At 60.0% G+C, this 53,531-nt stretch carries 42 protein-coding genes, 1 tRNA gene and 3 pseudogenes; 24 read left to right on the top strand and 22 right to left on the bottom strand.

Translation table 11 applies throughout. From position 1 onward, the window contains the following. Positions 1 to 504 precede the first annotated feature (504 nt). The 5 genes and pseudogenes from AMM33_RS19815 to AMM33_RS19800 form a co-directional block, all read right to left on the bottom strand. Positions 505 to 2,373: an HsdM family class I SAM-dependent methyltransferase gene (locus AMM33_RS19815; RefSeq protein ID WP_369802479.1), complete on the bottom strand. Its 1,869-nt coding sequence runs from the start codon at positions 2,371 to 2,373 to the stop codon at positions 505 to 507. Positions 2,374 to 2,427: 54 nt separating this feature from the next. Beyond that, a pseudogene (locus AMM33_RS22785) lies at positions 2,428 to 2,841 on the bottom strand (type I restriction-modification system subunit M N-terminal domain-containing protein); the annotation flags it as partial. Between the two features lie 94 nt (positions 2,842 to 2,935). Then, entirely contained in the window at positions 2,936 to 3,250 is a 315-nt protein-coding gene (locus AMM33_RS19810) for a CcdB family protein (RefSeq protein WP_090142970.1), read from the bottom strand. A 7-nt stretch (positions 3,251 to 3,257) separates the two neighbouring features. Continuing rightward, on the bottom strand, positions 3,258 to 3,527 hold the full coding sequence (locus tag AMM33_RS19805; protein ID WP_090142969.1) for a type II toxin-antitoxin system Phd/YefM family antitoxin: 270 nt from the start codon (positions 3,525 to 3,527) through the stop codon (positions 3,258 to 3,260). 112 nt (positions 3,528 to 3,639) lie between these two features. Next, positions 3,640 to 4,677 (bottom strand): annotated as a pseudogene (locus AMM33_RS19800) (NAD(P)/FAD-dependent oxidoreductase); the annotation flags it as partial. A gap of 64 nt (positions 4,678 to 4,741) precedes the next feature. Here AMM33_RS19800 and AMM33_RS19795 point away from each other — a divergent pair. Together AMM33_RS19795 and AMM33_RS22190 are read left to right on the top strand one after the other, a co-directional pair. Continuing rightward, the gene (locus AMM33_RS19795; protein WP_194945600.1) at positions 4,742 to 5,341 is read left to right on the top strand and encodes a hypothetical protein; all 600 of its coding nucleotides are present in this window, start codon (positions 4,742 to 4,744) and stop codon (positions 5,339 to 5,341) included. Continuing rightward, positions 5,325 to 5,747, top strand: coding sequence for a hypothetical protein (locus tag AMM33_RS22190; RefSeq protein WP_194945599.1), 423 nt, complete (start codon positions 5,325 to 5,327; stop codon positions 5,745 to 5,747). Before AMM33_RS19795 ends, AMM33_RS22190 begins: the two co-directional genes overlap by 17 nt. Positions 5,748 to 5,768: 21 nt before the next feature. On the opposite strand, the pseudogene AMM33_RS19790 reads toward AMM33_RS22190, so the two are convergent. From AMM33_RS19790 to aceE, 4 genes and pseudogenes are all read right to left on the bottom strand, one after another. Continuing rightward, positions 5,769 to 6,356 (bottom strand): annotated as a pseudogene (locus tag AMM33_RS19790) (transposase zinc-binding domain-containing protein); the annotation flags it as partial. 84 nt (positions 6,357 to 6,440) lie between these two features. Then, entirely contained in the window at positions 6,441 to 8,279 is a 1,839-nt protein-coding gene (gene lpdA / locus AMM33_RS19785) for a dihydrolipoyl dehydrogenase (RefSeq protein WP_090142967.1), read from the bottom strand. Between the two features lie 9 nt (positions 8,280 to 8,288). Beyond that, entirely contained in the window at positions 8,289 to 9,983 is a 1,695-nt protein-coding gene (gene aceF / locus AMM33_RS19780) for a dihydrolipoyllysine-residue acetyltransferase (RefSeq protein ID WP_090142966.1), read from the bottom strand. A gap of 15 nt (positions 9,984 to 9,998) precedes the next feature. After that, on the bottom strand, positions 9,999 to 12,695 hold the full coding sequence (gene aceE, locus AMM33_RS19775) for a pyruvate dehydrogenase (acetyl-transferring), homodimeric type (protein ID WP_090142965.1): 2,697 nt from the start codon (positions 12,693 to 12,695) through the stop codon (positions 9,999 to 10,001). Positions 12,696 to 12,868: 173 nt separating this feature from the next. Between aceE and AMM33_RS19770 the strand changes: the two genes are divergently transcribed. From AMM33_RS19770 to AMM33_RS19750, 5 genes are all read left to right on the top strand, one after another. Next, a complete protein-coding gene (locus tag AMM33_RS19770) occupies positions 12,869 to 15,400 on the top strand; it encodes a PAS domain-containing sensor histidine kinase (protein ID WP_090142964.1) in 2,532 nt (843 codons plus the stop codon). Beyond that, the gene (locus AMM33_RS19765; RefSeq protein WP_090142963.1) at positions 15,397 to 16,023 is read left to right on the top strand and encodes a response regulator transcription factor; all 627 of its coding nucleotides are present in this window, start codon (positions 15,397 to 15,399) and stop codon (positions 16,021 to 16,023) included. The genes AMM33_RS19770 and AMM33_RS19765 overlap by 4 nt, the downstream gene beginning before the upstream one ends. A gap of 76 nt (positions 16,024 to 16,099) precedes the next feature. Further along, positions 16,100 to 16,951: a bifunctional methylenetetrahydrofolate dehydrogenase/methenyltetrahydrofolate cyclohydrolase FolD gene (gene folD / locus AMM33_RS19760; protein ID WP_090142962.1), complete on the top strand. Its 852-nt coding sequence runs from the start codon at positions 16,100 to 16,102 to the stop codon at positions 16,949 to 16,951. A 36-nt stretch (positions 16,952 to 16,987) separates the two neighbouring features. Then, entirely contained in the window at positions 16,988 to 19,021 is a 2,034-nt protein-coding gene (locus AMM33_RS19755) for a M3 family metallopeptidase (protein WP_090142961.1), read from the top strand. Between the two features lie 89 nt (positions 19,022 to 19,110). Then, positions 19,111 to 19,848, top strand: a complete 738-nt coding sequence (locus AMM33_RS19750; RefSeq protein WP_090142960.1) for a SapC family protein — start codon at positions 19,111 to 19,113, stop codon at positions 19,846 to 19,848. 123 nt (positions 19,849 to 19,971) lie between these two features. Here AMM33_RS19750 and AMM33_RS19745 read toward each other — a convergent pair. The 3 genes from AMM33_RS19745 to AMM33_RS19735 all read right to left on the bottom strand — a co-directional run bounded on the left by AMM33_RS19745 (position 19,972) and on the right by AMM33_RS19735 (position 23,297). Further along, a tRNA-Val gene (locus tag AMM33_RS19745) sits at positions 19,972 to 20,048 on the bottom strand. A gap of 71 nt (positions 20,049 to 20,119) precedes the next feature. Beyond that, complete coding sequence (locus AMM33_RS19740) at positions 20,120 to 22,309, bottom strand: RelA/SpoT family protein (RefSeq protein WP_090142959.1); 2,190 nt, start codon at positions 22,307 to 22,309, stop codon at positions 20,120 to 20,122. Positions 22,310 to 22,367: 58 nt separating this feature from the next. Further along, on the bottom strand, positions 22,368 to 23,297 hold the full coding sequence (locus tag AMM33_RS19735) for an alpha/beta fold hydrolase (protein WP_194945598.1): 930 nt from the start codon (positions 23,295 to 23,297) through the stop codon (positions 22,368 to 22,370). Positions 23,298 to 23,398: 101 nt separating this feature from the next. On the opposite strand from AMM33_RS19735, the gene AMM33_RS19730 reads away from it, so the two are divergent. The 3 genes from AMM33_RS19730 to AMM33_RS19720 are packed head-to-tail and all read left to right on the top strand — an operon-like array spanning position 23,399 to position 26,280. Continuing rightward, complete coding sequence (locus AMM33_RS19730; protein ID WP_090142958.1) at positions 23,399 to 24,169, top strand: 3-hydroxybutyrate dehydrogenase; 771 nt, start codon at positions 23,399 to 23,401, stop codon at positions 24,167 to 24,169. A 3-nt stretch (positions 24,170 to 24,172) separates the two neighbouring features. Further along, positions 24,173 to 24,901, top strand: a complete 729-nt coding sequence (gene ompR, locus AMM33_RS19725) for an osmolarity response regulator transcription factor OmpR (protein WP_090142957.1) — start codon at positions 24,173 to 24,175, stop codon at positions 24,899 to 24,901. After that, positions 24,898 to 26,280, top strand: a complete 1,383-nt coding sequence (locus tag AMM33_RS19720) for an ATP-binding protein (RefSeq protein ID WP_090142956.1) — start codon at positions 24,898 to 24,900, stop codon at positions 26,278 to 26,280. Before ompR ends, AMM33_RS19720 begins: the two co-directional genes overlap by 4 nt. 91 nt (positions 26,281 to 26,371) lie before the next feature. On the opposite strand, the gene ispF is transcribed toward AMM33_RS19720, so the two are convergent. Together ispF and ispD are read right to left on the bottom strand one after the other, a co-directional pair. Beyond that, a complete protein-coding gene (gene ispF, locus AMM33_RS19715) occupies positions 26,372 to 26,851 on the bottom strand; it encodes a 2-C-methyl-D-erythritol 2,4-cyclodiphosphate synthase (protein WP_090142955.1) in 480 nt (159 codons plus the stop codon). Beyond that, entirely contained in the window at positions 26,848 to 27,561 is a 714-nt protein-coding gene (ispD, locus tag AMM33_RS19710; protein WP_090142954.1) for a 2-C-methyl-D-erythritol 4-phosphate cytidylyltransferase, read from the bottom strand. Before ispD ends, ispF begins: the two co-directional genes overlap by 4 nt. A gap of 575 nt (positions 27,562 to 28,136) precedes the next feature. On the opposite strand from ispD, the gene mfd reads away from it, so the two are divergent. From mfd to cobA, 3 genes are all read left to right on the top strand, one after another. Next, positions 28,137 to 31,637, top strand: coding sequence for a transcription-repair coupling factor (gene mfd, locus AMM33_RS19700; RefSeq protein WP_090142952.1), 3,501 nt, complete (start codon positions 28,137 to 28,139; stop codon positions 31,635 to 31,637). Between the two features lie 243 nt (positions 31,638 to 31,880). Continuing rightward, positions 31,881 to 32,780, top strand: a complete 900-nt coding sequence (gene ybiB, locus AMM33_RS19695; protein WP_090142951.1) for a DNA-binding protein YbiB — start codon at positions 31,881 to 31,883, stop codon at positions 32,778 to 32,780. Further along, the gene (gene cobA, locus AMM33_RS19690) at positions 32,777 to 33,556 is read left to right on the top strand and encodes a uroporphyrinogen-III C-methyltransferase (protein WP_090142950.1); all 780 of its coding nucleotides are present in this window, start codon (positions 32,777 to 32,779) and stop codon (positions 33,554 to 33,556) included. The genes ybiB and cobA overlap by 4 nt, the downstream gene beginning before the upstream one ends. Positions 33,557 to 33,558: 2 nt before the next feature. Here the strand turns inward: cobA and AMM33_RS19685 are convergent, their stop codons facing one another. Both AMM33_RS19685 and AMM33_RS19680 read right to left on the bottom strand, forming a co-directional pair. Beyond that, entirely contained in the window at positions 33,559 to 33,888 is a 330-nt protein-coding gene (locus tag AMM33_RS19685; RefSeq protein WP_090142949.1) for a CcdB family protein, read from the bottom strand. Between the two features lie 18 nt (positions 33,889 to 33,906). After that, on the bottom strand, positions 33,907 to 34,152 hold the full coding sequence (locus AMM33_RS19680; protein ID WP_194945597.1) for a type II toxin-antitoxin system CcdA family antitoxin: 246 nt from the start codon (positions 34,150 to 34,152) through the stop codon (positions 33,907 to 33,909). Positions 34,153 to 34,324: 172 nt separating this feature from the next. Between AMM33_RS19680 and AMM33_RS19675 the strand changes: the two genes are divergently transcribed. Next, a complete protein-coding gene (locus AMM33_RS19675; RefSeq protein WP_090142947.1) occupies positions 34,325 to 35,551 on the top strand; it encodes a BaiN/RdsA family NAD(P)/FAD-dependent oxidoreductase in 1,227 nt (408 codons plus the stop codon). Between the two features lie 11 nt (positions 35,552 to 35,562). Here AMM33_RS19675 and AMM33_RS19670 read toward each other — a convergent pair whose 3' ends face one another. Together AMM33_RS19670 and AMM33_RS19665 are read right to left on the bottom strand one after the other, a co-directional pair. Then, positions 35,563 to 36,918 (bottom strand): mechanosensitive ion channel family protein, encoded by a 1,356-nt coding sequence (locus AMM33_RS19670; protein ID WP_194945596.1) that lies wholly within the window; start codon positions 36,916 to 36,918, stop codon positions 35,563 to 35,565. Positions 36,919 to 36,938: 20 nt separating this feature from the next. Further along, entirely contained in the window at positions 36,939 to 39,194 is a 2,256-nt protein-coding gene (locus tag AMM33_RS19665; protein WP_090142945.1) for a patatin-like phospholipase family protein, read from the bottom strand. Between the two features lie 299 nt (positions 39,195 to 39,493). On the opposite strand from AMM33_RS19665, the gene rpsU reads away from it, so the two are divergent. Together rpsU and AMM33_RS19655 are read left to right on the top strand one after the other, a co-directional pair. Next, positions 39,494 to 39,706: a 30S ribosomal protein S21 gene (gene rpsU, locus AMM33_RS19660; protein ID WP_053175654.1), complete on the top strand. Its 213-nt coding sequence runs from the start codon at positions 39,494 to 39,496 to the stop codon at positions 39,704 to 39,706. A gap of 109 nt (positions 39,707 to 39,815) precedes the next feature. After that, a complete protein-coding gene (locus AMM33_RS19655; protein ID WP_090142944.1) occupies positions 39,816 to 40,262 on the top strand; it encodes a GatB/YqeY domain-containing protein in 447 nt (148 codons plus the stop codon). A 39-nt stretch (positions 40,263 to 40,301) separates the two neighbouring features. Here AMM33_RS19655 and AMM33_RS19650 read toward each other — a convergent pair whose 3' ends face one another. Next, positions 40,302 to 40,874, bottom strand: a complete 573-nt coding sequence (locus tag AMM33_RS19650) for a MarR family winged helix-turn-helix transcriptional regulator (protein WP_090142943.1) — start codon at positions 40,872 to 40,874, stop codon at positions 40,302 to 40,304. 80 nt (positions 40,875 to 40,954) lie between these two features. Here AMM33_RS19650 and AMM33_RS19645 point away from each other — a divergent pair, with 80 nt between their 5' ends. From AMM33_RS19645 to AMM33_RS19625, 5 genes are read left to right on the top strand one after another with little or no spacing between them, the layout of a single operon-like run. Then, a complete protein-coding gene (locus AMM33_RS19645; protein ID WP_090142972.1) occupies positions 40,955 to 42,316 on the top strand; it encodes an aminotransferase class III-fold pyridoxal phosphate-dependent enzyme in 1,362 nt (453 codons plus the stop codon). Between the two features lie 31 nt (positions 42,317 to 42,347). Then, entirely contained in the window at positions 42,348 to 43,304 is a 957-nt protein-coding gene (locus AMM33_RS19640; protein ID WP_194945595.1) for a Bug family tripartite tricarboxylate transporter substrate binding protein, read from the top strand. Continuing rightward, positions 43,301 to 43,795, top strand: coding sequence for a tripartite tricarboxylate transporter TctB family protein (locus tag AMM33_RS19635; protein WP_090142941.1), 495 nt, complete (start codon positions 43,301 to 43,303; stop codon positions 43,793 to 43,795). The genes AMM33_RS19640 and AMM33_RS19635 overlap by 4 nt, the downstream gene beginning before the upstream one ends. Positions 43,796 to 43,816: 21 nt before the next feature. Then, positions 43,817 to 45,310 (top strand): tripartite tricarboxylate transporter permease, encoded by a 1,494-nt coding sequence (locus AMM33_RS19630; RefSeq protein ID WP_090142940.1) that lies wholly within the window; start codon positions 43,817 to 43,819, stop codon positions 45,308 to 45,310. A gap of 6 nt (positions 45,311 to 45,316) precedes the next feature. Next, positions 45,317 to 46,441, top strand: a complete 1,125-nt coding sequence (locus tag AMM33_RS19625) for a class II histone deacetylase (RefSeq protein WP_090142939.1) — start codon at positions 45,317 to 45,319, stop codon at positions 46,439 to 46,441. A gap of 27 nt (positions 46,442 to 46,468) precedes the next feature. Here the strand turns inward: AMM33_RS19625 and AMM33_RS19620 are convergent, their stop codons facing one another. Further along, positions 46,469 to 47,359, bottom strand: a complete 891-nt coding sequence (locus AMM33_RS19620) for a DMT family transporter (RefSeq protein ID WP_090142938.1) — start codon at positions 47,357 to 47,359, stop codon at positions 46,469 to 46,471. Between the two features lie 13 nt (positions 47,360 to 47,372). Next, complete coding sequence (gene pmbA / locus AMM33_RS19615; protein ID WP_090142937.1) at positions 47,373 to 48,863, bottom strand: metalloprotease PmbA; 1,491 nt, start codon at positions 48,861 to 48,863, stop codon at positions 47,373 to 47,375. A gap of 23 nt (positions 48,864 to 48,886) precedes the next feature. Here pmbA and yjgA point away from each other — a divergent pair, with 23 nt between their 5' ends. From yjgA to rpoD, 3 genes are all read left to right on the top strand, one after another. Further along, positions 48,887 to 49,546 (top strand): ribosome biogenesis factor YjgA, encoded by a 660-nt coding sequence (yjgA, locus tag AMM33_RS19610; protein ID WP_090142936.1) that lies wholly within the window; start codon positions 48,887 to 48,889, stop codon positions 49,544 to 49,546. Further along, complete coding sequence (mog, locus tag AMM33_RS19605; protein WP_090142935.1) at positions 49,539 to 50,147, top strand: molybdopterin adenylyltransferase; 609 nt, start codon at positions 49,539 to 49,541, stop codon at positions 50,145 to 50,147. The genes yjgA and mog overlap by 8 nt, the downstream gene beginning before the upstream one ends. 397 nt (positions 50,148 to 50,544) lie before the next feature. Continuing rightward, positions 50,545 to 52,986, top strand: a complete 2,442-nt coding sequence (gene rpoD, locus AMM33_RS19600) for an RNA polymerase sigma factor RpoD (RefSeq protein WP_194945594.1) — start codon at positions 50,545 to 50,547, stop codon at positions 52,984 to 52,986. 167 nt (positions 52,987 to 53,153) lie between these two features. Here the strand turns inward: rpoD and AMM33_RS19595 are convergent. Next, the coding region (locus AMM33_RS19595; protein WP_194945593.1) for a transposase at positions 53,154 to 53,531 on the bottom strand (378 nt) is incomplete at its 5' end.

Here is a 53,531-nt window from a genome sequence, read left to right as displayed (position 1 = left end):
CTACACGACGCTCTTCCGATCTCGCCTGAAAATCGAAAGCGTCAGCGGCCTGAGCCAGCAAGCCTGTGTCATTGATAGCGCCGCCAAAGTGTTGGCCGACAACCTGGGCGCTTTGCTCAGTTACTGTGCCCGTGGCATGCAAGAGCGCACTGATCGAATCTGCAACCGCAGCTACGCGGCCAGCCTGATGCAACGCATGCTGCCCCGTTTGCTGTTGCTGCCTAGCGCCCTTGCGACGTGCATCGCCCAGAGCATCGAACTGCTCAAGGGCAATCTGGTGCGAAGGGTTGAAGGCCGATCTCGGCCACGACCTGCGAGCAAAACAAAGCCGCATCCGCATTTGGCTTACAAGGCGTAGAGGCTTATGTTCGGTGGATTGGGTCTGGCGGCTGCTCTTTAACAAGCTAGCCGCATCGGGGTAAATTTGTCTCACCAGTGGTGAGAGTTTTGGCAATTGTGTCAGAAGTGGTGACACTAATTGCGGGGCAGGATAGGCCAAACCACTCATGAATGCACCTCACGCAGCAGCGCCATGATCTCTGCGCTCACGGCATCCAGATCGGCGTCAATTTCTTCCAGCGGCCGAGGCGGCTGGTACTGGTAAAAGTGGCGGTTGAACGGAATCTCATAACCGACGATGCCGATCTCGGCATCTTTGGCATCGCGCTTGCTGGCGTCTATCCACGCATCGGGCACATGCGGCTGCACTTCGGCGATGAAGTAGGCCTCCACGCTCTCGCTCACAGGGCGGCTGGGGTCTAGCGCCACGTTCTCAAAATCGCGCAGCTCGCCATCGGCTTGGTATTCGATGGCTTCTTTGTGCACGTCGAACAGGCCGTACAGGGGGTTCGCTTTGCCTTTGTGCGTTTTCTTGACCACCTTTTCGGCGGCGGGGTTCTTCCAGCTCACGGCATCGGCGATCTGCTTTTTCTCTTTGGCGTCCAGCGAAATTCCTGCCTTTTTGCTGGCGACTTTGATGGCTTCGTCATAGCCATTGAAGTCGTCGTGCTGCACTGTGTCGATCTCGCTTTGCAGGGCGCGGGCCTTGAGCAGCACGGCCTTTTGCGCCAGCCAGGTGCTGGCGTCGAGCAGGTCTTTGATCTGCTTTTCCTTGAGGTCGGCAAACTGGCTTTTGAGATAGGCGCGGATTTCGACGGCGTAGTCGTCAAGCTGGCCGTAGAGCTCGCAATCAGCCGCGTCTTGCCAGTGGTCCTGACCATACTCGGTGTAGATCCACTGCATGGCGCTGCCGAGCGCGCCGGACTCAAAGCGCAGGCTGGCGATGCGCTCATCGCTGAACTGCCACGACAAACGCAGTGGCCGCTCGATGGTGATGCGGCGGTAGCCAAACTCGTGCGAGGCAAAAATTTTGCTGGCGAAAGTTTTGACGGCTTCGGGCTTTGGGTTAGCGGCTTGGCGGCCACGGTTGCTTTTGACTTCAGCCGGTTTATCGAGCGCCTGCGCTTCGACCACCTCAAAGTTGCCGAAGCAGCGGGTGATGGTGGCGATATCGGCCTCGTCCATCACATGGCGCTTGCTGCCCAGCGATTTGCGCATCTTGCCGCAGAGATTGACCCCGTTGATGAGCTGCACCTTGCCTTTGCGCTCGGCGGGCTTTTTGTTCGAAAGCACCCACACATAGGTGGCAATGCCCGTGTTGTAGAACATGTCGGTGGGCAATGCGACGATGGCTTCGAGCAGATCACTCTCAAGAATATGGCGACGAATTTCGGATTCGCCCGAGCCTGCGCCGCCAGTGAACAGCGGCGAGCCATTGAGGATGATGCCGATGCGTGAGCCGCCGTTTGAGCCGCCGTCCGTGACATCGCGCAACTTGCTGATGAGGTGCAGCAGAAACAGCAGCGAGCCGTCGGACACACGCGGCAGGCCGGGGCCAAAGCGGCCATCAAAGCCTTTGAGGGTGTGTTCGTCGGCAATGTCGCCTTCGATCTTTTTCCAGTCCACGCCAAAGGGTGGGTTGGAGAGCATGTAGTCGAACTTGCTGGCGTAGAGGTGGTCGTTGGAGAGTGTGTTGCCAAGCTTGATGTTGCTGACATCCTGCCCTTTGATGAGCATGTCTGCCTTGCAGATGGCGTAACTTTCGGGGTTCAGCTCCTGACCAAAGGCGCGCATGACGGCTTGGGGGTTCAGCTCGTGCACATATTCCATGCCCGCCGACAGAAAGCCACCGGTGCCTGCCGTGGGGTCATAAATGGTGCGGATGATGCCGGGCTTGGTCAGGGCTTCGTCGTCTTCCATGAACACCAGCGAGGTGGTGAGACGCACGATGTCGCGCGGGGTGAAGTGTTCGCCCGCAGTGTCGTTCGAGCTTTCGGCAAACTTGCGGATCAGCTCTTCAAACACGAGGCCCATCTCGTAGTTGGACACGGCCTTGGGGTGCAAGTTCATGGTGCGGACTTTTTGCACCACCTTGTAGAGCAGGTTGGCGTCATTCAGCAGGCCAATGAATTCGGCGAACTTGAAATGGTCAAAAATCTCGCGGGCGTCTTTGGAAAAGCACTGGATGTAGCGCTCCAGATTGGCCTTGATGCCCGACTCGCCCAAGGTACTCAGGTCCATGGGCGAGGTGTTGAAAAAGCTCAGCCCTCCGGTAGCGCGCAGGAGCAGCTTTTCCTTGGCCTCTTCGGCAATGGCCATCTTCTCCACCTTGGCGGCTTCGACGAGCACAGCAGACTTGCTGCTTTCCAACACACATTACAGACGGCGCAGCAGGGCAAAAGGCAGGATGACGCGGCCATATTGGCTCTGACGGAAATCGCCGCGCAGCAAGTCGGCCAGCGCCCACAGGTCGGCGGCAAGGTTGTTGGTTTCTTGGGTCATTTTTTTTACTAACGTGGGGCTGGGGTTTCAACCTGATAGCCCACAAGTATTACACGGGGTAGAGGGGGCATTGAGCGTCCAAGCGCTCCATTCCTCAGATGCCCGACAGCACCGCATCCATCGCCGCCACCAGTGCGCTGGCATGCGCGGCCACGTTGTCCACCGGGTTCCGAAGCAGTTTGGCGGGCAGTGGCGCGGTGTAGTGCGCCAGCGCGTTGAGGCGCTGCCCGTTCACATGGATGGTTGGGCACAGCACAGTGGGCACTTTACCCATGGTGTCGGGCTGAGCGAGGGGCATCGTCAAGCGAGTGGCCAAGCCATCGAGCAAGTCGCTCTGGATCACCACCACATACGGAATACCCTCCGCCCCGCTGCGGCTTGGGTTGGGAAACACGTCGTACTGCGCCATGGGCCGCTCACCAGGGGCGAAGGTCAGCGCCCGGAATGCCGTGGGCTTCGACCCGGGCGTTCTGCGCAGCGATCCAGTCGCCAAATTCGGCTTCAAACGCCTGTTTGCGCGAAGCCCGGCTGGCCTTGTCGTGCCCTGCCTGCAGCGCCTGGTACTGCTCGGCGGACAGAATGACCGAGTCGAGCTGACCGGCTTTCTCCACAAACACGGGCTCGCGCTTGGCCTGAGCGCAGAGGCTTCCAAAACGGTTCTTGGCTTCGGTGGCGGTGACACGCATGAAAGACTCCTGATTCGATTGGCCATTTTAGCCATTCGTCAGCATGCCAGTCACAAAAAACCCCGGACAGTTACCCGTCCGGGGCTTTTGCTTCGTGCAGCGCTGAAGCCGATTATTTCTTGCTCGGCGGCAAATCCGTGCAGCTGCCGTGCGCCACCTCCGCCGCCATGCCGATGCTCTCGCCCAGCGTGGGGTGGGGGTGGATGGTTTTGCCGATGTCCACAGCGTCTGCGCCCATCTCAATCGCCAACGCGATCTCGCCAATCATGTCGCCAGCATGCGTGCCCACCATGCCGCCGCCCAAGATCTTGCCGTGGCCGTGGGCCTCGGGTGAATCGTCAAACAGCAGTTTGGTCACGCCCTCGTCACGGCCGTTGGCAATGGCGCGGCCCGAAGCGGTCCAAGGGAACAAGCCCTTTTTCACCTTGATGCCTTGGGCTTTGGCTTGGTCTTCGGTCAAGCCCACCCAGGCCACTTCGGGGTCGGTGTAGGCCACGCTTGGGATGACGCGTGCGTTAAACGCAGCGGCTGCCAGCTCTTTGTTGCCTTGCAGTTCGCCCGCAATCACTTCGGCCGCCACGTGTGCTTCGTGCACCGCTTTGTGCGCCAACATGGGCTGGCCCACGATGTCGCCAATGGCGAAGATGTGCGGCACGTTGGTGCGCATCTGGATGTCGACGTTGATGAAGCCGCGGTCGGACACCGACACGCCTGCTTTTTCAGCGGCGAGTTTTTTGCCGTTGGGCGTGCGGCCCACGGCTTGCAGCACCAGGTCGTACACCTGCGGCGCGGGGGCGGTGCCGCCCTCTTCTGCCGGTGCAAACGTGACTTCAATGCCTTCGGGCAAGGCGCGTGCGGACACGGTCTTGGTCTTGAGCATGATGTTGTCAAAGCGCTTGGCGTTCATCTTTTGCCAGACCTTGACCAAGTCTCGGTCAGCGCCTTGCATGAGGCCGTCCATCATTTCCACCACATCGAGGCGTGCGCCCAGCGTGCTGTAAACCGTGCCCATCTCCAGGCCGATGATGCCGCCGCCCAAGATGAGCATGCGCTTGGGGACTTCTTTGAGTTCCAAAGCACCTGTGCTGTCGACCACGCGTGGGTCGTTGGGCATAAAAGGCAAACGCACGGCTTGCGAGCCTGCAGCGATACCTATAATTTGGGCTGGTGACTAGTTGAGTCAAGCTGTCTAAATTTATCAAATGGAACTAAAAATGAAATTTAAATTTTGGTTGATGAGCATTTTGCTTTTGCTGCTGACTGGCTGCGCGGGCATGAATGAGCACATTGCTGAGGGTAAAAAGCTGCATCAGGAATATTTGATGAAGTTGCATGGTGAGTACCAAGCGCAACTGTTAACCGCTGATAAGCCTCATGCAACTTTGATAGGTTTTCCTTATCAAGGCTTCAACAATCTAAAGACGAGTGGCTTTATCCCTTCAAAAGTGGATGAGGCGAATGTTAAGAGTCTTTGGAAACTTACAGACGAATTCCCACATCCAGTAAATTGGGCTAATCGTCCGCAATACGGCTGGCATACACCTGACCAATCTCTGCTGCCACTTCGCATAAAACCTGGAATTTATGACTTAGAAGTTTGGGGTGGCGCGTATTCTCCAGTACCCACATTTATTCCGAGTGTTAAGATTGAAGTAGGCAAGACGTATGTTATTTACCCTCAAAGATATGAGAAATTTTGGAAAATATCAATTCGCGAATATAAAGTTGATGCAAAATTCAAATTGAATGAAAGTGAATATTACTTAGTTGGCAAGCCTGTTTCTGAAGAGGTTGTGTATGGCAATCGCAAATAAGAGACTCGTTGTTTGGACTCTCGCCTTAGGTGGTTTATTTGGACTTTCTGGTTGTATTAGACTGTTGTTGCCAACAAACGTTGAGGAGCTTCGCATTAAAGCCAAAACCAATGTTGAGTTCGTTATTGAGCGTGAATACTTGGATGTTTATAGAGACATCATGCGTGCTAGCAAATGCATTGATTATTTCGCTCAAAATACCCAGCGATCAACTAAAAATGAATTGAATCGTGAGCTGCGTGTCGGGGTTGTTTATGTTCAAAGAGAATTCGACACTTACATTCTAGAAGTGGAAATTCGAGAAAAAAGTCCTACGCAAGCATCTGTGCACGTTTGGTCGCATTACGCAGGTGATGGAGATCCTGTAAAAAAATGGGCATTAGGCGAATCGGCTTGTTCAAGATGATGCGTGTTTAATTTAATAAAACTCGTACAGACTGGAGCCGAAGCGGTGGATGAAGGCGACTGCGCCGATGTGCAGTGCTGTCTTGTCCACATTGGTCGCGCCGGGGCTGTTGGCTTGCAGCGTTTGCGCGATGACCCGCAAGAAAATACGCAGCACCATGCCCAGCACCGCGCCATCGCGTTGCATGAAGTAGCGCAGCCGCTTTGGCACCGACAGCACCCACTGGCGCACCGGCAGGCGGGGGAAGACGCGGTCGGTGAGGTGTGCCGCCATTTCTGCCATGCGCCCCGTGTTGCATGAAGGACATACGCCGCAGCCTTTGCAGGAGAAGGCCAACAGAAAGTCGTGTCCGCAATCGTCGCACCTTGCATGGGTAAAACCGCGCGCAAAGATGCCGCACTCCAGATATTTCTCGAAGGCTTTGCGCACACATGTCTTAGGGCTGTGGTGGTCTCCCTGGCCGCCCGACTGGCCCGCGCTGGCCAGGTCAAGCCAAGTCTCGTAGTGCTCGGCCACCATTTGGTAGAGCAGCGTGCGTTCGGGGTGGCGCGGGTTGAAGCACTTGGGTTGGCTCGGAGTGGGTATGAATACTGTGCAAATACACAGCATTCTGCGGCGCTTGTTTGAGCGCGCAAAGCACAAAGCCCAATCCGTTACAGGATCGGGCTTTGTGAGATTGGCCTGAAGACAGGTTTACTTCTTCGTCGGCGGCAAGTCCGTGCAGCTACCGTGCGCCACTTCTGCCGCCATGCCGATGCTTTCGCCCAGCGTGGGGTGGGGGTGGATGGTTTTGCCGATGTCCACTGCGTCTGCGCCCATCTCGATGGCCAAGGCAATCTCGCCAATCATGTCGCCCGCGTGCGTGCCCACCATGCCGCCGCCCAAGATCTTGCCGTGGCCGTGGGCCTCGGGTGAATCGTCAAACAGCAGTTTGGTCACGCCTTCGTCGCGGCCGTTGGCAATGGCGCGGCCCGATGCGGTCCAGGGGAACAAGCCCTTTTTCACCTTGATGCCTTGTGCTTTGGCTTGGTCTTCGGTCAAGCCCACCCATGCCACTTCGGGGTCGGTGTAGGCCACGCTGGGGATGACGCGTGCGTTGAACGCCGCCGCTGCCAGCTCTTTGTTGCCTTGCAGTTCGCCCGCAATCACTTCGGCCGCCACGTGTGCTTCGTGCACCGCTTTGTGCGCCAACATGGGCTGGCCCACGATGTCGCCAATGGCGAAGATGTGCGGCACGTTGGTGCGCATCTGGATGTCGACGTTGATGAAGCCACGGTCTGTTACGGCGACGCCGGCTTTTTCAGCGGCGAGTTTTTTGCCGTTGGGCGTGCGGCCCACGGCTTGCAACACGAGGTCGTACACCTGCGGTGCGGGGGCTGTGCCGCCCTCTTCTGCGGGTGCAAACGTGACTTCGATGCCTTCGGGCAAGGCGCGTGCGGACACGGTCTTGGTCTTGAGCATGATGTTGTCAAAGCGCTTGGCGTTCATCTTTTGCCAGATCTTGACCAAGTCGCGGTCCGCGCCTTGCATGAGGCCATCCATCATTTCCACCACATCGAGGCGTGCGCCCAGCGTGCTGTAAACGGTGCCCATTTCCAGGCCGATGATGCCGCCGCCCAAGATGAGCATGCGCTTGGGGACTTCTTTGAGTTCCAAAGCGCCTGTGCTGTCGACCACGCGTGGGTCGTTGGGCATAAAAGGCAAACGCACGGCTTGCGAGCCGGCCGCGATGATGGCGCGTTTGAACGCGATCACTTTTTTGCTGCCGTTTTGTTCTTGTGCGGTGCCGGTGGTCTCAGACACTTCGAGGTGGTTGGCACCCACGAACTGGCCCAAGCCGCGCACGGTGGTGACCTTGCGCATCTTGGCCATGGCAGCCAAGCCGCCTGTGAGTTTGCCAATGACTTTTTCTTTGTGGCCGCGCAGCTTGTCGATGTTGACCACCGGCTTGCCGAAGTCCACGCCGAGGTCGGCCATGTGGCTGACTTCGTCCATGACGGCTGCGACGTGCAGCAGCGCTTTAGAGGGGATGCAACCCACGTTCAAACACACGCCACCCAAGGTGGCGTAGCGCTCAACGATGACCACATTCAAGCCGAGGTCCGCCGCGCGGAATGCCGCCGAGTAACCGCCGGGGCCACCGCCCAACACGAGCACATCGCACTCGATGTCGACAGGCCCGTTGTGCGTTGAGGGTTGAGGGTTGGGCGTGGAAGACACGCTTGCAACAACCGGTGCAGACGATGTGGCGGCAGGCTGTTCACGCTCAACGCTCACCGCTGAACGCTCAACGGCCTGCCCTTCCAGTACCAACACCACCGAGCCTTGCTTGACCTTGTCACCGAGCTTGACCTTGAGTTCTTTGACCACGCCGCCGTGGCTGCAAGGAATTTCCATGGAGGCTTTGTCGCTCTCCACGGTGATCAGGCTTTGGTCAGATTTGACGGTGTCGCCCACCTTGACCATCAGCTCGATCACGGTGACTTCGTCGAAGTCACCAATGTCAGGGACTTGAATATCTATCAGTGCCATGGTCGGTCCTTAGAGCAACACGCGACGGAAGTCGCTGAGGATTTGACCCAGGAACGCGTTGAAGCGTGCCGCTGCGGCGCCGTCGATGACGCGGTGATCCCAAGTCAAAGACAGGGGCAGCATCAGGCGGGGCACAAACTGCTTGCCGTCCCACACGGGTTCCATGGTGCTCTTGCACACACCCAAGATGGCCACTTCGGGCGCGTTGATGATGGGCGTGAAGTACTTGCCACCAATGCCGCCGAGGCTGGAGATGGTGAAGGTGGCACCCGTCATTTCTGCGGGGCTGAGTTTGCCTTCTCGCGCCTTCTTGGCCAGCTCGCCCATTTCCTGGCTGATTTGCAACACGCCTTTTTTGTCGCAATCGCGGATGACCGGCACCATCAAACCGTTGGGCGTGTCAGCCGCAAAGCCGATGTGCCAGTAGTTTTTGTAGACCAGTGCATCGCCGTCGAGTGAGCTGTTGAACTCGGGGTATTTCTTGAGCGCGGCCACGCAAGCCTTGATCAAGAACGCCAGCATCGTGACTTTGACGCCGCTCTTCTCGTTCTCTTTGTTGGTGGAGACGCGGAAGGCTTCGAGGTCGGTGATGTCGGCGTCGTCATGGTTGGTGACGGCCGGAATCATGATGGCGTTGCGCAGCAGGTTGGCACCGCTGATCTTCTTGATGCGGCCCATCTCTTTGCGCTCGATGGGGCCGAACTTGGCGAAGTCCACCTTGGGCCAGGGGATCAGGCCCAAAGCTGCGCCGTCACCACCCGAAGCTGCAGGGGCTTTGGCCGCTTGCGCCTTGGTTTGGGCAGCGCCCGACATGACGGCCTGGGTGAAGGCTTGCACATCGGCCTCGGTGATCCGGCCTTTGAGGCCCGAGCCTTTGACTTCTGCGAGCGGCACACCCAGTTCGCGGGCGAATTTGCGCACCGAGGGCGATGCGTGAGGCAAGCCCTGCGGGGCGTTCAGCGTTGGGCGTTCAGTGTTCAGCGTGGCCACCGCAGCTGCGGCGACTGGCGAAGCAGCAACCAGGGCCACTGCTGCAGGTGCAGCGGGTGCAGCAGGTGAAGCGGGTAAAGAGGGCGCAGCCGTGCGCTCAACGCTCAACGCCGAACCCTGAACCGTCAACACAGCCAGCAGGTCGCCAATGTTGACCTTGTCGCCCACTTTGACTTTGAGCTCTTGAAGCACGCCAGCGTGCGAAGACGGGATTTCCATCGAGGCTTTGTCAGACTCGACCGTGATGAGCGATTGCTCCACCTTGATGGCTTCGCCGGGCTTGACCATGACTTCGATGACGACCACGTCTTTGAAGTCGCCGATGTCAGGCACATGCACTTCAATCGTTGAGGAAGCAGGGTTGGGCGTTGAGAGTTGAGCGTTGGGCGTGGGCGCTGCTGTGGGGGCTGCTGCGGGCGCTTGAGGCATTGCCGCAGGCGGCACGCGCTCAACGCTGGACGCCGAACCCTCAACGGACTGGGCTTCGACCACCAGCACGATGGAGCCTTGCTTGACCTTGTCGCCTAGCGCCACGCGCATTTCCTTGACCACGCCCGCTGTGCTCGACGGGATTTCCATCGAGGCTTTGTCGGACTCCACGGTGATCAGGGACTGTTCGGCTTTCACCGTGTCGCCCACTTTGACCATCAACTCAATGACGGTCACTTCGTCGAAATCCCCGATGTCCGGGACTTGTACTTCTACCAATGCCATGTGTGTCTCCCGAATTTACGCGTACAGCGGGTTGATCTTGTCGGTTTTGATGCCGTACTTTTGGATGGCTTGCGCCACCTGAGCGACCGGCACTTTGCCTTCTTCACTCAGCGCCTTCAAGGCCGCGACCACGATGTAATGGCGGTTGACCTCGAAGTGCTCGCGCAGCTTGCTGCGGAAGTCGGAGCGGCCAAAACCGTCGGTGCCCAGTACTTTGTAGGTGCGGTCTTTCGGGATGAAAGGACGGATCTGCTCGGCATAGGCCTTCATGTAGTCGGTGGATGCCACCACGGGGCCGCTGTGCTTGGCCAGTTGTTGGCCCACAAACGACACACGCGGTGTTTCCATCGGGTGCAGCATGTTGTGGCGCTCGGCGTCTTGGCCGTCGCGGGTCAGTTCGTTGAAGCTTGGGCAGCTCCACACATCGGCCTGGATGCCCCAGTCGGTGGCCAGCAGGGTTTGGGCGGCAATCGATTCGCGCAGGATGGTGCCCGAGCCCAGCAATTGCACGCGCTTTTCTCCAGCCGCTCCGGGCTTGCACAAATACATGCCCTTGATGATCTGCTCTTCGGTGCCGGGTGTGAGGCCAGGCATCGCGTAGTTTTCGTTGAGCAAGGTGATGTAATAAAACACGTTGTCTTGCTTCTCGACCATGCGCTTCAAGCCGTGGTGCAGGATGACACCGACTTCGTGGGCGAAGGTCGGGTCATACGACACGCAGTTGGGGATGGTGTTGGCCATGATGTGGCTGTGACCGTCTTCGTGCTGCAAGCCTTCGCCGTTGAGCGTGGTGCGGCCCGATGTGCCACCCAGCAAGAATCCGCGCGCCTGCATGTCGCCAGCAGCCCATGCCAAGTCGCCAATGCGCTGGAAGCCGAACATCGAGTAGTACACGTAGAAAGGCACCATGATGCGGTTGGACGTGCTGTAGCTGGTCGCAGCAGCGATCCAGCTGGACATGCCGCCCGCTTCGTTGATGCCTTCTTGCAGGATCTGGCCAGCCTTGTCTTCCTTGTAGTACATGACCTGGTCTTTGTCGACCGGCGTGTACTGCTGGCCTGCAGGGTTGTAAATACCGATTTGGCGGAACAGGCCTTCCATGCCAAAGGTGCGTGCTTCGTCCACCAGAATGGGTACGACTCGGGGCCCCAGGGCCTGGTCGCGCAGCAGCTGCGTCAAAAAGCGCACATAGGCCTGGGTGGTGGAGATTTCACGGCCTTCGGCGGTGGGCTCCATCACAGCTTTGAAGGTGTCGAGCGAAGGCACGGTGAAGCTCTCGTCGGCCTTGGCGCGGCGCTTGGGCAGGTAGCCGCCCAGGGCCTGGCGGCGCTCGTGCAGGTAACGCATTTCCGGCGTGTCGTCGGCGGGCTTGTAAAACGGAATCTGAGCCAACTCGCTGTCCGGGATCGGGATATTGAAGCGGTCGCGCATGTACTTGATGTCTTCGTCCGTCAGCTTTTTGGTCTGGTGAACGGTGTTCTTGCCCTCGCCCGCTTTGCCCATACCAAAACCTTTGACAGTCTTGATGAGCAGCACCGTAGGCTGCCCCTTGGTGTTGACAGCCTTGTGGTAAGCCGCATACACCTTTTGCGGGTCGTGACCACCGCGCTTGAGGTTCCAGATGTCGTTGTCCGACAAGTGGGCGACCATCTCCAGCGTGCGCGGGTCACGGCCAAAGAAATGCTTGCGCACATAAGCGCCATCGTTGGCTTTGAAGGCCTGGTAGTCGCCGTCCAGCGTGTCCATCATCAGTTTGCGCAGGGCACCGTCCTTGTCGCGGGCCAGCAGACTGTCCCACTCGCTGCCCCACAGCAGCTTGATGACGTTCCAACCCGAGCCGCGGAACTCGCCTTCGAGCTCTTGCACGATCTTGCCGTTGCCACGCACCGGGCCATCGAGACGCTGCAGGTTGCAGTTCACGACAAAAATCAGGTTGTCCAGGTTCTCGCGGGCAGCCAGGCCAATAGCTCCCAGCGATTCAACTTCGTCCATTTCGCCGTCGCCGCAGAACACCCAGACCTTGCGGTTTTCGGTGTTGGCGATGCCACGGGCGTGCAGGTATTTCAAAAAGCGCGCTTGGTAAATGGCCATCAAGGGGCCGAGACCCATGGACACCGTGGGGAACTGCCAGAACTCGGGCATGAGTTTGGGGTGCGGGTAGCTGGACAGACCTTTGCCGTCCACCTCCTGGCGGAAGTTGAGCAACTGCTCTTCGGTCAGGCGGCCTTCCAGGTAGGCGCGGGCATAGACGCCGGGCGACACGTGGCCCTGGATGTAGAGGCAGTCGCCGCCGTGGTTTTCGTTCTCGGCATGCCAGAAATGGTTGAAACCGGCACCAAACATGTGGGCGAGCGAGGCGAAGGAGCCGATGTGACCGCCCAAATCGCCGCCGTCAGCGGGGTTGTGGCGGTTGGCTTTGACCACCATGGCCATCGCGTTCCAGCGCATGTAGGCGCGCAGGCGCTCCTCGATCTCGATGTTGCCGGGGCAGCGGGCCTCTTCGTTGGGCTCGATGCTGTTCACATAACCTGTGGTGGCCGAAAACGGCAAATCGATGCTGTGCTGGCGGGCTTCTTCGAGCAACTCTTCCAGCAAAAAGTGCGCACGCTCAGGGCCTGCTTTTTCGATCACGGCGGACAGGGCGTCCATCCATTCACGGGTTTCCTGACTGTCCAGGTCACGGCCCGGTTGTTGTGGTGTTGCCGCTGTCATGCGTGTCTCCTGTTGAATGTTGGGATCAGTGGATGGCGTAAGTTTCGCATATTTTTTCTCATATTTCAAATAGTGCACGGTCGTTCCGCATAATGAAATTATTTGTATTTTTCAAGCTGGAACATTCAAGACAACTGAGTCCCTGCGCCAAGCTTGTCCTCTAAACTCAAGTGATGGAATTAAACAAAGCTGCTTCCGTTGTCAAAAAAGTGGGCCCCTGGGCATGGTGGCGCACCTGGTGGCAACGCCAAACCCCCAACCATCAAGACCGTTTTGCCAATTTGGCACCGGTTGCCGCTGTTTTACTTTTTTTAGCGGCCATTGCCAGTGCGTTTTGGTACCTTCGCGTAGAAGAAGTCGAACGCGAACAAGAAGCCATCAAACGTGATGTGGAATACGCCCAGCAGCGCTTGCGCTTGCGACTGATCGAGCGTCAGGAACAGGTCATGCGCCTGGCGCGGGATGTGTCCAACCGGGAAATTCGCGTGGACCAGTTCATGTCACGGGCAGAGGCCTTGGTGCAGCAATACCCGGAATACCAGTCGCTGACCTGGATTGATGACCGTCGGCGCATCATCGCCAATCAAAGCGTTTCCAGCCTCCTGACCGGCCAGCATTTGCGGGCAGGCACCGTACTCAAGGTGGGCGATACCGAAAGTAACTACAGCCTGGCGCGTGATTTGATGCAACCCATCTACGGCCAAATTGAAGCCGAGGATGAACGCGATGCCGGCAATGCCGTGCTGCAACTGCATTCACCCCTGAGTAACGACCAAGGCCGCTTCAGTGGCGTGATCCTGGCGCAGTACTCCATGGAAGGCTTGCTGCGCTACGGCATTCCCACCGAAGTTCTGGCCAAGTATGCGGTGGCCTTGCAGGACAGCAAAGGCAAGCTGCAAGCTGGCCAAACCATTCCCAATCGTGTGCACCTGTGGAATCTGCTGCCCGGCAGTGAGCGCATCAACAACGATTACGAGGTGCCTGTGGCCCCGGTGGGCAACGGCCTTATTTTGCGGGCGCAAGCATGGCGCACCTCACAAGGCCTGGTGGGCAGCGGCTTGTTTTGGCTGGTCAGTGTGCTCAGTGTCATGACCGCCTGGATGCTGATTGGTAACTGGCGGCACACGCGCCGGCGCCTGCAGGCACAAAAAGCCCTGGTCGCCGAAACCAACTTCCGCCGCGCCATGGAAAACTCTATGCTCACGGGTATGCGGGCCTTGGATTTGTATGGACGCATCACTTATGTGAACCCCGCTTTTTGTCAGATGACCGGATGGAACGAGACTGAGCTGGTCGGTGGTACGGCCCCCTTCCCTTATTGGCCTGACGAAGACCGTGAAATGCTGACCAAACGTCTGGAAGAAGAGATCAGCGGTCAGCACTCTGCAGGCGGGTTTCAGGTGCGGGTCAAGCGCAAAAACGGCAGCTTGTTTGACGCCCGCATGTATGTGTCTCCATTGATTGATGCGCGAGGTCAGCACACAGGCTGGATGACGTCGATGACCGACATCACCGAGCCCAATCGGATTCGCGAACAACTGGCCAGTTCATACGAACGTTTCACCATCGTGCTGGAAGCCCTGGACGCATCCGTGTCGGTGGCCCCTCTGGGCAGCCAGGAATTGCTGTTTGCCAACAAACTCTACCGCCTGTGGTTTGGTCAAGACACACAAGGCCATCTGCGTCTGGTGGCCCAGGCTGGAGCCAACACCAATGAGCACAAGAACGATGATGTGGATGACTTGGCGGGGCTGCCCACTGAAAGCCTGACCGTGGCCCGCTCTGAAAACGCCGAAATCTTTGTCCCCGAGCTGGGCAAATGGCTGGAAGTGCGCTCTCGCTACATCAACTGGGCCGATGGCCGTCTGGCGCAGATGGTGATTGCCAGCGACATCACGCCGCGCCGCCAGGCAGAAGAGCTGGCCGCACAGCAAGCCGAACGCGCCCAGACCGCCAGCCGCCTGATCACCATGGGCGAGATGGCCTCCAGCGTGGCCCACGAGCTGAACCAGCCCCTGACAGCCATCAGCAACTATTGCAGCGGCATGATCTCGCGCATCAAAAACAAGCAAGTCAAGGAAGATGATCTGGTCTGGGCGTTGGAGAAAACCGCCCATCAGGCGCAGCGTGCGGGGCAGATCATTTTGCGCATCCGCAGCTTCGTCAAACGCAGCGAGCCCAATCGCATGCTCTCGGACGTCTCGGCCATGGTGAACGAATCACTGGAATTGGCTGAAATCGAATTGCGCAGACGCCATGTCCGGCTGTCGCACTATGTGGCGGCTCGCTTGCCCCAACTCTTGGTGGACCCCATCCTGATCGAACAAGTGCTGATCAATCTGATGAAAAACGCTGCCGAATCCATTGACAACGCCAACCGGCCAATCGGTCAGCGGCATGTGGAGCTGCGCGTATTGCCCACGACCAGGGATGAGCAATCCGTGGTGGAGTTCTCGGTCAGTGACACGGGCCAGGGCTTGCCACCGGCTGTGATTGACCGTGTGTACGAAGCGTTCTTTTCGACGAAGGTCGAAGGCATGGGCATTGGCCTGAATTTGTGCCGCAGCATCATCGAGTCCCACCAGGGCAGGATCTCAGCCCAGAACATCTACAATGCCGATGAGGTGGTCGGATGCCGTTTTTGCTTCTGGATTCCCGTGCACACCACATTGACCGAAGAACAACCCACTGGGGTAAATGAATGAGTTTGATACCAAAAAAAGGCACCGTTTATGTCGTCGATGACGACGAAGCGGTGCGCGATTCCTTGCAGTGGTTGCTCGAAGGCAAGGACTATCGGGTGCGCTGTTTTGACAGTGCTGAATCTTTCATCAGCCGCTACGACCCCCGCGAGGTGGCCTGCCTCATTGCCGACATCCGCATGGGCGGCATGACCGGTCTGGAGTTGCAAGACCGCCTGATCGAGCGCAAATCCCCCCTGCCCATTGTGTTCATCACGGGTCACGGTGACGTGCCCATGGCCGTGAACACCATGAAAAAAGGCGCGATGGACTTCATCCAGAAGCCTTTCAAGGAAGAAGAACTGCTCGGACTGGTCGAGCGCATGCTCGACGAAGCCCGCGACTCGTTTTCCGATTACCAGCAGGCCGCCAGCCGCGACGCCCTGCTGTCCAAGCTCACGGGCCGCGAAGCCCAGGTGCTCGAACGCATCGTCGCCGGACGGCTCAATAAGCAGATTGCCGACGATCTGGGCATTAGCATCAAGACGGTGGAGGCGCACCGCGCCAACATCATGGAAAAGCTCAACGCCAACACCGTGGCCGATCTGCTCAAGATCGCGCTCGGGCAAAACGCACCCAAGGCCTGATCGCCCGGCCTCCCACCAAACGCCCGCACCTGCCGGGCGTTTTGCATTTTCTTTCTGACTTTTTGGGTTCTCTCATATGACCGCACAAATCATCGACGGCAATGCCCTCTCCAAACAACTGCGCACCGAAGTCGCCACCCGTGCCCAAGCCCTCAAAGCCCAAGGCGTGACGCCAGGCCTGGCCGTGGTTCTGGTGGGCGACAACCCGGCCAGCCAGGTTTATGTGCGCAACAAGGTCAAGGCCTGCGAAGACAGCGGCTTGCACTCGGTGCTCGAAAAATATGAGGCTACGATGACCGAAGCCGACTTGCTGGCCCGCGTGGAAGCACTCAACAACGACCCCAGCATCCACGGCATCCTGGTGCAGCTGCCACTGCCCGCGCACATCGACGCACAAAAGGTGATCGAGGCCATCAGCCCCGCCAAAGATGTGGACGGCTTTCACATCGCCAGCGCAGGGGCCTTGATGACCGGGATGCCCGGCTTTTGGCCCTGCACGCCGTATGGCTGCATGAAGATGCTCGAGAGCATCGGCTACGACCTGCGCGGCAAACACGCTGTGGTCATTGGCCGCAGCAATATCGTGGGCAAGCCCATGGCGCTGATGCTGCTGCAAAAAGACGCCACCGTGACGGTGGCGCACTCGCGCACCCAAAACCTCAAGGCCCTGACCTTGCAAGCCGACGTGATCGTGGCCGCTGTGGGCAAGCGCAATGTGCTGACGGCCGACATGGTCAAACCCGGCGCGGTGGTGCTGGACGTGGGCATGAACCGCAACGACGAAGGCAAGCTCTGCGGTGACGTGGATTTTGACGGAGTCAAAGAAGTCGCAGGCTACATCACCCCCGTGCCCGGCGGCGTCGGCCCCATGACCATCACCATGCTGCTGGTCAATACCCTTGAAGCGGCCGAACGCGCCTCCAAGTGATACAAAGTACCCACTGAACTGCTATTTGGAAGCCCCATGACCAACCCCTTGCTCGACACCTCTGGCCTGCCCTTGTTTGACCGCATTGCCCCCGAGCATGTGGCCCCGGCGCTAGACGAACTGCTGGCCGCTGCCGAAAAAGCCCTCGATACCGTCACCGCCGACGACTTTCCGTCTGACTGGAAAGCCATTGCCCAGACCCTGGACGTGAGCACCGAGCGGCTGGGCATGGCCTGGGGCGCGGTCAGTCACCTCAACAGCGTGGCCGACACCCCCGAATTGCGCGCTGCCTACAACGCCGCCCTGCCCCGTGTGACCGAGTTCTGGACGCGCCTGGGCAGCGACGAGCGCCTGTACGCAAAATACAAAGCCATTGACGCGGCCGACCTCAACACCGAGCAAAAGCAGGCCCTGAAAAACGCGCTGCGTGCCTTTGTCTTGGGCGGTGCCGAACTGCAAGGCCGGGCCAAAGAACGCTACGCCGCCATCCAGGAACGGCTGGCCGAAATCACGCAAAAGTTCAGCGAAAACACCTTGGACGCGACCGACAAATTTGCGCTGTACGTGAGCGAAGACCAGCTCCAAGGGGTGCCCGCCGATGTGATTCAAGCCACCCGCGATGCGGCCCAAAAGGAAGGCAAAGAGGGCCACCGCTTGTCGCTCAAGATGCCCGTGTACCTGCCGGTGATGCAATTTGCCGACAGCGGCGCTTTGCGCGAGCAACTCTACAAAGCCTATGTGACCCGCGCTTCGGACCAAGCCCCCGATGACGCCAAGCACTTCGACAACACCCCTTTGATGCAGGAAATCCTGGCGCTGCGCCAAGAAGAGGCGCGCCTCTTGGGTTTTGACAACTACGCCCAGGTCTCGGTCGTGCCGAAAATGGCCGAGTCGCCTGAGAAAGTCACCGCCTTCTTGCGCGACCTGGCGGCCAAGGCCCGGCCCTTTGCCGAAAAAGACCTGGCCGACCTGCGCGAATTCGCCGCCAACGCGCTGGGCATCACCGGCCCGCTCAACGCCTGGGACGTGCCCTACCTGAGCGAAAAGCTCAAAGAAGCCCGCTACAGCTTCAGCGAACAAGAGGTCAAGCAGTACTTCACCGCGCCCAAGGTGCTGGCAGGGCTGTTCAAGATCATCGAAACCCTGTTCGAAGTCAGCATCCGCGCCGACCAAGCGCCCGTCTGGCACCCGGCCGTGGGCTTTTACCGCATCGAGCGCGAAGGCCAATTGGTGGGTCAGTTCTACCTGGACCCCCCTGCCCGCGCCGGCAAGCGCGGCGGTGCCTGGATGGACGACGTGCGCGGTCGCTGGCAGCGCCCCGACACGGGCGTGCTGCAAACGCCTGTGGCACACCTCGTGTGCAACTTCGCCGAAGGCGTGAACGGCCAGCCCGCGTTACTCACACACGACGACGTGATCACCCTCTTCCACGAGTTTGGCCACGGTCTGCACCACATGCTCACCCAAGTGAACGAGCGCGATGTCTCGGGCATCAGCGGTGTCGAGTGGGACGCGGTCGAGCTGCCCAGCCAGTTCATGGAAAACTTCTGCTGGGAATGGTCGGTGCTGCGCCACATGACCGCCCATGTGGAAACCGGCGAGCCCCTGCCGCGTGCCCTGTTCGACAAGATGCTGGCCGCCAAAAACTTCCAAAGCGGCCTGCAAACCCTGCGCCAGATCGAGTTTTCTCTGTTTGACATGCTGGTGCATGCCGAACACGACCCGGCACAAGACTTCATGCCGCTGCTCGCACAAGTGCGCGACGAAGTGGCCGTGATGCGCCCGCCCGCCTTCAACCGCATGGCCCACACCTTCAGCCACATCTTTGCAGGCGGTTACGCCGCCGGGTATTACAGCTACAAATGGGCCGAGGTGCTGAGCGCAGACGCTTATGCGGCGTTTGAAGAAACCGCCGCAGACGACGGCACGCCCAGCGTGGAAACCGGTCGCTTGTACCGCCAAGCCATCTTGGAAGCGGGCGGCAGTCGCCCGGCGCTGGAATCGTTCAAAGCCTTCCGGGGCCGCGAGCCGAACCTGGATGCGCTGCTCAGGCACCAAGGCATGGTGTGACGGTTCGAGGCTCCACTCACCTGTGATTCAAAAAATCAAAAAATGGATTTAAAAGTGTTAATCTTTTGATTTTCAACAGGGAGCCCCCAATGACCAACCGTTCATTTCCACTTTTGTATAAAAACCCCCAACCGCTCAACCCTGAGCAGCATGGTCAGCTGTCACTCAATCCTCAAGCAGGTTATGGTTTTGCGCATGAGACCAACTCCCTGCCTTTGGTGATTGAGGAGTTCCCGGCCGCCTGCAGGGACTACGTGATTGTGTTCACTGCAGGCGAATCGGCCATGCCATTGGTCATGTTGGGCATGAACCCTGACCACAACGCCTACGTACAAACCAATGGTCAGTGGACCGAAGGCACTTACGTCCCTGCTTATGTGCGCCGCTATCCATTTATCCTGGCTGAAAACGAGGGTTCCGACGCGCTGACTTTGTGCATCGACTTCGATTCAACATGGGTCGCGCCAGGTCATGAAATGGCCTTTTTCGACGACAAAGGCGTCAAGACCGCTGTCACCGACCGGGCGCTGGCTTTTTGCCAGAGCTTCCACCAACAGATGCAACAAACCATTGAATTCAGCAAGGCTTTGCAAGCCGCTCAAATTCTGGTGGACCAGCATGCCAAAGTCACGCTACCCAACGGCGAATCCTTGAGTCTTTCTGGTTTTCGGGTGGTCGATGAGCAAAAGTTGCGTCAACTGTCCGCAAAAACCATGCAAAAGTTTGTCGAACGCGGCTGGATGGGCCTGATCTACGCGCACCTGATTTCGATGGGCAGCATGAACAAGCTGGGGAGTTTGCTGCAGGCCAAGGGCCAAGGGGCCTGAACAATCGAAAGAATGGGACAAGCGATGTGGGCGAAGGCCTTACACAGGCCATGAACCGAGGGATAAAAACCCCATAAAAAAAGCACTTAGCGTTTCCGCGAAGTGCTTTTTTCCTACCAAATTTGGTAGGCGCGACTAGATTCGAACTAGCGACCCCCACCATGTCAAGGTGGTGCTCTAACCAACTGAGCTACGCGCCTAAGAGACAGCAATTGTAGCAGTGAAAAAGCGCATTTCAGAGGCAGGCTTTGAAAGAATGAAGGAATTTTGATCAACGTCTTCGGGCGTGGCGCACGCCCTTGACGGCGCGCACGGTGCCCAGCACTTTGTTCAGCAAGGCAGAGTCGGAAATTTCTACCGTGAACGTCATCCAGGCCATGCCTTTGACGGACTGGGTTTGCACACCAATGACGTTCATCTTCTCTTTGGAAAAAACCTCTGAAATGTCCCTGAGCAAACCCTGTCGATCGTTTGCCTCCACGGCGACATCCACGGGGTACACCGAAGCTTCTGGCCCGGATTTGCGCTCGCCCCATCGCACTTCGATCACTCGCTCAGGGTTGCGGTGGTTCAATTCCCGGAAATTGCTGCAATCTTGTCGGTGGATGCTGACGCCCTTGCCTCGCGTTATAAAGCCTTGAATCGCATCTGGCGGTGCAGGCTTGCAGCAGCGGGACAGCTGTGTGAGCAAGGACCCCACCCCCACCACCAACACCCCGGAAGGAGATTTGTGACGACTGCCCCGTGTTTTGCGCTGCAACACGATTTCATCGGGCGTGAGTGCGGGCTCCGGCGGCTTGAGCAAGACCTCGATGTTGCGCAGCGAATATTCGTCTTTGCCCACCACTTCGAACAGGCCATCCGCCGACTTGAACCCCAGTTGACTGGCCAGATCATCCAGCCGCATGGCAGTGCGGCCTTCGCGCTGCAGGAGCTTTTCCACCGCCTCGCGCCCACGAGCGATGTTTTCGCTGCTGATCTGCGCATTGAACCAGGCCCGCACCTTGGCACGCGCCCGGTGGCTGGCCAGGTAGCCCAACTCCGGATTGAGCCAATCCCGTGAAGGGCCACCTTCTTTGATGGCGGTGACCTCCACCGTTTGACCATTGGCCAATGGGGTATGCAGCGGGACCATGGCACCGTCGACCTTGGCACCACGGCAGCGGTGCCCCAAATTGGTGTGCACGGTGTAGGCAAAATCAATCGGCGTGGCGCCTTGAGGCAGCTCCACCACTGCCGCATCAGGGGTCAGCACATAAATGCGGTCATCAAACAGGCCCTGGGCATCAGTAGCGCCTGACAGGTCTCGCTCCCAGGCCAGAAGCTGCCGCAGAACGGCAATCTTGGCGTCGTAATCACTGCTGGCAGACACCCCTGCGTAGCCCTTGGCCCCCGCTTCTTTGTAGGCCCAGTGTGCAGCCACGCCATGCTCGGCATGGTCGTGCATGGCCTGCGTGCGAATCTGGATCTCGATGGGGCGACCATCCACGTCGCGCACCACGGTGTGCAGTGACTGGTAGCCATTGGGTTTGGGCTTGGCGATGTAGTCGTCAAACTCTTGTGCAATGGGTGAAAAGTGCTCATGCACCCAGCTGAGCACCTGATAACAATCAGACACATCGGGCACCACCACACGCAGAGCCCGAATGTCGAACACCTTATCAAACGACAGCGACTTGCCGCGCATCTTGCGCACGATGCTGTAGATGTGTTTGGGTCGCCCTTCGACCGTGGCATTGACGCCTTGCTCGGCCAGCGCCAGCTGCATGCGCTGACGCAAATCGACCATGAACTGTTCGCGCTCGACCCGCTTTTCGTCCAGGAGCTTGGCAATCTCCTTGTAGGTCACTGGCTCCAGAAAGCGAAAAGACAAGTCCTCCAGCTCCCATTTGATTTGCCAGATTCCCAGGCGGTTGGCCAAGGGGGCAAACACCTGCAGGGACTCTTTGGCCAAGGCCGCAGGCACTGGCAGTTTGGTGGCTGCGAAGTGTCGCAAAGTCTGCATGCGCGACGCCAGGCGCAACATGACCACACGCAAATCACGGCTGAAAGCCAGCAGCATCTTGCGCACGTTTTCGGTCTGCAACTTGGGGTCATCGAGCAACTGGGCGCTGCTTTGTGATGCACGAGACAAACGCTGCACATGCACCAACTGATTGGTGTGCATGGCCAGTTGAGCCAAGCCGGGATCAAAGGCTTTGGCAATGACCTCTTCGGGCTTATTCAAATGCGGGCAGGCATAGACCAGGTAAATGGCGGCCTGCATGAACGCGGAGCCGCCAATGTCGGCCAAGATGCTCGCCACGGCATCGGCATGCGACAAGATGTTTTCACCCGTGTCCAGCGTTTCACCGGCAATCAATGGCTCGGCAAAAGCCCGCGCACGGGCCAAGGTATCGGCCTGAGCGGCCCCCTCTGCGGCCGCGGCCAACAAAACGGGAGGCACAGCCGATGCGTGCATTTTTCCGGCAATGACGACCCGGCTGGCGGAATGACTGGAGGAGGGACTGACCATGGATTCAATCAGCAAGCAAGAATTTGGCCACCGCATCGATCTGGTCTGGCGCCGTCAAAGTTGGCGCATGTCCGATCCCCGCCCAAGTCTGCAGGTCTGCCCGAGGGCCACGTTGCGTCATCGCCGTGGCCGTCTCGGCAGTCAGCAAATCAGAATCAGCACCCCGAATGAGCAAAGTCTGCGCCTTGATCTGGTCATACAGCCCCCACAAGGCGGCCTCGCCTGCAGCCGCAGCTTCGGGCGTCAAGGCACGCAGGGCCTGACCAATGGCCGGGTCGTAATGCAAAGTCACGGCCCCCTCGGCGGCGGGGCGAATCATGTGGGACGACATGTCCAGCCAGACATCTTCGGGCACAGGGCCAAAGCCTTGCGAAATCTCGCGTATGGCCGCTGCTGCTTGAGCCAGATCACGAAACTGACCATATTGCCCCACATACTGCTGCATGCGCTGCACCGACGACCAGGTGATTGCAGGCCCCACATCGTTGAGCACCAGGCGACGAATAGGCGCAGGCAATGACAGACCCGGTTGACCGGCCACCACCATGCCGATCAGCCCGCCCATGCTGGTGCCCACCCAATCGAGCGACTGCCAAACAGCGCCAGCCCCTTGCTGCGCATGCACTTGCGCCAACAAAGCCAACATGTCCGCCACATATTGAGGCAGCTGATAGGCCATGGGTTCGCCCAGCCACTCACTGCGCCCACGCCCCACCACATCAGGGCAAATGACTTGCAAAGGCTGCGCACTGCGCGCCACCAAGGCTTGGGCCAGGCGGTCAAAATCCCGTCCCTGCCGGGTCAGGCCGTGCGCACACACCACCACACGGCTGGCCCGGGCATCGCCCCAGCGCCAATAGGCCATGCGGTGCTGGCCCTCGGCATGGGGACAGGTGACGAACTCAAGGGAAGGCGGTGTCAAAGAGTTGTGCATGACAATCCGAAACAAACAGATGACGCCTCGGGGAAAACTGCCCCTGTGCGGCGCCATAATGGACTTTTAAGCATCCTAATTCATCTTTCGGAGTGGAAAACATGTTGCAAGGTAAAACAGCACTGGTCACAGGTTCAACCAGCGGCATCGGACTGGGCATTGCCAAGGCTTTGGCCAAGCAAGGCGCCAACATTGTGCTCAACGGTTTTGGCGATGCCGAAGGCCCCAAGGCCGAAATCGCTGCCTTGGGCGTGAAAGTGGCTTACCACGGCGCCGACATGAGCAAAGCCGCTGAGATTGAGGCCATGATGAAGTTCGCCGCCGACACCTTTGGGCGTGTCGACATTCTGGTGAACAACGCCGGTATCCAGCATGTGGCCAAGATCGAAGACTTCCCCATCGAGCGCTGGGACGCCATCATCGCCATCAACCTGAGCAGCGCCTTCCACGCCACCCGTCTGGCACTGCCCGCCATGAAAGCCGCCAATTGGGGCCGCATCATCAACGTCGCGTCCATCCACGGCCTGGTTGGCTCGGCCGAAAAGTCGGCCTATGTGGCCGCCAAGCACGGTGTGGTGGGCCTGACCAAGGTCACAGCACTCGAAAACGCCACCACCGGCGTGACTTGCAACGCCATTTGCCCAGGCTGGGTGCTCACGCCCCTGGTACAAAAACAAGTAGACGCAAAGGCTCAGGCCATGGGTTTGAGCAACGAAGAAGCCAAAAAAGTCCTGCTGCAGGAAAAAGAACCCTCCATGCAATTCACCACCCCCGAAGAGCTGGGCGAGCTGGCCGTGTTTTTCTGCTCTGCAGCAGGCAACAACGTGCGCGGCGTGGCCTGGAACATGGACGGCGGCTGGACGGCGCAATAAGCCATGGCCACCTCCAACCGCCTTGACAAAGTCGTGATCGTCGATGACGACGCACGTATCCGCGACTTGCTGCGACGCTACCTTTCGCAAGAGGGTTTTGACGTGTTGCTGGCTGAAGATGGGCGGTCGCTGGACCGCATCTTGCAGCGCGAAACCATTGACCTGATCGTGCTCGACCTGATGCTGCCGGGCGAAGACGGCCTGAGCATCTGCCGCCGCATGCGCGGCGCTGGCAACAAAACGCCCATCATCATGCTGACTGCCAAAGGCGAAGAAGCCGAGCGCATCAACGGTCTGGAAATTGGCGCCGACGATTACCTGGGCAAGCCCTTCAACCCGCGTGAATTGTTGGCCAGAATCCAAGCCGTGTTGCGCCGCAGACCGCAGACAGAAGTCCCTGGCGCCCCCGCAAGTGACAAGGAAGTGGTGAACTTCAGTGAATTCACATTCGATCTGGGCGCGCGTTCTCTGAGCAAACACGGCAAAGACATCGCCTTGACCACCGGCGAATTTGCCATGCTCAAAGCCTTGGTCAGGCACCCGCGTCAACCGCTGACACGCGACAAACTCGCCCAATTGGCCCGAGGCCGGGACTTCGAGCCATTTGACCGCAGCCTCGACGTGCAAATCTCCCGACTGCGCAAAATGCTGGAACAAGACCCGGCCTCGCCCAAGATCATCCAGACCGTTTGGGGTGTGGGCTACGTGTTTGTGCCAGACGGTCAACCGTGATCAAAACGCCATTTTCCAGCGCAGACAACGACACTGCCGCCAAGCCGCCACGCAGGCTCAAATTGAGCCTGTTTTGGCGCACCTTCTTTTTGCTCACTTTGCTGATTCTTTTCAGCAGTCTGGCCTGGCTGCAAATGTTCCGCACCCAGGAATACGAGCCACGCATCTTGCGCAATGCGCACCAGATCGCCACTGTGGTCAACATGACCCGAAACGCCTTGATGCACACCGACGCCATCGCCCGGGTGTCGCTGCTCAAATCACTGGCCGATGAAGAAGATTTCAAGATCCAAATCCGCGAGCCGAGTGACCGCATCGTCCCATTTGGCGCCACGGGCATGGAAAAACGCCTGATCCTCGAAATGGTGGCACGCCTGGGGCCGAGCACCGTGATCGCATCCCGGGTCAACGATGCCACCGGCCTGTGGGTGGGCTTCGAAATCGAGCGCGACAGCTACTGGCTGCAAATGGACCCCGAACGCCTGCAACCCCTGGGCGGCTCGACTTGGTTGATTTGGTTGCTCCTGGCCATGGCCCTGTCGCTGGTGGGCGCCGCCGTGATGGCCGGCTTGATCAACCGCCCGCTCAAACGCCTGTCGCTGGCCGCCAGCCAGCTGCGCGAAGGCCACTTCAACACCTCGACACTGGACGAAGACGCCCCCACCAGCGAAATCCGTGAGGTCAACATCGGCTTCAACCGCATGGCCGAGCGTCTGGCCAAAATCGAAGCCGAACGCGCCCTCATGCTGGCGGGCATTTCGCACGATCTGCGCACGCCTCTGGCCCGCCTAAGGCTGGAAACCGAACTCAGCGTGAACGACCCCGAAACGCGCGAACTGATGGCGGCCGACATTGCGCAACTGGATGAAATCATTGACAAATTCCTCGACTACGCGCGCCCCGAACCCAGCAACTTGGGCCCAGTGCTGCTGTCGGGTGTGATCAGCCGCTGCATTGCGCCATTCCGGGCCAACCCGCGAATGCACATCACCGTGGATGTGGCCGAAGACCTGCATGTTCGAGCCGAAACAGTCGAACTGGGTCGTGTGCTGTCGAACTTGCTGGAAAACGCCCGTCGTTACGGCCAAAGCCCCAGCGACGGCATCACCCGCGTCGAAATCGTGGCCCGGGTACACGACGGCTGGGTGCTGCTGCGCGTGCGCGACCAAGGCCCGGGCGTGTCCGAAGACACCCTGAAAAACCTGACCCAACCGTTTTACCGGGGTGACACCGCACGCACATCGGCCACCGGTTCGGGCCTCGGCCTGGCCATCGTAGAGCGCTCAGTACAGCGCATGGGCGGCACGTTTTCGGTGTTCAACAACAGCGCAGGCGGCCTGATGGCGCTGATGAAATTCAGGCAAGCCGACATCCTGTGAACAGCGCCCTGACAGCCCACGTCGTCCTCTTCGAATAACGACCCACAACATCCTCGTAGGTCAGTCGTCGAAGACCCCTACAAATGACGGGTCAAGGTTTGGTCAACAAAGCCACCGCCCGCGCTTCCATGCTCTGGCCCATGCCCACGGGGCCAAGCTTCTCGGCGGTCTTGGCTTTCACGTTGACCTGATCGGCGGCAACGCCCAGGGCTTGGGCCACCGAGGCGTTGATCGCCGCCATGTGCGGCGCGAGCTTGGGAGCCTGGGCCACGATGGTGCTGTCCACATTCACCAACTCCCAACCACGCTCACGCACCCGGCGCATGGCCTCGGTCAGCAGCACGGATGAATCAGCGCCTTTGAACTGCACATCGGTGTCCGGAAAATGCCGTCCGATGTCGCCCAAACCCGCCGCGCCCAGCACCGCATCGGTGATGGCGTGCAGCAGCACATCGGCGTCTGAATGGCCCAGCAGGCCCGAGGTGTGGGGAATCTCCACCCCGCCCAAAATGAGCTTGCGCCCGGGCACCAGGGCATGGACATCCCAACCTTCACCGACTCTGAAACTCATGACCTGCTCCCCAAAATAGCCTCGGCCAACGCGAAATCGGCCGGGTAAGTGACTTTGAAATTCTGTGCCGAGCCTTCGACAAGACGGGGCTTCATACCCAGCCGTTCGATGGCACTGGCCTCGTCGGTGATGCCTGCAAAACCACTGCCCGCCACATCAGCCAGCGCATCGTGCAGCATCTGCAAACGGAACATTTGCGGGGTTTGAGCGAGCCATTTGTGTTCACGCGGTACGGTGGCAGTCACGCGCCCACCCTCTTCGGTTTTGAGCGTGTCGGGCAAAGGCAGGGCCAGCAGGCCGCCCACTGCATCGTGCTGGCAAGTGTCGATCAAGCGGCTCACCGAATCGGGCGACACCAGACAACGCGCCGCATCGTGCACCAGCACCCAGTCTTGCGGGTCAAGGCCTGCGGCCAGCATGGCTTGAAGGCCGTTGAAAACGCTCTCGGCACGGCTGGCACCGCCGCAAGCCAGGCGCTTGAAACGCTGGGGCCAACCCTGCTCGGCCCAGACATGGTCATCACCGGGCGACAAAATCACCCAACCACTGGCCAGTTGAGGCACCTGCGCCAAAGCCTGCAGCGTGTGCATGACCATGGTCTGTCCGGCCACCTGTTGGTATTGCTTGGGTTGCACCGTGCCCGCACGGCTGCCCGTGCCCGCACAGGGGATGAGGGCGTGGAAACATGTTGAGATGCTGCGGTCGGTCATAGGCTGAGATTGTAGTTTTGCAGGTTGGCTTCTTCGGCCCGGACAGGGTCTGATGTGACGTAAACAATTGTCGGGGCTGAAGCCGCCGACCTACAAATACCGTGGCGCCCCGTAGGTCGACAGCTTCAGTTCCGACATGGCCCGGTGCGCCAAAGGCCCGGTGACGGGACCCAATCCGACCCACCGACCACTGTGCTTATTGATTCGGCACGCGGAAGTTTGAATTTTTTGCGCCGTCACTGCTTATAGATTCGGCCCGATAAAGTCTGAGCCGTGTGTTGCCAGTTGGGAGGATTTTGTGGGAGATTGCCAGCCAAGCGAAAAGCCTGTGGTCCACAAGCGTCTGATCGCCAGCAGGGCTAGCTCCCACAAGGTGCAAGGTTGAAGTCACCCTGCAAACTTCACAGGGCCGGATCAATAAGCCGACCCACCGACGACTGTGCTTAACGAGCACCATCGGCCTGCCCAAGGTCACAAAGACTCTAAAATCACCCCCGACTTCCATTTCCACACCCCCCTCCATTTCGGCGGGGGGTGTTTTGCTTTTTTCATCGCCATTGCCCAGCGCACACACCATGCAACTGCCCAGCCTGATCACCGGCAAACGATTCACCCTGCCCCGCCCCGCCGGATCGGCCGATGCCGTGCTGCTGGCCCAACTGGCGCAGCGCGAAAAGAAAGCGGGCAAGCTCACCGCCATCGTCACGGCTGATGCGGCCGATGCCCAGCGCCTGATGGACGAGCTGGTGTTTTTTGCGCCCGATCTGCGTTGCGTGATGTTCCCCGACTGGGAAACCCTGCCCTACGACACGTTTTCGCCGCACCAGGACTTGATCAGCGAGCGCTTGGCCACGCTGTGGCGCATCAAGCAGCGCAACCACGCCGAGAGCGCCGACGTGGTGCTGGTGCCCGCCACCACGGCGCTGTACCGGCTGGCGCCGCCCTCCTTTTTGGCGGGCTACACCTTCGAATTCAAGGTCAAGCAAAAGCTGGACGAAGCCCAGCTCAAGGCCCAGCTCACGCTGGCGGGCTACTCACATGTGAGCCAGGTGGTCAGCCCCGGCGAATACGCGGTGCGCGGCGGCTTGATCGATTTGTTCCCCATGGGCTCGCTGGTGCCTTACCGGGTGGATTTGTTTGACGACGAGATCGACAGCATCCGCACCTTTGACCCCGACAGCCAGCGCAGCCTGTACCCCGTGCCCGAGGTGCGGCTGCTGCCCGGTCGCGAGTTCCCCATGGACGAGGCCGCCCGTGCGCGATTCCGAAGCCGCTGGCGCGAACTGCTCGAAGGCGACCCGACCAAGAGCCGCATCTACAAAGACATGGGCAACGGCGTGGCCACGGCGGGCATCGAGTACTACCTGCCGCTGTTTTTTGAAGAAACCGCCACGGTGTTCGACTACCTGGGCGCAGGGCAAGCCGATGCGGCCACCGTGGTGCTGCACGGCGATCTGGAACCTGCCTTTCAGCGCTTTTGGCAAGACACTCGCGACCGCTACCGTTTGGTGCAAGGCGATCCAGAGCGGCCCGTACTGCCGCCCGATGCGCTGTTTTTGAGTGCCGAGCAGTTCTACACCCTGACCAACGGCCACGCCCAACTGGCCCTGCGCCCCGGCACAGCCGATGTGGCCGACAACACCCTCGCCCAGCCCCTGCCGGAGTTGACGGTGGTGCGCGGTGCCGAAGACCCGCTGTCGCGCTTGCAAGCCCACATCCGCAGCAGCGCCAGCCGCGTGCTGATCCTGGCCGAGAGCGATGGCCGCCGCGAGAGCCTGCTCGACTTCGTGCGCTCCAGCGGCCTCACGCCCCCGGTGTTTGACAGCCTGCAAGAGTTTTTGGCCAGCGACGAAAAAATCGGCATGGCCACCGCCGCGCTGGTCAGCGGTTTCCACTGGTTCGAGCACAACATCGACCTGGTCACCGAAACCGAACTCTTTGCCGCAGGCCCCACCACGCGCCGCCGCAAAAAGCAGGAACAGGTCAGCGACGTCGAAGCGCTGATCAAAGACCTGAGCGAGCTGAATGTGGGCGACCCGGTGGTGCACAGCCAGCACGGCATTGGCCGCTACCGGGGCCTGATCAACATGGACATGGGCCAGAAAAACGAAGACGGCACGCCCGCCCTGCAGGAGTTTTTGCACCTGGAATACGCAGGCGATGCCACGCTCTATGTGCCCGTGAGCCAGCTGCAGTTGATCGGCCGCTACACGGGCGTGAGCGCCGACGAAGCGCCGCTGCACAAGCTGGGCTCTGGCCAGTGGGAAAAAGCCAAACGCCGCGCCGCCGAGCAGGTGCGCGACGCCGCTGCCGAGCTGCTCAACATCTACGCCCGCCGCGCCGCTCGCGAGGGCCATCCTTTCCGCTACAGCCCACAAGATTACGAAACCTTTGCCAACGACTTCGGTTTTGAAGAAACCGCCGACCAAAAGGCCGCCATCCACTGCGTCATTCAAGACATGATCAGCCCCCGGCCCATGGACCGCTTGGTGTGTGGCGACGTGGGCTTTGGCAAGACCGAGGTCGCGCTGCGGGCCGCTTTTGTGGCCGTCACAGGCGGCAAACAAGTCGCCCTGCTGGCCCCCACCACGCTGCTGGCCGAGCAGCATTACCAGACGCTCAAAGACCGCTTTGCCAAATGGCCCGTCAAAGTGGCCGAAGTCTCGCGCTTTCGCTCGGGCAAAGAAGTCACCGCCGCCCTCAAAGGCATTGCCGATGGCACGGTGGACATCGTGGTCGGCACGCACAAGCTGCTGAGCGAATCCACCAAGTTCCACGACCTGGGCCTGCTCATCATCGACGAGGAACACCGCTTTGGCGTGCGCCACAAAGAGGCCATGAAAGGCCTGCGGGCCGAAGTCGACGTGCTCACACTCACCGCCACCCCCATCCCCCGCACCATGGGCATGGCTTTGGAAGGCCTGCGCGATCTGAGCGTGATTGCGACTGCGCCGCAACGCCGCCTGGCCATCAAGACATTTGTGCGCAACGAAGGCACGGGCGTGATCCGCGAGGCGGTGCTACGCGAACTCAAACGCGGCGGCCAGTGCTACTTTTTGCACAACGAGGTCGAGACCATCGAGAACCGCAAGCAAAAGCTCGAAGAAATCCTGCCCGAAGCCCGCATCGCCGTGGCCCACGGCCAAATGCCCGAGCGCGAGCTGGAGCGCGTCATGCGCGACTTTGTTGCCCAGCGCTACAACATCTTGCTGTGCTCGACCATCATCGAGACCGGCATCGACGTGCCCACGGCCAACACCATCGTGATCTCTCGCGCCGACAAATTCGGCCTGGCCCAGCTGCACCAGCTGCGTGGCCGCGTGGGCCGATCGCACCACCAAGCCTATGCGTATTTGATGGTGCCCGAAATCGAAGGCCTGACCAAACAAGCCGCCCAGCGACTCGACGCGATCCAGCAAATGGAAGAATTGGGCAGCGGCTTTTATTTGGCCATGCACGACCTGGAAATTCGCGGCGCAGGCGAGGTGCTGGGCGAAAACCAGAGCGGCAACATGCTCGAAGTAGGCTTTCAGCTCTACAACGAAATGCTGTCCGAGGCGGTGCGCTGCCTCAAAGCGGGCAAAGAGCCGGACTTGCTCAACCCGCTCACCGCCACCACCGACATCAACCTGCACGCCCCCGCCCTGCTGCCCAACGACTACTGCGGCGACGTGCACCTGCGCCTGAGCTTTTACAAAAAGCTGGCCACTGCCAAAAGCAGCGACCAGATCGACGCCCTGCTCGAAGAACTGGTGGACCGCTTTGGCAAGCTGCCCCCGCAGGCGCAAACCCTGGTGGACGTTCACCGCCTGCGCGTGCTGACCCAGCCCTATGGCGTCATCAAGGTCGACGCCGCCCCGGGCGTGATCCAAATCACCTTCAAGCCCAACCCACCCGTGGACCCCATGGCCATCATTGGCCTGATCCAGAAAAACAAACACATCAAGCTGGCGGGCAACGACAAAATCCGCATCGAACGCGAACTGCCCGACCCCAAGGCAAGGGCGCAGATGGTGCGGGATGTGCTGCGGAGTTTGGGGACGCCGTTCGTGGAGTTGGCGGCAGTTCAACCGTGAGTTTGCAGGGGTCGTCAAACCCCTTGCGGTCATACCTATATAACCAAAAGTTATCTAAAATCCTTCACAATCTGCAACTGTGTGCTGATGGAATTGGCCATCTGTGTAAACGACCGGTCATTGCTGGCGATGGGGCACTTGTGGTCGACAGCCATGGCTTGCAGGACAAGTGCACACCCTCTCAAATAAATGGCCTGAGACACAGCAAAAGCTTTACTCAACACTGGACCTCATCTTTTCACCATGAGCATCAGCCACTACATCAAGGACATCGGACGCGGCAAAGACGGCGCGCGTGCACTCGGTCGCACACAAGCCGCTGACCTGATGGGCCAGATTCTTGACCAGCAAGTGAGTGACCTGGAGTTGGGCGCTTTTTGCATCGCCATGCGCATCAAGGGTGAGACGCCCGAAGAGATGGCGGGTTTCCTGGACGCCACGCATGCCCGTCTGAGCAAGGTGGCTACAGGGCAAGCGCCCACCGTGGTGCTGCCCAGCTACAACGGCGCCCGCAAACTGCCGGTGCTCACGCCCTTGCTGGCCCTGCTGCTGGCGCGTGAAGGCGTGGCGGTGGTGGTGCACGGCACGGTCACCGAAGACAAGCGGGTCAGCAGTCAAGCGGTCTTGGCCGAGCGGGGTATTTCAGCGTCCGGTGCCTCGACTCAGGTCAAAGCCGGTGAAGTAGCGTTTGTGCCCACGGGCGTGCTGCACGACGGGCTGGAACGCCTGCTGGCCGTGCGCCGGGCGGTGGGCCTGCGCAACCCTGGGCACAGCTTGGTCAAGCTCATGAACCCTTGTGAGGGTCCTGCCCTGGTGGTGAGCAGCTACACCCACCCCGAATATTTGCAGTCTATGTCAGCCACCTTTGCGTTGACAGGCCAGAACGCCCTGCTGCTGCGCGGCACCGAAGGCGAAAGCGTGGCCGATGCCCGGCGCACCCCAGCGATGGACGTTTTCAAAGACGGCCAGACACGGCGCGTGCAAGACCAGAAAGAAGGCTCACTGGTGCAAGTACCCGAACTGCCCACGGTTGACGCAGCAGCCACCGCTGTCTACACCGAACATGTGCTGCAAGGCCTGTTGCAGGTGCCCGAGGCCATTGCACTGCAAGTCCAACACATCCTGCGCGAGGTGAGAACATGAACACCCCCATCCAAGGACGTTGCACACTTGTCGGCGCTGGCCCCGGTGACCCCGATCTGCTAACCCTCAAAGCCGTCAAAGCCATCGCCAGCGCCACCGTGCTGCTGGTGGACGATCTGGTCAATGACGCAGTTCTGGCACATGCCTCGCCCAGCGCACGCATTGTGCATGTGGGCAAGCGCGGCGGCTGCAAGAGCACGCCGCAGGCCTTCATCGACAAGCTGATGATCACTGCCGTGCACGAAGGCGAACATGTGGTGCGCCTCAAGGGCGGCGACCCCTTCATCTTTGGCCGGGGCGGCGAAGAAGTCGAACACCTGCGCGAAGCGGGCATTGATGTGCAGGTGGTCAACGGCATCACCTCAGGGTTGGCCGGTATGAGCAGCCTAGGCGCCCCGCTGACCCACCGCGAACATGCACACGGCGTGGTGTTTGTGACGGGCCACGCCAAACCCGGCGACGCTGGCCCCGACTGGGCACTGCTGGCCAACACTGCGCACCAGGCCAAATTGACGCTGGTGATCTACATGGGCGTGAGCAGCCTGGCGCAGATCCGCAGCGGCTTGCTGAAGGGCCTGCCCGCACACACGCCCGTGGCCATCGTGCAGCACGCCAGCCTGCCCGAGCAGCGTGAAGCACTGACCACGCTGGACGCGTTGGCTGACACCATGGCCCGCGAAGGCCTGCAAAGCCCCAGCATCATCGTGGTGGGCGACGTGGTGCAAGGTGCGCGGGCATGGGCCGCGCAGCCACATGCTGCACAAAAACTGGCCTGAATTCAGCCCCAGCTGCGCGTGAGCAGCTCATCCAGTGCATCGGCAATCGCCTGACCCTGATCGGCCAGACTGCCTACGCATGGCCCCAGCTGATCGCTGGCAACAGACACCATGTCCAGCGGGTGCAAGACCAAGGCCTGGCCCTTGATCTTGAACACCGGGTTCATGCGCGTGCCTGCCAGTTGGGTGCCCGCAGGCAATGCCGAACGCAGTACCAGTGGGACGACGACACGGCGGCGGTAACCCTCAAACAAGGAAGACTGAACCACCACGACCATGGGCACAGTGGCCCGCATCGGGCCGGGGTTCAGATGAACGTCAAATTGCGGCATGTGCCTTGGCCGTGCGCGTCAAAGCGTGGAGTGGCCATCGGCGTAGGAGCCCGATGCGTCGTGAAGCGTATTCCAGTCGGCCACCGCCTGCTGCGCTTGCTGGCGGTGATTTTGGCGTGCTTGCCGCTGCGTGATCACATAGTCTTGCAGCATCTCTTCGACCTTGGCCGACAGGTTGCCGCAATAAGCGCGAGACTCTTGCACCAGGGCTTCACTGAGTGAGAGATTGACGGGCTTCTTGACTGAGGTTTCGCGATCTGGCATGACAGACACTCCTTTCATGCGCATTCTATGCGCATGAAAAACACCCCAAATTGTCAGCTGAGCAGACTCCAACCCTGCACTGCTTTGGAGCACCTAGCGCGGTCCGTATGGCTGGGGTCTTGCCGTGCAAGCGAACCAACTGCAGCCTCACCCAACCCTTAAACTCCCTGCCATGAATCAATGGGATGTGGTGATCGTGGGTGCCGGGGCTGCCGGTTTGTTTTGCTCAGGCGTGGCGGGCCAGCGCGGCTTGAAGGTGCTGGTCATCGACCACAGCGACAAAATCGCCGAAAAAATCCGCATCTCTGGCGGTGGGCGCTGCAACTTCACCAACCGGCTGCTTGACGCAACGGCCCCGCAAAAGCACTTCATCAGCCAAAACCCGCACTTTTGCCGCTCGGCCCTGTCGCGTTACACCCCACAAGACTTCATCGATTTGGTGCAAAAGCACGGCATCGCGTTTCATGAAAAGCACAAGGGCCAGCTGTTTTGCGACCACTCGGCCGAAGACATCATCCGCATGCTGTTGGCTGAATGCCAGGCAGGCGGCGTAGAAATCCGCACCGGGTGCAGTGTGAAGTCTGTCCAAGCGCCCACAGAAGACAACACCCACTACACCCTGGGCACGAGCGATGGCCCCGTGCAAACCACCACACTGGTGGTGGCCACAGGCGGCCTGTCCATCCCCAAAATCGGGGCCAGCGACTGGGGCTACCGCATTGCCAGCCAGTTTGGTTTGCGTCTGGTCGAGCGCCGCCCTGGCCTGGTGCCCCTGACCTTTGACGGCGAAGCCTGGGCGCCTTATGCGCAGCTGGCTGGGCTCGCTTTACCCGTGGGCATCGAGACGGGCGAGAAAAAAGGTCGCATGCACTTTGACGAAGACCTGCTGTTCACACACCGGGGATTGTCGGGGCCGGGCGTGCTGCAAATTTCAAGCTACTGGCAAGAAGGCACACCCATTCGCCTGAACCTGGCCCCCGAGGTGAACCTGCCCGAGCGTCTGCTAGAGGCCAAGCTGCGCTCAAAAAAACTGCTGGGCAATGAGCTGGCCATGCTGGTACCCAACCGCTTGGCCGAGGCCTGGGTGGACCAAAACCCCGCCTTGCAGCGCCCCTGCCCGGATGTGCCCGACAAGGCGCTCACTCAACTGGCCGAAGCCCTGTCGAGATGGTCACTCACACCCACGGGCAGCGAGGGTTACAAAAAAGCCGAGGTCACGCTGGGCGGGGTGGACACGCGCGATGTGTCTTCGCAAACCATGGAGTCCAAACAGCCCGGGCTGTACTTCATTGGCGAGGTGATCGACGTGACCGGCTGGCTGGGCGGCTACAACTTCCAGTGGGCCTGGGCCAGCGCCCACGCTTGTGCGCAGGCTTTGGCAGAAAAGCACTCGGCCTGACAAACCACCGCTCAGCTCAACACGGCAGCGGTCTTGCTGGTGTGGGGTTTGGTGGCTGCAAGGGGCTCGACCCCTTCCGAAGCCAGCAGCACGCCTTCGCTGCGAAAACGCATGCAAATGTCAAACATCAAATCGGAAATCAGGCCCTTGTGGCCGTTGTGCAGGTCGTTGATCCAGAAGCTGGTCTCCAGCGTCACCTCGCCAGCAGCCACTGAAGCGATGAGCACATCCCCAGCGGGATCGGGCAGCACGCGCGGCGCGTTTTTGAGCGATTGCAAAATCAATTCACGCGCCCGGGGATAATCGGCCACATCGGCGATTTTCAACAAAAAAGACACCCGGAAATCGTCATTGCTCAGGGTGTGGTTTTGCAGCACACCCTTGATCACGCTGCTGTTGGGAATCAGGCTTTCGGTGCCGACCGCATCGCGCACCACCAGGGCGCGGCTGCTCATTTGCACCACACGCCCAGTGATCTTGTCGATGGTCACGTAATCGCCCACCTTGAGCGCCCGCTCCAGCAGCACATATAAACCGCTGACATAGTTGACCACGAACTCCTGCAAACCAAAGCCCAGGCCAATGCCCATGGCACCGGCAAAAGCGGCCAAGGTGGTTAGATCAATGCCCGAGCTGACCAGCACGCCCACCAAGGTGAACACAAATATGCCCATGCTGAACAGGCGCGTCAGGATCAGGGCGTCGTTGCCCTGAATGGTTTCCTGGCGCGCATAGCGCTGCAGCAAGCGGTCCACCACGTCTGCAATTTGCCCTGCCACCGTGAGCGCCACCACCCCCATGAGCACGCCAGTGACGATGTTGGCCCCTTTGAACACCTGCTCGCCAATGGAAAATTCGATGGCCTGAATATGGCTGATCAAGGGCTGGAAAAGGCCGAAAAAAGTCAAGACAGCCACGACCACTGCGGCCCACTCGATCAGGTGCAAAAAAATGCGCAAGACTTCGTGCGGGTGCAAAACATAGCGGAAAAACCAGCCCGCGCTGCGGATGACCAGCACCCATAAAGTCAACGACAGGACTTTCCACAAAACCATCAGCTCATGGGCATTCAAGCCATACAGCCAGGCAGCCCCAAAAAGGCTGGACAGGCACCACACGGCCACCACCGCAGGTCCCATGACTTGCACAGCGTGATACCCATAAACAGACCAAGGGCCACGCACCGTCAAACGGACCAGCACCCAAGGCCGCACGGCATAACCGGTCGCAATGCTGAGCACGCACAGCAAACATTGCAGCGAAAAACTGCCCAAGGGCAAACTTTGGTAGGCGTGATAGGCCATGGATTGGAAAAACCCATCCCCACTCATCACCACCTGATCGATCTTCATGAAATTCATGGCCATGCGCTGACTCCCCATGTGCCTCAAAAACTGAAGCGCCTGCCCAGCTGAATAAACATGTTGTAAACATTGCCAGAGCCTCTGGCGGCACCCAGATAAATGTCTCCAATCTTGCTGTCCACCGCCACAAAAGCGGTTGCGCTGTAGCGGGTGCGAAACGCATCACCCTGCAGCCAAGCATCGCCGGCCTCCAGCACGGTGCCCACATAAGTTCTTTGCTTGAGCAAGCCACCTTCGGTCAATCGGTACATGTAGGTGCCTTGCACATGGGCCAGCTGAGTGCCTGCCAACTGCCCCATGCGGTAAGCCCCCATGAGCTGAAACCCCCCCAAAAACAGCAGCGTAGGAGATGAGCATTTTTGACAATCCCGGGTCAGTTTTTCCTGAGCCAGATTCATCCCAAGGTTGAAGATGTGCGGGCCAAAACCGTAAGCCACTTTGGCGCTCAGGCGCCCTGTCCCATAAGGGTTACCCGACAAGCCCTGCTCGACACTGGCATTCAAGTAATAGCCCTTGGTCGGGAAGCTCAGCGAATCCAACTGGTCAATGTGAAGTTGGGTTTTGATGGCTTGGTACCGAAAATCACTGCCGCCGCCACCTTGCGACGTTAACAATTCATTTTCAGTGTCAAAGCTGCGGCGAATGAAACCTGAAGTCAAACCCAGTTTGATATAGGCTTTGCGCTCCAAGTCATAAACCAGTTGCGTGTCCCAGGTTTGCACCGTTTGGTTGAAATAGGCCAGTTTTTGCGTACTCAGATCATCGCGGTCGATGGCCGTGCGGTAAATGGGCAGGTGGTTACGGTCCAAAGACACACCGGTTTCCACACTCCAGCGCCGGGACAAGGGCTGGTAAAAACGCGCGGCCAGTTCCGTCTGCGTGCCCAGCCGCGCATCCAGCGCAAACTCCAGACCCGACTCGGTCAACCACGGTCGACGATAACCCAAGCCGGTCGAAAACTGAGTGACCCCACTGGCTTCTGTGGAAAACCCCAAGGTGGTTTTCATGAAATGCGGGCTGTAGGGCTTTTCCCGCACCTGCACGATCAGCTTGTATTGCTCGCCTTGCTGTTGCTGAAGGCTATAGCTGACCAGGTCAAAAAAACCGCTGGTGTAGAGCTCATCAATGTAGCGCTCGATCTCAACGGAGGAAAACTCCTGATCCAGCATGGGCGACAACATCGAACGGATGTAAGCCTCTGGCACATCCTTTTGGCCTTTGGCTTCAATGGCCACAATGCGCTTTTCACGCTGATTGAACGACAAACGATGTGCGACAGGCTTGTCCGGGGTCTGCGCGAAATGCACTTTCAAAGCCACCCAGCGATCCGCCACATCCGATACGGCCACTTGGCCGCGCTGCACGATCTCGGCAGCGCGGTTGAAATCTGCAAACCCAATGTCCTGCAATTGGGGCTTGACCAGCACGTCCTGAGCACGCAGCAAGGACAGGTTCCTTTTTTCGTTTTGGCGAATCAAGATGTCGATCATCCGATTGGCCACCACCAGTGCATGATTGGCTTGTTCTGCACGGCCGTCATCTGTTCCACCGGCCAAAAACGAGGCAACGATCACATCCGCGCCCTCCTGCAAGGCCACCTCGATGGGCAAGTTGGCCACCAAGCCACCGTCGACATAAGTCTCGCCATCCACCTCCACCGGGGCAAACACCGCCGGGGCCGCCATGCTGGCACGAATGGCCAGGTGCAAGGCCCCACGGTCAAAGACCTTCATCTCGCCATCCCGGTAACGTGTGGCCACGGCCCGAAAAGGAATTTTCAGATCATTGAAATTCACCTGCGGCGGCACATGCGCGGTCAATTCCTGCAGCAAAGCCAAAAAGCGCTGCCCATCACTGACACCCCGTGCAAAACTCAAGGCCCCGCCCTTGACCCCGAATTCCAGTTCCACCGGATACTTTTGCTGGTAGGCACGGGAGCGCGAAGGCAGCTCCAGCCGGTTGAGTTGATCCAGCGCCACCTTGGCCGGGTCCAGCCCCCCGATCACGTGCTCGATGTCGTCTGTGGACAAACCGCTGGCGTACAAACCGCCAATGACAGCCCCCATGCTGGTGCCCACGATGCGGGCAATCGGAATGTGGTCCCGCTCCAATTGGCGCAGCACGGCCAAGTGGGCAAAGCCTTTGGCACCGCCACCGGCTAGCACCACCACCACGGAAGGCGGCTTGCCAGGAGCAAGTGCGGGCGCAGTCCCTTGCCCCCAGCTCAAACCACCCGCCAGGCACATCAGCCCTGTTAACAGCCATTTATGAAAGCTCATTGCGCAATACCCACAGGTTTAAATTTATTCATTTATGCTTCATTTTATTGATTTTCACAGATGAAACCCAAGAACACCCTTATTCATTCGTGACAAGCTGTGAGCCGATTTCAGCAAGCCCCGATCACAACCTGACGCAACAGCCTGTGTGCATTCCGGATGGGGCTATAATCGCAGGCTTTGCTGGCAAACCCCCGTCTGCCAAATACTAGTTCGTGACGGGGAACCGCTGGTATCGGGTAGCAAGGCTCGATCTTCCTTGCTGCAGCGACCGGCACACATTTTGGAAATTTGATTCAATGACCACCATCCGCGTGAAAGAAAACGAGCCGTTTGACGTCGCCCTGCGTCGCTTCAAGCGCACCATCGAAAAACTCGGTCTGCTGACAGACTTGCGTGCCCGCGAGTTCTACGAAAAGCCCACCACTGAGCGCAAGCGCAAAAAAGCTGCAGCCGTGAAGCGCCATTACAAGCGCGTTCGCAGCATGCAACTGCCCAAGAAGCTGTACTGATCACTTCTTGCATGGCCTGCAACAGGCCTGCGCACAAGCCCGCTGGAGGACGCTCAGGCGGGCTTTGTTGTTTCTGCACCCCCACTTTTTAACATCCAGGAGCCCCACCATGAGCCTGAAAGACCAGATCACCGAAGACATGAAATCCGCGATGCGCGCCAAAGACAGCGAGCGCCTGGGCACCATCCGCTTGCTGCTGTCGGCGATGAAGCAAAAGGAAGTGGACGAGCGCATCGAGCTCGACGACGTGGCCGTGGTGGCCATCGTGGACAAGCTGATCAAACAACGCAAGGATTCGATCGCCGCCTTTGAGCAAGCCGCCCGCCAGGACCTGGCCGACAAGGAAAAAGCCGAAATGGCGGTGTTGCTGGCCTATTTGCCTGAGCGCATGTCGGCCGAAGAAGTCACAGCTGCCGTGCAGGCCATCGTGGCCGAACTTGGAGCCAAAGGCCCCGGCGACATGGGCAAAGTCATGGGCGCGGTCAAAGCCCAGTTGGCTGGCAAGGCGGACATGGGCCAGGTGTCGGCAGCGGTGAAAGCGGCGCTGGCGGGTTGAGTTTAGTGGTCACGGCAGCAAAGGCATCAAACTAGCGCGTCAAAGCGGGCTCGGCGATTTCTTCCAGATCGCCCGGCTGCCGCCCTGTCGCCTTCCCGATGCACCTTCAGGCTTGTGCCTTTGCGCCACGGCCAAGGCGCGCACACGCAGGATGTGCATGGCCCGGGCCAGGGCCTCGCGTTCATCGGTGTTGAAGTCTTGCATGACCTCGTTGTGCACCTGAACCACGCGGGGGAAGATTTGCCAGTACAGCTGCATGCCGGACTCCGTCAGTTGAACCCTCGCCTTGCGGCCATCGCCAGGCACGGGCTGCCGATCCACCAAACCCTTGGTCATCAGGCCTCGCAGGGTTTTGGAGGCTTGCGATCGGTCCACCGTGGTGCGGGCCGCCAGGTCCGAGGGCGACATGCCCCCGAGTTCGGCCAGCATGGCCGCAAACTGCCACTCCTCGCGGGTGATGCCGTACTCGTTTTCGCAGATGCGGGTCACCAACGAACCGCTGATGCCCAGGAACTCGTGCAGCTGAAAATTGAGCAAATCGAAGATCGACTGCGGGTTTTCAAAATGAGGCAGCGGGTCGGGGACCGCCAAGGATGCTTTGGGAAAACCCATGTTTGCAACAGCCTGTCTACGGGAAAGACCTGAGGATAATGGATTTTTTCCATTACCCCCTTGCTGCCTATGCTTGGGGCATGAATCCCAACAGCATCGACATCCGCAGCGCCAACGCGCAACACATGTACCACCCCATGATCGACCCCAAGGCGGTGCAAGCTGCGCCGCCCTTGATCATTGACCGCGGCGAAGGGGTGCACGTCTACGACATCGACGGCAAGCGCTACCTGGACACCGTCGCCTCTTTGTGGAACGTCAACATCGGGCACAACCGACCCGAGGTCATCAATGCCATCAAGGCGCAGCTGGACAAACTGGCTTACTACTCCACCTTCCAGAACACCTCCAACCCGCCCGCCATCGAGCTGTCGGCTCGCCTGATGCGCATGTTCGCCCCGGAAAAAATGAACAAAGTGTTCTTTTCATCCGGCGGCTCGGACGCGGTGGAAACCGCCCTCAAACTGGCACGTCAATACTGGAAGCTCAATGGCCAGCCCGATCGTCACCAGTTCATTTCGCTCAAATGGGGCTACCACGGGGTGCATTTTGGTGGCGCATCCATCAACGGCAACCCGATGTTCCGCAGCGCCTACGAACCGCTCCTGCCCGGCTGCCACCTGGCCGAAACGCCCTACATCTACCGCAACCCCTGGAACGAAACCGACCCGGCCAGGCTCGCGCAGCTGTGCCTGGACCAGCTGGCCCAGCTGATCGAGCAAGTCGGACCGCACAACATCGCCGCCCTGGTGGCCGAGCCGGTGCAAGGCGCAGGCGGCGTGATCGTGCCGCACGACAGCTATTGGCCAGGCCTGCGCCAACTACTGGACCAGCACGGCATCTTGCTGATCAGCGACGAGATCGTGACCGGCTTTGGCCGCATCGGCGCCATGTGCGGTGCCCGCGCTTGGGGCGTGGCCCCCGACATCATGGCCATGGCCAAGGGCATCAATTCGGGCTATGTGCCTTTGGGTGCCACGCTCATCAATGAACGCGTGGCCAGCGCCTGGAACCAGCCCGGCGTGCCCGCTGCGCTGATGCACGGCTACACCTATTCGGGCCATGCGCTGGCCTGCGCTGCGGCCAACGCCAACCTGGACATCGTGGCCAGCGAAGACCTGCCGGGCAATGCCAGCCGCGTAGGGGCCTACATGCAGGGCAAGTTGCAGGAGCTGATGGCCTACGCCCATGTGGGCGAAGTGCGCGGCAAAGGCATGATGGCCGCCGTGGAACTGGTCACCGACAAGGCCAGCCGGGCCATGCTGCTGCCGCCCTCGCCCTACATCCAGACGCTGGTAGGCACGGCGCGCCAGGCGGGTGCCATCATCCGCGTACAAGGCAACCGCCTCATCCTTTCGCCGCCCTTGGTTTTCACGCGCCAGGATGTGGACGAGAGCCTGCGCATCTTGCACATCGCGTTCTCGGCCGCCGAAAAAGTTTGATTTCACTTCCCCCCACCCTCAGGAGACTCACATGAACCACCGCATCCGTTTGATCGCCCTGGCCGCCTTGGCCGCCGCCGCTGCCCTGCCCGCCATGGCACAAGACAAGTGGCCCAGCAAACCCATCGAAATCATCTACCCCTACCCACCGGGCAACGACATGGATGCGGTGACCCGTCTGGTGGCCGAAGGCATGAGCAAGCGCCTGGGCGTGCCCGTGCAGGTGATCAACAAGCCCGGCGGCGGCGGCGTGGTGGGCTTTGCCGAGATGACCCGCGCCAAACCCGATGGCTACACCATCGGCACCTGGACGCCTGGCCCTGGCATTTCGCAAATCATCGCCGGCAATACGCCCTACAAAATCAGCGACTACCAGTCGGTCGGCGGCATGCTGATCAACGACTTCGTGCTGGCTGCGCGTGGCGACATTCCGGCCACCAACCTCAAGGAATTTGCCGCCTGGGCCAAAAAGAGTGGCAAACCCGTGACCATTGGCAGTTATGCCCCTGCTGCCGTGCCCGCCCTGATTGCGGCCAAGATCGCCAAGCGCGATGGCTGGCCTTACAAAGTCGTGTCCTTCCCCAACCCCTCTCAAAAGGAACTGATGGCGGGTGATGCCGACGTGACGACAGCCGGCGCGATCGGAGCAGCTCCCTTCGCCAAAAACGGGCAGGTCAAGATCCTCTCGGCCTGGGGTCCACACCGCAACCCCCTGTTCCCGAACACCGCCACCCCGGCCGAAGAAGGCTACGGTGACCTCTACACTTGGGGCGGCATGGCTGCACCTGCGGGCGTGCCCAAGGACATCATCAACAAACTGTCAACCGTGATGATGGAGTCGCTCAAGGACAAGCCCGTGCAGGACCAGCTGAAAAAAGCCGGCATTCCGGCTTTCCCGATGACGGCTGAACAAATGAGCAAACAAGTGGCCTCGGACAGCCAGTGGATCGGCGAGCTGATGACCGAGTTGGGCTTCAGCAAAAAGTGAGCGCAGCACCTCGCACCTCGCCGCAGGGCGCAACCTGGGACCGGGCCTTGCTGATCTTGCTGGCGGTGCTGACCGCCAGCATGGTATTGGCCACGCGCCAGCTCATCGTGCCCTTTCCCCAAAACGCCGCGTGGTTCGAGTCATCGGCCTTGTTTCCTTCCCTGATGCTGGCGCTGGCGGCCGTGGGGGCGGTGGTGGAAGCCTTTCGCCGCCGCCTGCCCCAACCCACAACAGGCTCGGACGAACTGGACGCCAGTCAGGCCCGCATCGGCCTGGCCGTGGCGATCCTGGTTTTGTTTGGCCTGTACATGTGGGCCGTGCCTCAGTTGGGGTACATGAGCAGCACGCTGCTGTTTTTACTCAGCAGCAGCCGGGTGCTCGGATTTGGCTGGCGCACCACCTTCGCCTTGAGTCTGCCCATGGCCTTGGCCATGTGGTGGGTGTTTGCCAAGTTGCTCAAGGTGCACTTCGGACACGGCATTTGGCTGTGAATCCCCTCAACGGATCTGAACATGGAATTTTTTGACAGCCTGTCGCAAGGCTTTGCGGCCTTGGCCACCTGGCAGATCGCCTGGTCCTTGCTTCTGGGCTCGGCCCTGGGCATCGCCGTGGGCGTTTTGCCGGGCGTGGGCCCGGGCGTGACCATTGCGGTTTTGCTGCCCTTCACTTATGGCATGGCACCTTTGGCGGGCATCTCCTTGCTGCTGGGGGTGTACTGCGGCGCCTTTTATGGCGGCGCTGTGACCTCCATCCTGATCCGCACCCCAGGCGAGGCCTCGTCCATCATGACCATGTTTGACGGCTACCCGATGGCGCGCCAGGGCCAAGCACAGCGGGCCTTGTCGCTGGCCTTCATGTCGGCCTTCATCGGGGGCATTGCCAGCGCCCTGCTGCTGGGTCTGGCCGCACGGCCTTTGGCTGGTTTTGCCGCCAAATTTGGAGCCCCCGAAAGCGTGATGGCGATCTTGCTGGCCGCCGTGTGCGTGGGCAAAGCCTACAAACGCCAGTTTGCCTCGGCCATGATGATGATGTGCCTGGGCTTTTTCCTGGCCACCGTGGGCATCGACCCCAACTCCAACGAGCAGCGCTACACCCTGGGCCTGCCCGCCATGCTCAGCGGCATCCCCCTGGTGCCCGTGGCGGTGGGCCTGTTCGGCATGGCGCAAGCCCTGGTCATGGTCAGCTCGCCCGTGCCCAACTTTGACAACACCTTGATTGGCCGCGCGGGCGTGTCCTGGCGGGCATTTCTGGAACCCTTCAAGTACCCCAAAACCTTGGCCAAGGGCCTGTTTTTGGGCTCGGCCATCGGCATCTTGCCTGCGGTGGGTGCAGCCCTGTCGACTTCTTTGGCCTACTTTTGGGCCCAGCGCGGGGCCAAAGACAAAACGCCCTTTGGCGAGGGCAACCCCGAAGGCATTGTCGCGGCCGAAAGCGCCAACAACTCCAACTCGGGTGGGGCCATGATCACCGTGCTGACCCTGGGCATACCGGGCGACGCGATCACCGCCATCATCATGGGCGTGTTCATCGTGCATGGCATCGTGCCGGGGCCCTCGCTGTTCGTGGACCGCCCGGAAATCATCAACGGCGTGCTCTCGTCCTTGCTGGTCATCAACGTGCTCATCCTGGTCTTGTTGGTGCTGTGCGTCAAACCGCTCGCCCGACTGGCCTATGTGAACCCGCGCATCCTGGGCCTGGCCATCCTGGCGCTGTGCTTTGTGGGCGCCTATTCGGCGGCCAACTCGATGTACTACGTGCTGATCGCCACCGTGTTCGGAGTCTTTGGACTGGTGTGCACCCGGGCCAACATTCCCACCATTCCGCTGATTTTGGGCATGGTCATGGGCGACACACTCGAAGCCACCTTGCGCCAAACACTGGGGCGCAGCGACGGCTCTTTGATGCCTTTCATCACCCGCCCCATCTCGCTGAGCATTTTGGCGATCACCCTCCTGGTGCTTTTGTGGCCCTGGATCTCCCGCCTTGTCTTTGGCCGCAAAGCCTGAAACACCATGACCTCCACCACCGCTTACATCACCGACGAAATCTGTTTTTGGCACGACCCGGGCAACTACGCCCTGATGCTCAAGCCCGGCGGCTTTGTCGAGCCCTACAACCGCCACATCGAAAACGCTGACCCCAAGCGGCGTCTGCACAACCTGATCCAGCAATCGGGCCTGATGCACGACCTGAAGGTGATCCCAGCACGCGACGCGCAGGTGCACGAACTCACCCGCCTGCACAGCGCCAGCTATGTGGCCAAGGTCGAGCAAATCGCCCTGGCCGGTGGGGGCGACACCGGCATTGGCGCGCCCATCTCGTCCAACGGCTGGGCGGCTGCCCGCCGCTCGGCCGGTTGCGCCCTCACGGCTGTGGACGCGGTCATGCACGGGCAAGCGCAAATGGCCTATGCGCTGACACGCCCACCTGGCCACCATGCCGAACCTGAGCAAGGCATGGGCTTTTGCGTGTTCGCCAATGCCGCTTTGGCCGCTGCCCACGCCATCGAGGTGCATGGGCTGGAGCGCGTGGCCATCGTGGACTGGGACGTGCATTTTGGCAACGGCACGCAAAAGTGTTTTGAGCAACGCAGCGATGTGCTGACGATTTCGGTGCACCAGCAAGCGGGCTATCTGTTCGTCAAGGGCGAGGCCGACGAACTGGGCCAAGGCGCGGGCGCGGGTTACAACATCAACATTCCGCTGCCACCCGGCTGCGGCTTTGGGGCCTACCGCGAGTCGTTTGAGAAAGTCATCCTGCCCGCCCTGGACGCCTACAAACCCCAGCTGATCATCGTGGCCTGCGGCTACGACGCCGGGCGTTTTGACCCCCTGGGCCGCATGATGCTCGACGGCGTGGCCTTTCGCTGGATGACCGATGCGGTGCTGGCCATGGCCCGCAAGCACGCCCAAGGCCGCGTGGTCATGACACACGAAGGCGGCTACTGCCCGGTGTCGGTGCCGTTTTGGGGCATGTCGGTGCTGGAACAGATGACCGGCTTAAAGACCGAAGTGGTCTGCCCCTTCACCGGGCAACACGACCAGATGCTTGCGCAGAAACTGCAAACCGAACAGGCCCGCCTGGTGCAATCCTTGGCCGGGTATTTTGAAGACATCCGGCAAAAACACTGGGCCTGAGGCGAAAGCGGCCAGGCAACGGCCTCCTCACTGCACCAAAATCAGCCCCGCCCCGGCCACCGCCATCACCGCCCCACCCCAGGCCCCCCAGGCCGGGTGGCGGCGGTAAACCACCCACAGCAGCGGCAAAAGCAAGATCGGGGTGAGCGACGAGAAAATCCCCACCAGATTGGCCTGCCCGGTTTTCAGCGCCTGGGACACCAGGGTCATGCCCAAAGCCATCGCCACCACAGCACTGGCCGCCGTGTTGAACAAGGTTTTGAGGTTCAACGGGTTTTGCACGCGAGCCACTTTGACGCCCAGCCATAGCAAGGCCAAGTGCGCCAGAAAACTGGCCGAGGTGCGAACGGCAGACGCTGACACAGCGTCCACACCCGCCACCATCAAAGGCTTGATCATCAAGGTGGCCGCGGAATGGCTGGCGGCGGCCAGCAGGCCCAACAAAACGCCCGCCATCAAAGAGCCGCGCGTGTTTTCCCAAGCATGGGTTTCGCTCTCGCGGCGGCCCCAGACAATCGCCACCATCACACCCGAAACCAGCAAACTGCCGCCCACCAAGGTCCAGCCCCAGAGGGTTTCGCCCAGGAACAACCAAGCGAGCAAGGTGGAAAAAATGGCGTGTGTGGCAAACAGCACACCGCTGCGCCGCGGCCCCAGCCGGTTCATGCAGGCAAACAGCGCGGTGTCGCCGATGAAGATGCCAATGAAGCCCGACAGGGCCAGCAGGGCCACATTCGAGCTGTCCAGGCTGCGCCATTGCCCAGTGAACAAGGCCAGCGCCCACAGCAAGGTCAGCGCGAAAAACAAGCGCCAGCGGGTGAAGGCAAAGGCACCCATCTGGCTGGAAGCCGCCGCGGAAAACAAGCTGACCACCGCCCAAGACAAGGCGGCCAGCGCCGCCAGAAGTTCAGCCTGCACAGCGCAGCCGGCCTTAACTGCCCGCCAACTTCATGCGGTTGACCAAAATGGAGCCGGTCGTTTTGGCCCCCATGTTGTAGGTGTCAGCACCCACGGCTTCGATGCCCATGAGCATGTCCTTGAGGTTGCCCGCGATGGTGATCTCGTGCACCGGGTAGGCGATCTGGCCGTTCTCCACCCAAAAGCCGCTGGCCCCGCGTGAATAGTCACCCGTCACGTAGTTCACGCCCTGGCCCATCAGCTCGATCACGAACAAGCCCGTGCCCAGCTTTTGCAGCATGGCGTCCAGGTCGTCGGTGGACTGCGTCAAGCGTGAAGTGAGTGTCAGGTTGTGCGAACCACCCGAGTTGCCGGTGGTCTTCATGCCCAGTTTGCGGGCCGAATAGCTGGAGAGGAAGTAGCCCTCCACGCGCCCGCCTTTGACCACCTTGCGGCGCACCGAGCGCACACCCTCGTCGTCAAACGGCGAGCTGCCCTTGCCGCGCAAGAGGTGCGGGTCTTCTTCGATGTCGATGTGCTTGGGGAAGACCTTCTTGCCCAGCGAGTCGAGCAAAAAGCTGCTCTTGCGGTACAGCGCCCCGCCACTCACGGCCTGGACAAAACCGCCCAGCAAACCAGCCGCCACAGGCGACTCAAACAGCACCGGGCACTCGGTCGTGGCGATTTTGCGGGCCCCCAGGCGAGACAAGGCGCGTTCAGCGGCATAACGTCCCACTGCCTCGGGCGAGGCCATCTCATCGGCCGAGCGCATCGAGGTGTACCAGGCGTCACGCTGCATCTCGGCGTTGCGGCCTGGCAGCTTGGCAATGGGGGCCACCGAAATGCTGTGGCGCGAGCTGGCATAGCCGCCGCGAAAGCCGTGTGTGTGGGCGCTGAAAAAATGGCTTTGCTGCGCCGACACGGCCGCGCCGTCGCTGTTGGTGATGCGGCGGCTGGTTTTGAGCGCAGCGGCCTCGCACTGCAAGGCCAGCTTGGCGGCTTCTTCGCTGTTGATGGCCCAGGGGTGGAACAAATCCAGATCGCGTTGGTTCGTTTCGATGTCGGCTTCGTCGGGCAGCCCGGCGGTCGGGTCTTCGGCGGTGAAGCGGGCGATGTCATAGGCCGCTTGCACCGTGCGCTCGATCGCTGCCTTGGAAAAGTCCGACGTGCTGGCGTTGCCCCGGCGGTGGTCCACGTACACCGTCACGCCCAGCGACTTGTCGCGGTTGCGCTCCACGTTTTCCAGCTCGCCCTTGCGCACGCTGACCGACAGGCCACAACCTTCGGACGCTTCGGCCCCTGCGTTGGTGGCGCCCAGCTTTTTGGCGTGGTGCAAGGCGATGTCGACCAGCTCTTCAAAATGGTCACGCGAGTAGCTGAAGCCGTCGTGCGCATGCGCATGGGAGGCGGTGGCGGGGGTGTTTTTTTTCACGGAACTTTTCACGGAAGTGTTCTCAAAAAAAATGGCGGGCGCTGGGCCCGCAGTGGCCGCTATGATACTTGCCACCCAGCCCCAGCGCTGCATCTGAAAAAGAGTTCCCCCCAGTCATGTCCCGTAAACCCAAAAAAGGCTATTTCGTCCGTGGTCAGTTTGTTGCCGAAGGCAGCGAGCTCGACCTGGAGTACAAGCGCGAGCTCAAAGGCGGCCTGGATGGCCCCAGCCGCACCGAACTCAAGCGCGAAAGCACCGAACTGCAAGAACTCGGCACTGCCTTGCTCACCCTGCGCCGCGACCTGATGGAGGGCCTGGCCCTGCCCGACAAACTGGTCGACGGCCTGGCCGAAGCCAAGCGCATCACCAACTTCGAAGGCAAGCGCCGCCAAATGCAGTTCATCGGCAAGCAAATGCGCCTGCTCAGCCCCGAAACCCTGCAAGCCGTGCGCGAGGCCCTGGACATCCAGCGCCTGGGCAGCGCCAAAGACACCCAAGCCCTGCACCTGGCCGAAGCCTGGCGTGACCGCCTGATCGCCGACGATGCCGCTGTGGGCGAATGGATCGAACACCACCCACAAACCGACATCCAGCAGCTGCGCGCGCTGGTGCGCCAGGCCCGCAAGGACGCGGTGCCCGTGACCAACGCCGCCGTCTCGCAAGGCCTGGCCCCGCGCCAAGGCCGCGCTTACCGCGAGCTGTTCAAGCTGGTGCGCAGCGTGCTGACAGGCGGCCAGAGCGATGAGACCCCCGACGAGGAAGCCGAAGATGAGTGAACCCAACGCCACGATCCCTTTTGACCCGGTCAAGATCGGCATCGTGTCCATCAGCGACCGTGCCAGCACGGGCGTTTACGAAGACAAAGGCCTGCCTGCACTGCAAGACTGGCTGACCCGTGCGCTGCACAACCCCATCACTTTCGAGCCGCGCCTGATCCCCGACGAAAAAGACCGCATCTGCGCCACCTTGATCGAGTTGGTCGATGCCGGTTGCAGCCTGGTGCTGACCACCGGCGGCACCGGCCCCGCCCTGCGCGACGTGACCCCCGAGGCCACACTTGCCGTGGCCGACAAGGAAATGCCCGGTTTTGGCGAGCAAATGCGCCAAATCAGCCTGAAATTTGTACCCACAGCCATCTTGTCGCGGCAGGTGGCCGTCATTCGGGGCCAAAGCCTGATCATCAACCTGCCCGGCCAGCCCAAATCGATTGCCGAAACGCTCGAAGGCCTGAAAGACGCCGACGGCAAAGCCGTGGTGCACGGCATTTTTGCGGCCGTGCCTTACTGCGTGGATTTGATTGGCGGGCCCTACATGGAAACCCGTGACGAGGTCTGCAAGGCCTTCCGCCCCAAAACGTCGATCCGCCCCGCCCGCTGACCGCAGACGGCAATCAGAGCAACGTCCGACGCTTCAAGTACTGACCTACGAGTAGGGTTTTGTAGGACGGTGGTCGAAGACCCCGACAAGTGCATGCAAACCCATACAGCCCCTCAACCGCATTGGCGCACGTTCCGATGCGGTATAATGCGGTTTTTTTCGGCAAGAGCGACAGCAGCACCTCCGGCTAGACCCCCGCCATCAGCGCGAAGCCCCCATGTGGGCCGGTCACCATTCCCGCAAGGACTGCACTCCAAATGATCGCCCCAACATCTTGCCATTGCAGATTTGACGCCTATATAGGGTGTTGAAGCTGTGTCCCAACAAGCCCGCGCCGGGATGTATGAGGCGCTGACTGTGTCTGTTTCCTTGTCTGTTTTGAAGTCTTGAGGTTGCCATGCCCGCTCAAAAGCCGAAGAAGCCTGCCCAGGCCCCTGCCCCATCGAAAACCGTAGCCAAAACCGCTGCTGCCCAAAAAGCTTCTGCGCCCAGCGCCAAAGCATCTGCCAGCAAAGTGACCGCCAAAGCACCGACCCAGTCGGGGGCCAAAGCTGTCTCCCCAGCGGCCAAGGCGACGAATGCCCCTGCAACTCCTGCCAAGTCCGAGAAGAAAGCCGCCTCCGTGCCCTCCAAAAAATCCGAAGTCACCGACAAGAAAACCACTGCCAAAGCCGCTGAAACCGAAGTGGTCACTAAGAAAACCAAAGCCGCCAAAGCCGCAGAAACCGAGCCAGCGGCCAAAAAACCTGCCGCCAAAAAAGCCGTGACCGGCGCCAAGCGCGGCCCCAAGAAAAAAGGCAGCATCGCTGAGCCTTCCTTCGACGATGAGATCATCGATATCGAGGAAGAAATCGAAGCCGAACCCATCTCGGACACCGCCGAGAAAGTCAAACCTCTGCGCATGAAAATCAGCAAGGCGAAAGAACGCGCCTTGATGAAGGAATTCGGCCTGGACGAAACCGTCCTGACCGAAGCCGAGATGAAGCAGCGCCGTGACCGTCTGAAAGCCCTGATCAAGTTGGGCAAGACGCGCGGCTACCTCACCAACGGCGAAATCAGCGATCACTTGCCCGACAAGCTGGTCGATGCCGAAACCCTGGAAGTGGTGATTGCCACCCTCAACGACCTGGGCGTGGCAGTGTACGAGCAAACGCCCGACGCCGAGAGCATGATCATCACGGACAACGCGCCCACCGGCTCGACCGAAGAAGAAGCCGAAGAAGCCGCCGAAGCCGCCCTGTCCACCGTGGACAGTGAATTTGGACGCACCACCGACCCCGTGCGCATGTATATGCGAGAGATGGGCACCGTGGAACTCTTGACCCGCGAAGGCGAAATCGAGATTGCCAAGCGCATCGAAGGCGGCCTGATGGACATGATGGCCGCGATCAGCGCGTCCCCCGCCACCATCGCTGAAATCCTGCGCATGGCCGGTGAAATCCGCGAGGGCAAAGTCGTCATCTCCACCGTGGTGGACGGTTTTGCCAATCTGAACGAAGCCGATGACTACGTGGCCGAAGAAGACTTCGACGAGTTCGACGAGGCCGACGATGACGATGGCAAAGGTGGCTCCAAAGCGCTGACCAAGAAGCTCGAAGAGCTGAAAAATCAGGCCCTGGAACGCTTTGACCGTATCACGGATTACTTCGAAAAAGTGCACAAGGTGTACAACAAGGAAGGCTGGGGCACGCCCGCCTACGTGAAAGTCCAGACGGCACTTTCCGAAGAGCTGATGACCATCCGCTTCACGGCCAAGACCATTGAAAAGTTGTGCGACATGGTGCGCGGCCAGGTGGACGATGTGCGCAAGAAAGAGCGGGAGTTGCGCCGCATCATTGTGGACAAATGCGGCTACCCGCAAGAGCAATTCATTGCCGACTTCAGCGGCCGTGACAAAAATGGCAAACGCGTGGAATCGCAACTGCTCAACCTCAAGTGGATTGAAAAGCAAGCTGCGGCAGGCAAGAGCTGGAGTGCCGTCATGGGCCGCAACATCCCGCCAGTGCAAGACATTCAGCAAAAGCTGATCGACCTCCAATCGAAGGTGGTCGTGCCGCTGGATGAGCTCAAGGACATCAACAAGCGCATGAATGCTGGCGAGCGTGCCAGCCGCGATGCCAAGAAAGAGATGATTGAGGCCAACTTGCGCCTGGTGATTTCGATCGCCAAAAAGTACACCAACCGTGGCCTGCAGTTCCTCGATTTGATTCAGGAAGGCAACATCGGTCTGATGAAGGCTGTGGACAAGTTCGAATACCGCCGTGGCTACAAATTCTCGACCTACGCCACTTGGTGGATCCGCCAGGCCATCACCCGCTCGATTGCGGACCAGGCCCGCACGATCCGCATCCCGGTGCACATGATCGAGACCATCAACAAGATGAACCGCATCTCGCGCCAGCACTTGCAGGAATTTGGCTTCGAGCCCGATGCCTCCATCCTGGCCGAGAAGATGGAAATTCCTGAAGACAAGATCCGCAAGATCATGAAGATCGCCAAAGAGCCAATCTCCATGGAAACGCCGATCGGCGACGACGACGACAGCCATCTGGGTGACTTCATCGAAGACAGCATCCACACCGCCCCCATGGACGCAGCCCTGCAAGCCGGTCTGCGCGACGTGGTCAAGGACATCCTGGACAGCCTGACCCCCCGCGAAGCCAAAGTGCTGCGCATGCGTTTTGGCATCGAAATGTCCACCGACCACACCCTGGAAGAAGTGGGCAAGCAGTTCGACGTGACGCGCGAGCGCATCCGCCAGATCGAAGCCAAGGCACTGCGCAAGCTCAAGCACCCCAGCCGCAGCGACAAACTGCGCAGTTTCATCGACACGATGTAAGCCAGCTCCGGCCCACAAAGCAAAAAGCCTCCCGACTGCGAAGTCGGGAGGCTTTTTTCCTTGCGCCGTTCAACGCGACTGCGATTTGTTGTCGTCAAGGCAATGGTGAAGACGACACCTCACTTGGGGGTGGAAGGGCTCTATGCCGTTTAGTGTGGAACTTGACATCAAAGGCAGCGGTGGATTAGCACGTTGTATTTGGGCACAGCCCGCTCCAGCGGGTTGCTTGGCAGATGCTTGAGCTTGGACATCCGCAAATACGCAATGGCGATAAAGTTGCTTGCAGTTTTGAAGCCACGCGCGGCGCGTTTAGCCTGTTGGAGCAAACCATTCATGGCCTCCACATAAGCATTGCTGCGGTTGTCCAGCATGCCCCGCACCACTGCGTCCAAGCGCTGCTTTAATGTGCTGGCCAACTTCTTAAAGGGTGCCAGACGACAGCGCGCGGCCCAACTCAGCCACGCCTTCAATTCAGACTTGGCTTGTGTCGCGTTGTTGTGCCTGGCCGCATTGGCATAAACCGTACGCAGCGCCATCTTCAGCCG

Origin of the sequence: Limnohabitans sp. DM1 (assembly GCF_001269385.1) — a bacterium.
GTDB lineage: Bacteria > Pseudomonadota > Gammaproteobacteria > Burkholderiales > Burkholderiaceae_C > Limnohabitans_A.
Note: the sequence above shows the minus strand (reverse complement) of the source record. Positions and strands in the feature narration are given on the sequence as shown.

What these genes read in the sequence shown, in the direction of transcription:
- AMM33_RS19685 (WP_090142949.1), bottom strand. Translation starts at nt 33,888, where the DNA reads ATGCCGCAATTTGACGTTCATCTGAACCCCGGCCCGATGCGGGCCACT.
- AMM33_RS19765 (WP_090142963.1), top strand. Translation starts at nt 15,397, where the DNA reads ATGAGTTTGATACCAAAAAAAGGCACCGTTTATGTCGTCGATGACGAC.
- AMM33_RS19810 (WP_090142970.1), bottom strand. Translation starts at nt 3,250, where the DNA reads ATGGCGCAGTACGACGTGTTTCCCAACCCAAGCCGCAGCGGGGCGGAG.
- ispF (WP_090142955.1), bottom strand. Translation starts at nt 26,851, where the DNA reads ATGAGTTTCAGAGTCGGTGAAGGTTGGGATGTCCATGCCCTGGTGCCC.
- AMM33_RS19815 (WP_369802479.1), bottom strand. Translation starts at nt 2,373, where the DNA reads ATGGGCCTCGTGTTTGAAGAGCTGATCCGCAAGTTTGCCGAAAGCTCG.
- AMM33_RS19650 (WP_090142943.1), bottom strand. Translation starts at nt 40,874, where the DNA reads ATGGGTTTTCCCAAAGCATCCTTGGCGGTCCCCGACCCGCTGCCTCAT.
- AMM33_RS19735 (WP_194945598.1), bottom strand. Translation starts at nt 23,297, where the DNA reads ATGCACAACTCTTTGACACCGCCTTCCCTTGAGTTCGTCACCTGTCCC.
- aceF (WP_090142966.1), bottom strand. Translation starts at nt 9,983, where the DNA reads ATGGCATTGGTAGAAGTACAAGTCCCGGACATCGGGGATTTCGACGAA.
- AMM33_RS19670 (WP_194945596.1), bottom strand. Translation starts at nt 36,918, where the DNA reads ATGGCCATGAATTTCATGAAGATCGATCAGGTGGTGATGAGTGGGGAT.
- AMM33_RS19795 (WP_194945600.1), top strand. Translation starts at nt 4,742, where the DNA reads ATGAAATTTAAATTTTGGTTGATGAGCATTTTGCTTTTGCTGCTGACT.
- yjgA (WP_090142936.1), top strand. Translation starts at nt 48,887, where the DNA reads ATGTCCCGTAAACCCAAAAAAGGCTATTTCGTCCGTGGTCAGTTTGTT.
- aceE (WP_090142965.1), bottom strand. Translation starts at nt 12,695, where the DNA reads ATGACAGCGGCAACACCACAACAACCGGGCCGTGACCTGGACAGTCAG.
- AMM33_RS19740 (WP_090142959.1), bottom strand. Translation starts at nt 22,309, where the DNA reads ATGCACGCATCGGCTGTGCCTCCCGTTTTGTTGGCCGCGGCCGCAGAG.
- mfd (WP_090142952.1), top strand. Translation starts at nt 28,137, where the DNA reads ATGCAACTGCCCAGCCTGATCACCGGCAAACGATTCACCCTGCCCCGC.
- AMM33_RS19645 (WP_090142972.1), top strand. Translation starts at nt 40,955, where the DNA reads ATGAATCCCAACAGCATCGACATCCGCAGCGCCAACGCGCAACACATG.
- AMM33_RS19655 (WP_090142944.1), top strand. Translation starts at nt 39,816, where the DNA reads ATGAGCCTGAAAGACCAGATCACCGAAGACATGAAATCCGCGATGCGC.
- rpoD (WP_194945594.1), top strand. Translation starts at nt 50,545, where the DNA reads ATGCCCGCTCAAAAGCCGAAGAAGCCTGCCCAGGCCCCTGCCCCATCG.
- ompR (WP_090142957.1), top strand. Translation starts at nt 24,173, where the DNA reads ATGGCCACCTCCAACCGCCTTGACAAAGTCGTGATCGTCGATGACGAC.
- AMM33_RS19755 (WP_090142961.1), top strand. Translation starts at nt 16,988, where the DNA reads ATGACCAACCCCTTGCTCGACACCTCTGGCCTGCCCTTGTTTGACCGC.
- cobA (WP_090142950.1), top strand. Translation starts at nt 32,777, where the DNA reads ATGAACACCCCCATCCAAGGACGTTGCACACTTGTCGGCGCTGGCCCC.
- pmbA (WP_090142937.1), bottom strand. Translation starts at nt 48,863, where the DNA reads ATGCAGCGCTGGGGCTGGGTGGCAAGTATCATAGCGGCCACTGCGGGC.
- AMM33_RS19805 (WP_090142969.1), bottom strand. Translation starts at nt 3,527, where the DNA reads ATGCGTGTCACCGCCACCGAAGCCAAGAACCGTTTTGGAAGCCTCTGC.
- AMM33_RS19665 (WP_090142945.1), bottom strand. Translation starts at nt 39,194, where the DNA reads ATGAGCTTTCATAAATGGCTGTTAACAGGGCTGATGTGCCTGGCGGGT.
- AMM33_RS19630 (WP_090142940.1), top strand. Translation starts at nt 43,817, where the DNA reads ATGGAATTTTTTGACAGCCTGTCGCAAGGCTTTGCGGCCTTGGCCACC.
- AMM33_RS19640 (WP_194945595.1), top strand. Translation starts at nt 42,348, where the DNA reads ATGAACCACCGCATCCGTTTGATCGCCCTGGCCGCCTTGGCCGCCGCC.
- AMM33_RS19750 (WP_090142960.1), top strand. Translation starts at nt 19,111, where the DNA reads ATGACCAACCGTTCATTTCCACTTTTGTATAAAAACCCCCAACCGCTC.
- mog (WP_090142935.1), top strand. Translation starts at nt 49,539, where the DNA reads ATGAGTGAACCCAACGCCACGATCCCTTTTGACCCGGTCAAGATCGGC.
- AMM33_RS22190 (WP_194945599.1), top strand. Translation starts at nt 5,325, where the DNA reads ATGGCAATCGCAAATAAGAGACTCGTTGTTTGGACTCTCGCCTTAGGT.
- AMM33_RS19680 (WP_194945597.1), bottom strand. Translation starts at nt 34,152, where the DNA reads ATGCCAGATCGCGAAACCTCAGTCAAGAAGCCCGTCAATCTCTCACTC.
- ispD (WP_090142954.1), bottom strand. Translation starts at nt 27,561, where the DNA reads ATGACCGACCGCAGCATCTCAACATGTTTCCACGCCCTCATCCCCTGT.
- AMM33_RS19770 (WP_090142964.1), top strand. Translation starts at nt 12,869, where the DNA reads ATGGAATTAAACAAAGCTGCTTCCGTTGTCAAAAAAGTGGGCCCCTGG.
- rpsU (WP_053175654.1), top strand. Translation starts at nt 39,494, where the DNA reads ATGACCACCATCCGCGTGAAAGAAAACGAGCCGTTTGACGTCGCCCTG.
- AMM33_RS19675 (WP_090142947.1), top strand. Translation starts at nt 34,325, where the DNA reads ATGAATCAATGGGATGTGGTGATCGTGGGTGCCGGGGCTGCCGGTTTG.
- AMM33_RS19625 (WP_090142939.1), top strand. Translation starts at nt 45,317, where the DNA reads ATGACCTCCACCACCGCTTACATCACCGACGAAATCTGTTTTTGGCAC.
- lpdA (WP_090142967.1), bottom strand. Translation starts at nt 8,279, where the DNA reads ATGGCACTGATAGATATTCAAGTCCCTGACATTGGTGACTTCGACGAA.
- AMM33_RS19730 (WP_090142958.1), top strand. Translation starts at nt 23,399, where the DNA reads ATGTTGCAAGGTAAAACAGCACTGGTCACAGGTTCAACCAGCGGCATC.
- ybiB (WP_090142951.1), top strand. Translation starts at nt 31,881, where the DNA reads ATGAGCATCAGCCACTACATCAAGGACATCGGACGCGGCAAAGACGGC.
- folD (WP_090142962.1), top strand. Translation starts at nt 16,100, where the DNA reads ATGACCGCACAAATCATCGACGGCAATGCCCTCTCCAAACAACTGCGC.